At 70.4% G+C, this 56,452-nt stretch carries 53 protein-coding genes and 1 pseudogene (1 of these 54 cut by a window edge); 26 read left to right on the forward strand and 28 right to left on the reverse strand.

Annotated features, from left to right (window positions below; genetic code table 11):
* Positions 1-127 (forward strand): annotated as a pseudogene (locus AIIKEEIJ_RS09920) (acetyl-CoA C-acyltransferase); the annotation flags it as partial.
* A 605-nt stretch (positions 128-732) separates the two neighbouring features.
* On the opposite strand, the gene AIIKEEIJ_RS09925 reads toward AIIKEEIJ_RS09920, so the two are convergent.
* Positions 733-1,470 carry a UTRA domain-containing protein gene (locus tag AIIKEEIJ_RS09925; RefSeq protein ID WP_161995556.1) on the reverse strand — a complete coding sequence of 246 codons (738 nt, stop codon included), beginning with the start codon at positions 1,468-1,470 and terminating at the stop codon, positions 733-735.
* Positions 1,471-1,666: 196 nt separating this feature from the next.
* Here AIIKEEIJ_RS09925 and iolC point away from each other — a divergent pair, with 196 nt between their 5' ends.
* The 7 genes from iolC to AIIKEEIJ_RS09960 are packed head-to-tail and all read left to right on the forward strand — an operon-like array spanning position 1,667 to position 9,302.
* Complete coding sequence (gene iolC / locus AIIKEEIJ_RS09930) at positions 1,667-2,653, forward strand: 5-dehydro-2-deoxygluconokinase (RefSeq protein WP_161995557.1); 987 nt, start codon at positions 1,667-1,669, stop codon at positions 2,651-2,653.
* A complete protein-coding gene (locus AIIKEEIJ_RS09935; RefSeq protein WP_006937913.1) occupies positions 2,646-3,548 on the forward strand; it encodes a Cgl0159 family (beta/alpha)8-fold protein in 903 nt (300 codons plus the stop codon). The genes iolC and AIIKEEIJ_RS09935 overlap by 8 nt, the downstream gene beginning before the upstream one ends.
* 5 nt (positions 3,549-3,553) lie before the next feature.
* The gene (iolB, locus tag AIIKEEIJ_RS09940) at positions 3,554-4,447 is read left to right on the forward strand and encodes a 5-deoxy-glucuronate isomerase (RefSeq protein ID WP_161995558.1); all 894 of its coding nucleotides are present in this window, start codon (positions 3,554-3,556) and stop codon (positions 4,445-4,447) included.
* Between the two features lie 4 nt (positions 4,448-4,451).
* The gene (gene iolD, locus AIIKEEIJ_RS09945) at positions 4,452-6,467 is read left to right on the forward strand and encodes a 3D-(3,5/4)-trihydroxycyclohexane-1,2-dione acylhydrolase (decyclizing) (RefSeq protein ID WP_161995559.1); all 2,016 of its coding nucleotides are present in this window, start codon (positions 4,452-4,454) and stop codon (positions 6,465-6,467) included.
* Positions 6,468-6,495: 28 nt separating this feature from the next.
* A complete protein-coding gene (locus AIIKEEIJ_RS09950; RefSeq protein WP_161995560.1) occupies positions 6,496-7,401 on the forward strand; it encodes a TIM barrel protein in 906 nt (301 codons plus the stop codon).
* A 21-nt stretch (positions 7,402-7,422) separates the two neighbouring features.
* On the forward strand, positions 7,423-8,463 hold the full coding sequence (locus AIIKEEIJ_RS09955) for a Gfo/Idh/MocA family protein (RefSeq protein WP_006937906.1): 1,041 nt from the start codon (positions 7,423-7,425) through the stop codon (positions 8,461-8,463).
* A 5-nt stretch (positions 8,464-8,468) separates the two neighbouring features.
* Positions 8,469-9,302, forward strand: coding sequence for a TIM barrel protein (locus tag AIIKEEIJ_RS09960; RefSeq protein WP_161995561.1), 834 nt, complete (start codon positions 8,469-8,471; stop codon positions 9,300-9,302).
* 202 nt (positions 9,303-9,504) lie between these two features.
* On the opposite strand, the gene AIIKEEIJ_RS09965 is transcribed toward AIIKEEIJ_RS09960, so the two are convergent.
* The 4 genes from AIIKEEIJ_RS09965 to AIIKEEIJ_RS09980 all read right to left on the reverse strand — a co-directional run bounded on the left by AIIKEEIJ_RS09965 (position 9,505) and on the right by AIIKEEIJ_RS09980 (position 13,533).
* Positions 9,505-10,161, reverse strand: coding sequence for a GntR family transcriptional regulator (locus tag AIIKEEIJ_RS09965; protein WP_065923032.1), 657 nt, complete (start codon positions 10,159-10,161; stop codon positions 9,505-9,507).
* A 104-nt stretch (positions 10,162-10,265) separates the two neighbouring features.
* Positions 10,266-11,255, reverse strand: coding sequence for a transketolase C-terminal domain-containing protein (locus AIIKEEIJ_RS09970; protein WP_161995562.1), 990 nt, complete (start codon positions 11,253-11,255; stop codon positions 10,266-10,268).
* Positions 11,252-12,136 carry a transketolase gene (locus tag AIIKEEIJ_RS09975; RefSeq protein WP_006937900.1) on the reverse strand — a complete coding sequence of 295 codons (885 nt, stop codon included), beginning with the start codon at positions 12,134-12,136 and terminating at the stop codon, positions 11,252-11,254. Before AIIKEEIJ_RS09975 ends, AIIKEEIJ_RS09970 begins: the two co-directional genes overlap by 4 nt.
* Positions 12,133-13,533 carry an MFS transporter gene (locus AIIKEEIJ_RS09980; RefSeq protein WP_161995563.1) on the reverse strand — a complete coding sequence of 467 codons (1,401 nt, stop codon included), beginning with the start codon at positions 13,531-13,533 and terminating at the stop codon, positions 12,133-12,135. Before AIIKEEIJ_RS09980 ends, AIIKEEIJ_RS09975 begins: the two co-directional genes overlap by 4 nt.
* Before the next feature lie 186 nt (positions 13,534-13,719).
* On the opposite strand from AIIKEEIJ_RS09980, the gene AIIKEEIJ_RS09985 reads away from it, so the two are divergent.
* The 3 genes from AIIKEEIJ_RS09985 (at position 13,720) to AIIKEEIJ_RS09995 (ending at position 15,802) form a co-directional block, all read left to right on the forward strand.
* Positions 13,720-14,544: a TIM barrel protein gene (locus AIIKEEIJ_RS09985; protein WP_161995564.1), complete on the forward strand. Its 825-nt coding sequence runs from the start codon at positions 13,720-13,722 to the stop codon at positions 14,542-14,544.
* Between the two features lie 32 nt (positions 14,545-14,576).
* The gene (locus tag AIIKEEIJ_RS09990; protein ID WP_006937897.1) at positions 14,577-15,350 is read left to right on the forward strand and encodes an SDR family NAD(P)-dependent oxidoreductase; all 774 of its coding nucleotides are present in this window, start codon (positions 14,577-14,579) and stop codon (positions 15,348-15,350) included.
* Between the two features lie 131 nt (positions 15,351-15,481).
* Positions 15,482-15,802, forward strand: a complete 321-nt coding sequence (locus AIIKEEIJ_RS09995; protein WP_161995565.1) for a WhiB family transcriptional regulator — start codon at positions 15,482-15,484, stop codon at positions 15,800-15,802.
* Positions 15,803-15,938: 136 nt separating this feature from the next.
* On the opposite strand, the gene AIIKEEIJ_RS10000 is transcribed toward AIIKEEIJ_RS09995, so the two are convergent.
* The 3 genes from AIIKEEIJ_RS10000 to AIIKEEIJ_RS10010 form a co-directional block, all read right to left on the reverse strand.
* The gene (locus AIIKEEIJ_RS10000) at positions 15,939-16,739 is read right to left on the reverse strand and encodes an alpha/beta fold hydrolase (protein WP_006937895.1); all 801 of its coding nucleotides are present in this window, start codon (positions 16,737-16,739) and stop codon (positions 15,939-15,941) included.
* 108 nt (positions 16,740-16,847) lie between these two features.
* Complete coding sequence (locus AIIKEEIJ_RS10005) at positions 16,848-18,614, reverse strand: ABC transporter transmembrane domain-containing protein (protein ID WP_161995566.1); 1,767 nt, start codon at positions 18,612-18,614, stop codon at positions 16,848-16,850.
* Positions 18,611-20,338, reverse strand: coding sequence for an ABC transporter transmembrane domain-containing protein (locus AIIKEEIJ_RS10010; RefSeq protein ID WP_051359166.1), 1,728 nt, complete (start codon positions 20,336-20,338; stop codon positions 18,611-18,613). Before AIIKEEIJ_RS10010 ends, AIIKEEIJ_RS10005 begins: the two co-directional genes overlap by 4 nt.
* Positions 20,339-20,495: 157 nt before the next feature.
* Here AIIKEEIJ_RS10010 and AIIKEEIJ_RS32540 point away from each other — a divergent pair, with 157 nt between their 5' ends.
* The 3 genes from AIIKEEIJ_RS32540 to AIIKEEIJ_RS10020 are packed head-to-tail and all read left to right on the forward strand — an operon-like array spanning position 20,496 to position 22,725.
* Positions 20,496-20,669 (forward strand): hypothetical protein, encoded by a 174-nt coding sequence (locus AIIKEEIJ_RS32540; protein WP_006937887.1) that lies wholly within the window; start codon positions 20,496-20,498, stop codon positions 20,667-20,669.
* Positions 20,670-20,725: 56 nt separating this feature from the next.
* Positions 20,726-22,195, forward strand: a complete 1,470-nt coding sequence (locus AIIKEEIJ_RS10015; protein WP_164528090.1) for an alpha,alpha-trehalose-phosphate synthase (UDP-forming) — start codon at positions 20,726-20,728, stop codon at positions 22,193-22,195.
* Positions 22,192-22,725 (forward strand): response regulator, encoded by a 534-nt coding sequence (locus AIIKEEIJ_RS10020; protein ID WP_338020932.1) that lies wholly within the window; start codon positions 22,192-22,194, stop codon positions 22,723-22,725. Before AIIKEEIJ_RS10015 ends, AIIKEEIJ_RS10020 begins: the two co-directional genes overlap by 4 nt.
* 13 nt (positions 22,726-22,738) lie before the next feature.
* On the opposite strand, the gene AIIKEEIJ_RS10025 is transcribed toward AIIKEEIJ_RS10020, so the two are convergent.
* From AIIKEEIJ_RS10025 to AIIKEEIJ_RS10080, 12 genes are all read right to left on the reverse strand, one after another.
* Complete coding sequence (locus AIIKEEIJ_RS10025) at positions 22,739-23,323, reverse strand: hypothetical protein (protein ID WP_029541061.1); 585 nt, start codon at positions 23,321-23,323, stop codon at positions 22,739-22,741.
* Positions 23,320-23,850, reverse strand: a complete 531-nt coding sequence (locus AIIKEEIJ_RS10030) for a hypothetical protein (RefSeq protein ID WP_050034586.1) — start codon at positions 23,848-23,850, stop codon at positions 23,320-23,322. The genes AIIKEEIJ_RS10025 and AIIKEEIJ_RS10030 overlap by 4 nt, the downstream gene beginning before the upstream one ends.
* Positions 23,850-25,265 (reverse strand): MCE family protein, encoded by a 1,416-nt coding sequence (locus AIIKEEIJ_RS10035; RefSeq protein WP_161995567.1) that lies wholly within the window; start codon positions 25,263-25,265, stop codon positions 23,850-23,852. Before AIIKEEIJ_RS10035 ends, AIIKEEIJ_RS10030 begins: the two co-directional genes overlap by 1 nt.
* Positions 25,262-26,497 (reverse strand): MCE family protein, encoded by a 1,236-nt coding sequence (locus AIIKEEIJ_RS10040; RefSeq protein ID WP_161995568.1) that lies wholly within the window; start codon positions 26,495-26,497, stop codon positions 25,262-25,264. The genes AIIKEEIJ_RS10035 and AIIKEEIJ_RS10040 overlap by 4 nt, the downstream gene beginning before the upstream one ends.
* The gene (locus AIIKEEIJ_RS10045) at positions 26,494-27,825 is read right to left on the reverse strand and encodes an MCE family protein (RefSeq protein ID WP_006937873.1); all 1,332 of its coding nucleotides are present in this window, start codon (positions 27,823-27,825) and stop codon (positions 26,494-26,496) included. The genes AIIKEEIJ_RS10040 and AIIKEEIJ_RS10045 overlap by 4 nt, the downstream gene beginning before the upstream one ends.
* Positions 27,822-28,880, reverse strand: coding sequence for an MCE family protein (locus tag AIIKEEIJ_RS10050; protein WP_006937871.1), 1,059 nt, complete (start codon positions 28,878-28,880; stop codon positions 27,822-27,824). Before AIIKEEIJ_RS10050 ends, AIIKEEIJ_RS10045 begins: the two co-directional genes overlap by 4 nt.
* On the reverse strand, positions 28,877-29,896 hold the full coding sequence (locus AIIKEEIJ_RS10055; protein WP_006937869.1) for an MCE family protein: 1,020 nt from the start codon (positions 29,894-29,896) through the stop codon (positions 28,877-28,879). The genes AIIKEEIJ_RS10050 and AIIKEEIJ_RS10055 overlap by 4 nt, the downstream gene beginning before the upstream one ends.
* Before the next feature lie 72 nt (positions 29,897-29,968).
* A complete protein-coding gene (locus AIIKEEIJ_RS10060; protein ID WP_006937867.1) occupies positions 29,969-31,147 on the reverse strand; it encodes an MCE family protein in 1,179 nt (392 codons plus the stop codon).
* A gap of 4 nt (positions 31,148-31,151) precedes the next feature.
* Positions 31,152-32,000 carry an ABC transporter permease gene (locus AIIKEEIJ_RS10065; protein ID WP_161995569.1) on the reverse strand — a complete coding sequence of 283 codons (849 nt, stop codon included), beginning with the start codon at positions 31,998-32,000 and terminating at the stop codon, positions 31,152-31,154.
* A gap of 20 nt (positions 32,001-32,020) precedes the next feature.
* Positions 32,021-32,785, reverse strand: coding sequence for an MlaE family ABC transporter permease (locus AIIKEEIJ_RS10070; protein WP_006937862.1), 765 nt, complete (start codon positions 32,783-32,785; stop codon positions 32,021-32,023).
* A 483-nt stretch (positions 32,786-33,268) separates the two neighbouring features.
* Positions 33,269-34,213, reverse strand: a complete 945-nt coding sequence (locus AIIKEEIJ_RS10075) for a 3-oxoacyl-ACP reductase (RefSeq protein WP_029541047.1) — start codon at positions 34,211-34,213, stop codon at positions 33,269-33,271.
* Positions 34,214-34,334: 121 nt separating this feature from the next.
* The gene (locus tag AIIKEEIJ_RS10080; RefSeq protein WP_006937853.1) at positions 34,335-34,520 is read right to left on the reverse strand and encodes a ferredoxin; all 186 of its coding nucleotides are present in this window, start codon (positions 34,518-34,520) and stop codon (positions 34,335-34,337) included.
* A gap of 179 nt (positions 34,521-34,699) precedes the next feature.
* On the opposite strand from AIIKEEIJ_RS10080, the gene AIIKEEIJ_RS10085 reads away from it, so the two are divergent.
* From AIIKEEIJ_RS10085 to AIIKEEIJ_RS33975, 5 genes are read left to right on the forward strand one after another with little or no spacing between them, the layout of a single operon-like run.
* A complete protein-coding gene (locus AIIKEEIJ_RS10085) occupies positions 34,700-35,878 on the forward strand; it encodes an acyl-CoA dehydrogenase family protein (protein WP_029541042.1) in 1,179 nt (392 codons plus the stop codon).
* 23 nt (positions 35,879-35,901) lie between these two features.
* Entirely contained in the window at positions 35,902-37,017 is a 1,116-nt protein-coding gene (locus tag AIIKEEIJ_RS10090) for an acyl-CoA dehydrogenase family protein (RefSeq protein ID WP_161995570.1), read from the forward strand.
* A gap of 59 nt (positions 37,018-37,076) precedes the next feature.
* Positions 37,077-38,711, forward strand: a complete 1,635-nt coding sequence (locus AIIKEEIJ_RS10095; RefSeq protein ID WP_161995582.1) for an AMP-binding protein — start codon at positions 37,077-37,079, stop codon at positions 38,709-38,711.
* Between the two features lie 56 nt (positions 38,712-38,767).
* Positions 38,768-39,259 carry a DUF6194 family protein gene (locus AIIKEEIJ_RS10100; RefSeq protein ID WP_161995571.1) on the forward strand — a complete coding sequence of 164 codons (492 nt, stop codon included), beginning with the start codon at positions 38,768-38,770 and terminating at the stop codon, positions 39,257-39,259.
* Positions 39,260-39,276: 17 nt separating this feature from the next.
* Positions 39,277-40,047 (forward strand): TipAS antibiotic-recognition domain-containing protein, encoded by a 771-nt coding sequence (locus AIIKEEIJ_RS33975; protein WP_161995572.1) that lies wholly within the window; start codon positions 39,277-39,279, stop codon positions 40,045-40,047.
* Positions 40,048-40,118: 71 nt separating this feature from the next.
* Here AIIKEEIJ_RS33975 and AIIKEEIJ_RS10110 read toward each other — a convergent pair whose 3' ends face one another.
* Genes AIIKEEIJ_RS10110 through AIIKEEIJ_RS10120 form a run of 3 tightly spaced genes read right to left on the reverse strand, consistent with a single transcriptional unit; the run spans position 40,119 to position 44,126 of the window.
* Positions 40,119-41,336 (reverse strand): cytochrome P450, encoded by a 1,218-nt coding sequence (locus AIIKEEIJ_RS10110; RefSeq protein WP_338020933.1) that lies wholly within the window; start codon positions 41,334-41,336, stop codon positions 40,119-40,121.
* Positions 41,337-41,346: 10 nt separating this feature from the next.
* Complete coding sequence (locus AIIKEEIJ_RS10115) at positions 41,347-42,459, reverse strand: NAD(P)H-dependent flavin oxidoreductase (protein ID WP_043797477.1); 1,113 nt, start codon at positions 42,457-42,459, stop codon at positions 41,347-41,349.
* Between the two features lie 11 nt (positions 42,460-42,470).
* Positions 42,471-44,126: an acyl-CoA synthetase gene (locus tag AIIKEEIJ_RS10120; protein ID WP_072634281.1), complete on the reverse strand. Its 1,656-nt coding sequence runs from the start codon at positions 44,124-44,126 to the stop codon at positions 42,471-42,473.
* A gap of 77 nt (positions 44,127-44,203) precedes the next feature.
* Between AIIKEEIJ_RS10120 and AIIKEEIJ_RS10125 the strand changes: the two genes are divergently transcribed.
* Positions 44,204-45,058 (forward strand): crotonase/enoyl-CoA hydratase family protein, encoded by an 855-nt coding sequence (locus AIIKEEIJ_RS10125; protein WP_161995574.1) that lies wholly within the window; start codon positions 44,204-44,206, stop codon positions 45,056-45,058.
* A 68-nt stretch (positions 45,059-45,126) separates the two neighbouring features.
* On the opposite strand, the gene AIIKEEIJ_RS10130 is transcribed toward AIIKEEIJ_RS10125, so the two are convergent.
* Both AIIKEEIJ_RS10130 and AIIKEEIJ_RS10135 read right to left on the reverse strand, forming a co-directional pair.
* Positions 45,127-46,086 (reverse strand): hypothetical protein, encoded by a 960-nt coding sequence (locus tag AIIKEEIJ_RS10130; protein WP_161995575.1) that lies wholly within the window; start codon positions 46,084-46,086, stop codon positions 45,127-45,129.
* A gap of 165 nt (positions 46,087-46,251) precedes the next feature.
* A complete protein-coding gene (locus AIIKEEIJ_RS10135) occupies positions 46,252-47,289 on the reverse strand; it encodes an LLM class F420-dependent oxidoreductase (RefSeq protein ID WP_161995576.1) in 1,038 nt (345 codons plus the stop codon).
* Positions 47,290-47,379: 90 nt separating this feature from the next.
* On the opposite strand from AIIKEEIJ_RS10135, the gene AIIKEEIJ_RS10140 reads away from it, so the two are divergent.
* From AIIKEEIJ_RS10140 to AIIKEEIJ_RS10165, 6 genes are read left to right on the forward strand one after another with little or no spacing between them, the layout of a single operon-like run.
* Complete coding sequence (locus AIIKEEIJ_RS10140) at positions 47,380-48,357, forward strand: Zn-ribbon domain-containing OB-fold protein (RefSeq protein WP_006937828.1); 978 nt, start codon at positions 47,380-47,382, stop codon at positions 48,355-48,357.
* A 16-nt stretch (positions 48,358-48,373) separates the two neighbouring features.
* On the forward strand, positions 48,374-49,435 hold the full coding sequence (locus tag AIIKEEIJ_RS10145; protein WP_006937826.1) for a thiolase domain-containing protein: 1,062 nt from the start codon (positions 48,374-48,376) through the stop codon (positions 49,433-49,435).
* A gap of 1 nt (position 49,436) precedes the next feature.
* Complete coding sequence (locus AIIKEEIJ_RS10150; RefSeq protein WP_161995577.1) at positions 49,437-50,612, forward strand: thiolase domain-containing protein; 1,176 nt, start codon at positions 49,437-49,439, stop codon at positions 50,610-50,612.
* Between the two features lie 12 nt (positions 50,613-50,624).
* Entirely contained in the window at positions 50,625-51,503 is an 879-nt protein-coding gene (locus tag AIIKEEIJ_RS10155) for a TIGR03619 family F420-dependent LLM class oxidoreductase (RefSeq protein ID WP_050036270.1), read from the forward strand.
* Positions 51,500-51,928 carry a nuclear transport factor 2 family protein gene (locus AIIKEEIJ_RS10160; RefSeq protein WP_161995578.1) on the forward strand — a complete coding sequence of 143 codons (429 nt, stop codon included), beginning with the start codon at positions 51,500-51,502 and terminating at the stop codon, positions 51,926-51,928. The genes AIIKEEIJ_RS10155 and AIIKEEIJ_RS10160 overlap by 4 nt, the downstream gene beginning before the upstream one ends.
* 9 nt (positions 51,929-51,937) lie before the next feature.
* Positions 51,938-52,537 (forward strand): NTP transferase domain-containing protein, encoded by a 600-nt coding sequence (locus AIIKEEIJ_RS10165; RefSeq protein ID WP_161995579.1) that lies wholly within the window; start codon positions 51,938-51,940, stop codon positions 52,535-52,537.
* On the opposite strand, the gene AIIKEEIJ_RS10170 is transcribed toward AIIKEEIJ_RS10165, so the two are convergent.
* The 3 genes from AIIKEEIJ_RS10170 to AIIKEEIJ_RS10180 form a co-directional block, all read right to left on the reverse strand.
* Positions 52,518-53,954: an MFS transporter gene (locus tag AIIKEEIJ_RS10170; protein WP_029541013.1), complete on the reverse strand. Its 1,437-nt coding sequence runs from the start codon at positions 53,952-53,954 to the stop codon at positions 52,518-52,520. The genes AIIKEEIJ_RS10165 and AIIKEEIJ_RS10170 overlap by 20 nt on opposite strands.
* 97 nt (positions 53,955-54,051) lie before the next feature.
* The gene (locus AIIKEEIJ_RS10175) at positions 54,052-55,623 is read right to left on the reverse strand and encodes an FAD-binding protein (protein WP_161995580.1); all 1,572 of its coding nucleotides are present in this window, start codon (positions 55,621-55,623) and stop codon (positions 54,052-54,054) included.
* Between the two features lie 344 nt (positions 55,624-55,967).
* Positions 55,968-56,452: the end of a cytochrome P450 gene (locus AIIKEEIJ_RS10180; RefSeq protein ID WP_029541008.1), read on the reverse strand. The gene runs 769 nt beyond the window's last position; the window shows 485 of its 1,254 coding nt (coding positions 770-1,254); its start codon lies off the right edge, out of view — the gene reads right to left on this strand; the stop codon is at positions 55,968-55,970.

Raw genomic sequence — 56,452 nt, forward strand, 5'->3', positions numbered from 1 at the left:
CGGGGCCCGGATCGTGCTGCACCTGGCGCTCGAACTGGCCCGCCGCGGCGGCGGTGTCGGGGCCGCGGCCCTGTGCGGCGGCGGCGGCCAGGGCGACGCCCTCATCGTCCGCGTCCCCAAGGCGTAGGACCCGCGACCTCGAGGATCCGTCGAGGACCGTCACGTTCGGGCGGAGGCGACACGATCGCCTCCGCCCGAACGCGTGTCCGGGGACCCTGTCGCGCGCCGGCCGGGGCGCGACGCGGTCGACCGGGTATGCGGGACAGAGCTTGAAGTGCGAATGTCCCCTCGCTCCGAGATAAGGCGGCGGCCAGCGCGTCCGGGTTGGCGAGGATGAGGGCGATCCCGTCGCTGTCGCTGTCGGATTCGACCTCGGTGTGCGCATGCCCCCAGGCCCGAACAGGAATCGAAAGATACTGTTCGGCAACGGTTCCGAACGTCATCGGTGAACCCGCTCGGGAGCCGAACCGGTCACCGCGGCACCGAGCGCGCGGGACATCCGCGCACTCTCGAACACCGTCGGTGCCCGTAGCAGAGCCAGGACGACGGAGGCGAGCGAGTACTCCGCGCCGGCGGGCAGGTGCCGCACAGCCCCCGCTGCCCCGCACACGGTGACGGTCAGCGCGGCGACCGCGACTGCGATGCCGGCGCCGCGAGCGTGAGGAGATGCGCCGAGATTGCCGCGTTCACCACGACGGCCGCGACGACATCACGAGAGGCGCCCGCGGGTTCTCAGCGGTCGACGACGGTGGTGTCGAAGTGGTAGCGCGACGCGCGGTAGCAGTGACTACCGAACTCCACGGCGGTTCCCGAGTCGTCGTACGCGGTGCGGTTCATGGTGAGCAGGGGCGCGCCCGTCTTCTCGTCGAGCAGGCCGGCCTCCTCGCGGGTGGCCGCTCGCGCTCCGATGCGCTGGCGGGCCAGCCGGATGTGCACGCCGCGCGCACGAAGCGACTGATAGAGGCCGTGATCCTCGAGTTCCTCCGCATCCGGCGCGATCGCGACCGGGAGGTGGTTGTTCATGATCGCCAGCGGTTCCCCGTTGGTACACCGCAGCCGGCGGATCGACACCACCTCCGCGTCCGGCCCGAGATTGAGTTCGAGCGCGACCTCCTCGGCCGGAGGGCCCACCCGATAGTCGAGGAGCTTCGTGGTGGGGGTCTGCCCCGCGCGGGCGAGGTCGTCGAACAGGCTGGTCAGCTCCACGGGACGGTGGACGGGACTCTGGACGACCTGCGTGCCGACCCCGCGCTTGCGTACCAGCAGACCCTTGTCGACGAGTTCCTGGATGGCGCGCCGGGTGGTCGGGCGGGACAGATTGAGCCGCTGCGCCAGCGCGAGCTCGTTCTCGAACCGGTCGCCGGGGGCGAGATCCCCACCGAGGATGGCCTTTTCGATGGCCTGGGCAAGCTGGAAGTACAGCGGTACCGGGCTCGAACGGTCGAGCTCGACTGCGAGCTGTGCACTCACGGACCACTCCGATCTCCAGCGAGGCGGCCCGGCGGACCGCGGATTCAGCTGAAGTGTATGCGAACACGGACATACGCTTGATTGCAAGTCAATATGTCAGGACAAAATATTGACATGCGCTGGTGACATGGCGCACAGTTTCTGTGGACGCCGCGATCCCCGCGGACTGCCACCATCATCTTTCGGGAGTGCAGCCTTGACCACCACGCAGACGCAGACCGAGCGCCCGCTGGACGTGCTCGCCATCGGACGCAGCGGCGTCGACATCTACCCGCTCCAGACCGGCGTCGGACTGGAGGACGTGTCGACCTTCGGCAAGTTTCTCGGCGGCAGCGCCGCGAACGTGGCCGTTGCCGCGGCCCGGCTCGGGCGCAGCAGCGCCCTGATTTCCGGGATCGGCGCCGACCCGTTCGGCCGGTTCGTCCGCGCCGAACTCGAGCGGCTCGGCGTCCGGACCCGGCACCTGATCACCGACGGCCGCTACCCCACCCCGGTCACCTTCTGTGAGATCTTCCCGCCCGACGACTTCCCGCTCTACTTCTACCGCCGTCCGTCGGCTCCCGATCTGCAGATCCAGCCCGAACACCTCGACCTCGAGGCCGTCCGCACCGCGCGGCTGTTCTGGGCGACGGTGACCGGACTGTCCGAAGAGCCCAGCCGCAGTGCACATTTCGCCGCCTGGGAGGCGCGCGGCCGAATCCGGCACACGGTCCTCGACCTGGACTACCGGCCGATGTTCTGGGATTCCCCGGCGGCCGCCACCGAGCAGGTCCAGCGGGCACTGCAGCACGTCACCGTCGCCGTCGGCAATCGTGAGGAGTGCGAGATCGCCGTCGGCGAGACCAATGCGCACCGCGCGGCCGACGCCCTGCTCGACCTCGGCGTCGAGCTCGCGATCGTCAAGCAGGGCCCGAAAGGCGTGCTCGGCAAGACCCGCTCGCAGTCGGTGACCGTCGCGCCCAACCCCGTGGACGTCGTCAACGGCCTCGGTGCGGGCGACGCGTTCGGCGGCTCGCTGATCAACGGACTGCTCGCCGGGTGGCCGCTCGAGAAGACCCTGCGCTACGCCAACGCCGCAGGCGCCATCGTGGCCTCCCGCCTCGAATGCTCCACCGCCATGCCCACCGCGGACGAGGTCGCCCACCTCGCCGACGCGACCGCCACGGAGGCCGTCGATGTCTGAGAATTCCACCCTGCCGTCGACCCCGCCCCAGCGGACCTACGGCGAGATCACCGAGCTGCGCGCCGAGGATCCGGGCGCCATCGAACGGGCCTGGGCCGCGCGGGCCACCCGGCCCGCGACGCGCGGCGACGGGCGCCTGATGATCGTCGCCGCCGACCACCCCGCCCGCGGCGCCCTGGCCGTCGGCGACCGGCCCACCGCCATGAACAGCCGCACCGACCTGCTCGACCGGCTCCGCACCGCGCTGGCGGACCCGGGCGTCGACGGCGTGCTCGCCACCTCCGACATCCTCGACGACCTCGTGCTGCTCGGCGCGCTCGAGGACAAGGTGGTCTTCTCCTCGATGAACCGTGGCGGGCTCGCCGGCGCCACCTTCGAATTCGACGACCGGATGACCGGCGCGACCGCCGCGTCGACCGCCCGGTACCGCATGAACGGCGCGAAGATGCTCTGCCGGGTGGCGCTCGACGATCCCGGCACCCTGTCGATGATGACCGAGTGTGCCCGGGCCGTCGACGAACTCGCCGACCACGGCCTGATCGCTATGCTCGAGCCGTTCCTCTCCCGGCGCGTCGACGGCAAGGTCCGCAACGACCTGTCGCCCGACGCGGTCATCAAGTCGATCCACATCCTGCAGGGCATCGGATCCACCTCCGCCTACACCTGGATGAAGCTGCCCGTGGTCGACGAGATGGAGCGGGTCATGGACGCCACCACGCTGCCGACCCTGCTGCTCGGCGGGGACCCCAGCGATCCCGACGCCGCCTTCGCCGCCTGGGAGAAGGCGCTGGGCCTGCCGTCCGTGCGCGGCCTCGTCGTCGGGCGCACCCTGCTGTACCCGCACGACGACGACGTCGCCGGCGCCGTCGCGACCGCCGTCTCGCTGGTGCGGTGAGCGCCGTGAACAGCAAGTACTACCTGCCCGCCCGCTCCACCGGCGAGGCCCCGTTCACCGTGGCCGTCACCCCCGAGACTGCCGGGTGGTCCGAATCCAGCCTGTGGGTCGTCGAACTCGGCCCCGGCGAGCACGTCGAGCACCGGTCCGGCGACGACGAGATCCTCGTCGTACCGCTGTCCGGCTCCGCCGAGGTGCGCTGCGCCGACGAGACGGTGACGCTCGCCGGCCGCCGGAGCGTCTTCGACGGCCCCACCGACTTCGCCTACGTCGGCGTCGACAGCTCCTTCCGGGTCGCGAGCGCGGCCGGTGGCCGCTTCGCGCTCTGCGGTGCCCGCGCCACCCGCCGGATGCCGTTCCGGTATGTCCCGGCCGCCGACGTTCCCGTCGAACTGCGCGGCGCGGGCAACTGCAGCCGTCAGGTGCACAACTTCGGCACCGCGGATGTCTTCGACGCCGACTCGATCATCGCGTGCGAGGTCATCACCCCGGGCGGCAACTGGTCGTCCTACCCCGCCCACAAGCACGACGAGAACACCGACGCCGAGTCCGAGCTCGAGGAGATCTACTACTTCGAGATCGACGAAGGCGAGACGGGCACACCAGGATTCGGTTTCCACCGGGTCTACGGCACGCCCGAGCGGCCGATCGAGGTGCTCGAGGAGGTCCGCAGCGGCGACGTCGTGCTCGTCCCGCACGGCTACCACGGCCCGTCCATCGCGGCCCCCGGCTACCACATGTACTACCTCAACGTGATGGCCGGACCCGGCCCCGAACGGGCCTGGCGCATCTGCGACGACCCCGCCCACACCTGGCTCCGCACCAGCTGGGAACACCAGGAGATCGATCCCCGACTGCCGCTCCACACCGGCCGCCCGCCCCAGAGCTCAGGAGAGTAGACCAGTGGCGCCCATCAACTCCGACCGCGACGGCGCGGTCACCGGAATCCGCACGCCGGACACCGAGCAGACCGTGCGCCTGACCGTGGCGCAGGCGACCGTGCGGTTCCTCGCCGCCCAGCACGTCGAACGCGACGGCGAGCGCACCCCGTTCTTCGCCGGCTGCTTCGGCATCTTCGGACACGGCAACGTCGCCGGCCTCGGCCAGGCTCTGCTGCAGGCCGAGACCGAGGACCTCGACGCCGGGCGCGAGCCCTCCCTGCCGTACGTGCTCGGCCGCAACGAACAGGCCATGGTGCACAGCGCCGTCGCCTACACCCGCATGAAGGACCGCCTCCAGGCCTGGGCCGTGACCGCATCCGTCGGACCGGGCTCGACCAACATGGTCACCGGTGCCGCCCTCGCGACGATCAACCGCCTGCCCGTGCTGCTCCTGCCGGCGGACACGTTCGCCACCCGTGCCAGCGCTCCGGTCCTGCAGGAACTCGAACGTCCCGATTCCGGGGACGTCACCGTCAACGACTGCTTCCGTCCGGTGTCGCGCTTCTTCGACCGGGTCTGGCGGCCGGAGCAGCTGCCCGCGGCCCTGCTCGGCGCGATGCGGGTCCTCACCGACCCGGTCGAGACCGGCACCGCCACCGTCGCGATCCCGCAGGACGTGCAGGCGGAGGCGTTCGACTGGCCGGTGTCCCTGTTCGCCGAACGGACCTGGCACGTGGGCCGCCCGCTGCCCGAGCGCGCAGCGCTGGCCCGTGCGGCCGAGGCGATCCGGTCGGCGCGCCGGCCGTTGATCGTCGCCGGTGGCGGCGTCGTCTACAGCCGCGCGACGGACGCGCTGGCGCGGTTCTGCGAGCGCACCGGGATTCCGGTCGGGCAGAGCCAGGCCGGAAAGGGCTCGCTGCCCTACGACCACCCGCAGTCGGTGGGAGCGATCGGCTCGACCGGCACCACCGCCGCCAACGCCCTGGCCGCCGAGGCCGACCTGGTGATCGGGATCGGCACCCGCTACAGCGATTTCACCTCCGCGTCCCGCACCGCGTTCACCGACCCCGACGTGCGGTTCGTCAACATCAACGTGACGTCGTTCGATGCGGTCAAGCAGGGCGCCGTCGGCGTGGTCGCCGACGCCCGCGAGACGATCGAGGCACTCGACGAGGCGCTGGCGGGCTACGCCGTCTCCGACGGCTACCGCGCCCTCGTCGCGCAGCTCGCCGCCGACTGGGAGGCGACCGTCGACGCCGTCTACTCCCCCGGCGTGCACGGCACGAACGTCGCGACGGGTGCCGAAGCCCTCACCCAGAACGAGGTCATCGGGCTCGTCAACGCCATCTCGGAACCGCGGGACGTCGTGGTGTGCGCCGCCGGGTCGATGCCCGGCGACCTGCACAAGCTGTGGCGCACCCGGGATCCCAAGGGCTACCACGTGGAATACGGCTACTCGTGCATGGGATACGAGGTCGCCGGCGGACTCGGCGTCGCGATGGCATGCCCCGACCGGGATGTCTTCGTGATGGTCGGGGACGGCTCCTACCTGATGATGGCCACCGAACTCGTCACCGCCGTGCAGGAGGGCGTGAAGGTGATCGTGGTGCTGGTGCAGAACCATGGATTCGCCTCCATCGGCTCGCTGTCGGAATCGCTCGGCTCGCAGCGCTTCGGCACCTCGTACCGCTACCGCAGCGACCGGGGCCGGCTGGACGGCGGCGTGCTGCCGGTGGATCTGGCGGCCAACGCCGCCAGCCTCGGCGTGGACGTCCTGCGGGCGACGACCGCCGCGGAGTTCGCCGACGCCCTCGAGGCCGCGAAGGCGTCCGACCGCGCCACCGTCGTCCACGTGGAGACGGACCCGCTCATCGGCGCACCCGACAGCGAATCCTGGTGGGACGTACCCGTATCGGAGACCTCGACGCTCGAGTCCACACAGCAGGCCCGCGAGGTGTACGAGACGTGGAAGAAGGTCCAGCGTCCCTACCTGCGCCCGTCCGAACCCGCGCCCGAATCGTCCTCCACCGACAACTGACCCCCACCGAGAGAAGGACACCCACCACATGAGCACCATCCGCGTCGGCTCCGCTCCCGACTCCTGGGGCGTCTGGTTCCCGGACGACCCGCAGCAGACGCCCTACACCCGTTTCCTCGACGAGGTGGCGGCGGCCGGCTACCGGTGGATCGAACTCGGCCCCTACGGCTATCTGCCCACCGAGCCGCAGCAGCTCACCGACGAGCTCGCGGCCCGCGACCTGAAGCTCTCTGCCGGCACGGTGTTCGAGCACCTCCACCAGGACGACTCCTGGGACGCGGTGTGGTCCCAGATCGAGGACGTCGCCCAGCTCACCGCCGCGGTGGGCGGCACCCACGTCGTGGTGATCCCGGAGATGTGGCGGCATCCCGCGACCGGCGAGGTGCTCGAGGACCGCAACCTGACGCCGGAGCAGTGGCGCAAGAAGACCGGCGGCATGAACGAGCTCGGCAAGGCCATGTTCGAGAAGTACGGCGTGCGTGCCCAGTACCATCCGCACGCCGACAGCCACGTCGACACGGAAGAGAACGTCTACCGGTTCCTCGACGGCACCGATCCCGAGTTCGTCAACCTGTGCCTCGACACCGGCCACATCAGCTACTGCGGCGGCGACAACCTGGCGATCATCGCCAAGCACCCCGACCGGATCGGCTACCTGCACCTCAAGCAGGTCGATCCCGAGGTCCGCGCCAAGGTCGAGGCCGAGGACCTGCCGTTCGGCGAAGCCGTGCGCCTCGGCGCGATGACCGAACCGCCACGCGGCATCCCGGACATGCCGCCCCTGCTCGAGGCGGTCGAGCAGCTCGGGATCGACGTGTTCGCCATCGTCGAGCAGGACATGTACCCCTGCCCGGTCGACGCCCCGCTGCCGATCGCACAGCGCACCCGAAAGTACCTGGGGTCCTGCGGGATTCCAGCCGTCCGCTTCGCCTGAGTACGTCAGGAGCCACCGAGAATGTCCGACAACACCGATCTCCGCATCGCCGTGCTCGGCGTCGGCATGATGGGCGCCGACCACGTCGCCCGCATCACCGACCGCATCAGCGGCGCGCGCGTCACCGTGATCAACGACTACCTCACCGAGAAGGCCGAGCAGGTCGCCGCCACCGTGCCCGGCGCCCGCGTCGTCGCCGATCCGCTCGACGCGATCGCCGCCGACGACGTGGATGCCGTCGTGCTCGCCACCCCGGGACCCACGCACGAGAAGCAGCTGCTCGCCTGCCTCGACGCCGGCAAGCCCGTCATGTGCGAGAAGCCCCTGACCACCGACGCCGCGACGTCCCTCGAGATCGTCAAGCGCGAGGCCCAGCTCGGCAGGAAGCTGATCCAGGTCGGGTTCATGCGCCGGTTCGACGCGGAGTACGAACAGCTCAAGGCCGCCCTCGTCGCGGGCGAGCTGGGGCAGCCGCTCGTGATGCACTGCGCGCACCGCAACCCTGCGGTCCCGCCGTACTTCGACAGCGCGATGATCGTCAAGGATTCGATCGTGCACGAGGTCGACGTCACCCGGTTCCTGTTCGCCGAGGAGATCACCTCCGTGCAGATCATCAGGCCGACGGCCAACACGCTCTCCGGCTCCGATCTGCAGGATCCGCAGATCGCCATCTTCACCACCGAGACCGGCCGCCACGTCGACGTCGAGGCGTTCGTCACCACCGGCCTGGCGTACGAGGTGCGCACCGAGGTCGTCGGCGAGCTCGGCTCCGCGATGATCGGCCTGGACGTGGGACTGGTCCGCAAGACCCGCCCCGGCGTCTGGGGCGGCACCATCACGCCGGACTTCCGGGTGCGTTTCGGTGCCGCCTACGACGCCGAGATCCAGCGCTGGGTGCACGCGGTACGGTCGGGCGCCGAGACCGGCAGCTACGTCGACGGTCCCGGCGCCTGGGACGGCTACGCCGCCGCGGCGGTGTGCGAGGCCGGCGTCCGTTCGCTCGAGACCGGTGAGCGGGTCGCCGTGGACATGGTGGACCGCGCGTCCGTCCCGGGAGCGTGACCGCCGTGAAGATCGCCCTGGATCCCACCCCGTTCCACCACTCCCACTCGCTGCTCGAACTGCCCGGGATCGCCGCCGAACTCGGCTACGAATACCTGCAACTGACCCCGCACGTGGACATGATCCCGTTCTTCAACCACCCGAAGGCGGACGACGCGCTGGTGGCCAAGTTCCGCAAGGCGTGCGCCGACGCGGGCGTCGGCATCGCCTCCGTGCTCCCCGTGCTGCGCTGGTCCGGTCCGGACGAGGATGCGCGTGAAGCCGCGGTGCGGTACTGGAAGCGCGCCATCCAGATCACGGTCGACCTGGGTGTGAACGTGATGAACACCGAATTCTCGGGCCGGCCGGAGAAGGCCGAGGAGTCCGAGCGGGCGTTCTACCGGTCGATGGAGGAACTCGTCCCGATCATCGAACGCGAGGGCATCGACGTCCGGATCGACCCGCACCCGGACGACTTCGTGGAGGACGGACTGGCCGCCATCCGGATGATCCGCGGTATCAATTCGAAGAACTTCGGACTGGTGTACGTCGCCTGCCACACCTATCACATGGGCGGCAACATGCTGGAGATCATGCGGACCGCCGGCGGCATGCTCCGCCTGGTGCACGTCGCGGACACGATGGACCATCACGCCTCGCACGGCCTTCGCTACATCACCAATCCCCCCGGCAACGCGGTCCGTGTCCACCAGCACCTGAAGATCGGCGACGGCGACGTCGACTGGGACGAGTTCTTCGGGGGCCTCGCCGAGATCGGTTTCTACGACCGTGACGACACCGTGATGGAGGGAAGAGTCTGCAGATGTAATCCGAGCGGTTTAGCACGTGCTAATCCGTAGGGACGACCCTCACACATAGCCCCGGTATATGTCAAGACATATGCCCATATTCATCACCCGCGCGCACAGGACAGGCCGCCGGCGCGCCCCTCGTCGCGGGGATGCGTCGGCGGCCTGTCGAAGCGCGGGGACCACTCCACCCCCCGAACGGGCGCGGAGAAGCGCCACGACGGCCGGACCGGCGGCACCGGAGGGAAACCGGCTACGAAACGAGGTTGGCTGCAGCCCATTTCATATGGGAACGCACGGCGGCGGCCGCTTCGTCGGAGTCGCCGGTTTCGATGGCGTCGACGATGGCGCTGTGCCGTCCGACGTCCATGTTGCCGACAGCCTTTTCCAGGCCGGCGAACATGATGGACATGCGGATCGACCCTTCGAGGGACTGCCACGAGTGCATCAGTGTCTCGTTGCCGGTCAGACGGCAGAGGATGCGGTGGAAGTTCAGATCCGCCTCGATGCGCGCATCGAGATCGTGCTCGGCACGCGCCATGATGTCGAGCGCCGCGCGCAGGGCCGGGACCACGGTGGAGCGGTCGGGAAGCTCGGCGAGCTCCCGGACCGCGAGGGCTTCGAGGGCCGCGCGGACGGCGAAGATGTCGCGGATCTCCTTGGCGTCGAGGTGGCGCACGTAGAGCCGGCCCCGGGCGCCGGCGGAGATCAGGCCTTCCTGCTGGAGCTGGCGCATGGCCTCGCGCAAGGTGCCGCGGCTGATCTGGAGCATCTCGGACAGCTCGGTTTCGACGAGCGGGCTGCTGGGGGCGAGGGCGCCGCTGGTGATCGCGCTGCGCAGAGCCGCGACGGCCTGCTGGCGCAAACTGGTCTTCTCCAGTCCGAGCAGCGCGGCAGGTTGTGCGGCCATTGATGCCTCCAGGCGGTGTCAGCGGGCGACTGTCGACAGCAGTCTGTCGACAATGATACGGGCCCGCGCCGGCGGCGGCGCGGGCCCGTCCACACTGCGTCAGCTCAGCTCAGCTCGTCCAGGACGCGGGCGACGATGCGGTCGGTGCTCAGGCCGTAACGATCGTGCAGCGTCGGCAGGGCACCGGCGTCGAGGAAGCGGTCGGGCAGCGCGATCGGGGTGATCTTCCGGCCCAGGCCCGCCCCGGCGGCGGCAGCGGCCACCGTTTCGAACAGCCCTCCGACGACCGTGTGATTCTCGAGGGTGACCACGAGGCGGTCCGTGTCGATCTCGGCGAGCACGGTGGCGGCGTCGAACGGTTTGATCGTCGGGGTGTGGACCACGGCGACATCGACGTTGTGCCGGGACAGCTCCTGCGCCGCCTGCAGTGCCCGCATGGTCATCAGGCCGCTGGCGACGAAGACCACGTCGTTGCCGTCGCGCAGTACCTTGGCCTTGCCGAGCTCGAAGGTGTAGTCGTACTCGTCGAGGACGGTGGCGACCTTGCCGCGCAGCAATCGCAGATAGGTCGGCCCCTCGTAGGCGGCCAGTTGTGGTACCGCCTGCTCGATGTCGACCGAGTCGCACGGGTCGACGATCGTCAGGTTGGGCATGCCCCGGAAGATGGCGATGTCCTCGGTGGCCTGGTGGCTCGGGCCGTAGCCGGTGGTCAGGCCGGGCAGGCCGCCGACGATGTTGACGTTGAGGTTCGGTTCGGCGATGTCCAGGCACAGGAAGTCGTAGGCGCGACGGGCGGCGAACACCGAGTAGGTCGAGGCGAACGGCACCAGTCCGGTTTCGGCCATGCCGGCGGCGGCGCCGAGCAGCAGCTGCTCGGCCATGCCCATCTGGAAGAAGCGGTCCGGGAACGCCTCGGCGAAGATGTGCATGTCGGTGTACTTGGCCAGATCCGCGGACAGTCCGACGATCTTGTCGTTCTCCCGTGCCGCCGCGACCAGTGCGTGGCCGAACGGCGCGGCGGTCGTCTTCTGGCCGGGGTCGACGAAGGAGGCGATCATCGCCGACGTCTTGAGCTTGGGGGCGGTGGTGGTCATCGAGCATCCTCGAGGTCGTATCCGGCGGTCAACTGGTCGCGGCAGATCTGCCATTCGTGCTCGTCGATGCGCATGAAGTGGGCCTTCTCCCTGGTCTCCAGCAACGGCACGCCCTTGCCGACTCGCGTGTCGCACAGGACGACCGCCGGCGCGCCGCGCACGGCGGCACCGGCCGCGGCCTCGTCGAAGGCGCCGAGCAGGGCGCCGGTGTCGTTGCCGTCGACGCGGTAGGTGCGCCAGCCGCAGGCGGTCCACTTGTCGTGCACGGGTTCGGTGCTCAGTACCCCGGCGGTCGGGCCGTCGGCCTGCAGGGCGTTGATGTCGACCATCGCGATCAGGTTGCCGAGCTGGTGGTGGTGCGCGCTCATCGCCGCTTCCCAGGTCGAACCTTCGTCGAGCTCACCGTCGGACAGGAAGTTGAACACCCGTGCCTGCGAGTCCTGGTGGCGCAGACCCAGGGCCATTCCCACGGCGATGGGGAGACCGTGCCCGAGCGAGCCTCCGGAGATCTCCATGCCGGGGGTGTAGGTCGACATACCCGACATCGGGAGGCGGGAATCGTCCGAGCCGTACGTCAGCAGTTCGTCGCGGGGAACGATCCCGGCCTCGGCGAGCGCTGCGTACAGGCCGATGGCGTAGTGGCCGGTCGAGAGCAGGAACCGGTCGCGGCCGGCCCAGTCCGGGTCGTCGGCACGGAACCGGAGGTGCTCCGCGTAGACGGTGGCCAGGATGTCGGCCGCGCCGAGGGCCTGTCCGACGTAGCCCTGGCCCTGTTCCTGGCCCATGTCGAGCACATTGTGCCTGAGACGGTAGGCGAACTCGTCGACGGCGGCGAGGCGGCGGTCGCGATGGACGGCGCCGGCGTGCGCAGTGGTGGTCACAGCAGTTCCTTTTCCTTGGTGCTCGATGCCGTCCCGGACCGGTGGCGCAGCGTTGCGCCGCCGGGGCCGGAGGCGTGTTCTTCTGAGCGGGTGGCCTCGTCGGCGAGGCGACGTTCGGCCGCACCCCAGGTCTCCCGGGTGAGCAGGGCGGTGATCAAGCCGATCAGCCCGAAGGCACTGAACAGCAGGGCCGGGCCGACCCAGCCGAGAGAGACGTAGAGCAGGGTGGTGACGAACGGGGTGAAGCCGGAGACCATGGCCGAGATCTGGTAGGCCAGGGAGGCGCCCGACGCGCGCCGCGCCGCCTGGAACAGTTCGGGGAACCAGGCACCCTGGGCGCCGGCGAGGGCGTTCTGGCACACCGCGTAGGCGATGACGATCGTGGCGACGATCAGGACGAACAGGCCGGTGTTGACCAGCAGGAACATCGGCACGCCGAACAGGGCGGCGAAGGCGCACACACCCAGGTACACCGGGCGCCGCCCGATGCGGTCCGTCAGGGCGGCCCAGGCGAAGGTGGCGACGATGCCGATCGCGGAGGCGACGCACAGCGCCAGGAGCGTTTCGGATTTTCCGGCCAGGTCGTTGGTGTGCAGGTAGGAGATCATGTAGGTGATCGAGACGGCGTATCCGGCGGTTTCGGCGACCCGCAGCCCGATGCCGCGCAGGATGTCGCGCCAGTCCTTCCTGATCGACTCGAGCACCGGGGCCGCGGCGATCTCGCCGCTGTCCTTGACGTCTTCGAAGACCGGCGACTCGGGCACCTTGGACCGGATGATCAGGCCCACGGCAACCAGGACGATGCTGGCGAGGAACGGTACGCGCCACGCCCAGTCACCGTCGAGGTGCACGCTGAAGAGAAAGACGAGATTCGCCAGCAGCAGTCCGACCGGGAAGCCGGCCTGGACGATGCCGGTGTAGCGGCCCTTGGCCTTCCAGGGGGCGTGTTCGTAGCTCATCAGGATCGCCCCGCCCCACTCGGCGCCGAAGGCCAGACCCTGGACGATCCGCACCGTCACCAGCAGGGCCGGGGCGACGAGTCCGACCTGGGTGTAGGTCGGTAGCAGGCCGATCGCGAACGTGGCCAGGCCCATGACGATGAGGGAGGCGACCAGGACGGGCTTGCGCCCGATCCTGTCCCCAAGGTGTCCGCCGAGGATGCCGCCGAGGGGCCTGGCCGCGAATCCGACACCGAGGGTGGCGAAGGCAGCGAGGGTACCGATGACCGGATCGCCGCTGGGAAAGAAGGCGGTACCGAAGTACAGGGCAGCGGCGGTGCCGAAGCCGATGAAGTCGTAGGTCTCGATGACCGCCCCTACCGAGGAGCCGATCGCGACGCGTTTCGCGTCTTTCGTGCCGTGGACGGGACCACGCATCCGGAGAGCATCGGTGCTCATGAACATCTCCTCTTCGAACCGGGAGGACCGGTGGGGATCGGGCAGTGGATGTCGACTGTCAACAGTGTGCACCGAGTGTGACCGCCACCACCAGCTCCTGTCAACCGTCAATCTTCGACCGTTGACTGTTGACAGTGAATCGTTCTACCGTGGTCCCCATCACCCCGCTTCCTCGAAGGAGTTCTCGTGGTCCACGACCGGCTCGGCTGCTCGTCGATCAGCTTCCGTCACCTCGCGCTGAGCGACGCGCTCTCCACCATCGCCGAACTCGGGTTCGCCGAGATCGATCTCGGAGCCCTGCCGGGAGTGTGCGACCACGTCCCCTTCGGGCTCGACACCGCCGGCGTCGAACAGGTGACCAAGGAGGTGGCCGCGTCGGGCCTGCGCGTGCGCAGCGTCAACGGCGACATCGGCGACCTCAACCTGCCCCTGACCCCGGCACAGCGCGACGAGCGGAGACGTCACCTCGATCGGCTGCTCACCCTCACCGCCGGTGTCGGGGCCCGGGCGCTGGTCCTGCCGTGCGGAGCCCTCGACCACACCCCGGTCCGGTCATTGGACGAGGACCTCGATGCCGTTGCCGCCCAATTGGAGTGGGCAGCCGACACGGCCCACACGTTCGGCGTGGCCCTGTGGACCGAGTCGTTGCACGTGTACCGGTTGTGCTGCGACACCGCACGTGCCACGCAACTGACCGCCCGACTCTCCCCCGAGATCGGGATCGTGATGGACTTCAGCCACATCGTCGCTTCCGGCGGCGACCCGGTCGGCTTCGTCGACCTGTTCGGCCATCGCATCACCCATGTGCACCTGCGCGACGCCGTCCCGGGGAACATCAATCTCGGCATCGGCAACGGCGCCGCCGATTTCGCCGCCGGCATCGACGCCCTCACCGCCTTCGGATACGCGGGCCACTTCAGCCTCGAACTCGAAACCCGCGACATCACCGACGCGCAGCGCCCCGCCGGCACCGCGGAGGCGGCCCGCCTCATCTCCCCCCTCATTCCCTGACCCAGCCATCAACAGCCATCGAGGAGAAACCCATGTCTTCCACCCAGCGCACCGCCGTCGTCACCGGCGCCACCTCCGAGCGCGGCATCGGCATCGCCACCGCCCGCCGCTACGCCGAAGACGGCTGGGCCGTCGTCGTCCTCGACCTGGACGGTGAAAAGTCCGCCAAGGTCGCCGCGGAGATCGGCAGCGACTACTCCGTCCCGGCGTTCGGCCACGACATCGACGTCGCCGACGAGGCCTCCGTCCAGCGCGCGCACGACGCCGTCGCCGCCGAAGTCGCCGCAGGAACCCTCCCGCCCGTCGGGGCCCTCGCCAACATCGCGGGCATCACGTCACCGGTGCCGTTCCTCGACACCACCCTCGAACTGTGGAACAAGGTCATGGCCGTCAACGCCACCGGCACCTACCTGGTGACCCGCGCCTTCCTGCCGGCGATGATCGACAACGGCTGGGGCCGGATCGTCAACATGTCGTCCGTCTCCGCCCAGCGCGGCGGCGGCGTCTTCGGCAAGGTCCCCTACTCCTCCGCCAAGGCCGCCGTCCTCGGCTTCACCAAGTCCCTCGCCCGCGAACTCGGAGACACCGGAGTGACCGTCAACGCCGTCACCCCCGGAGCGGTCGACACCGGCATCCGGGTGGGCAGTACCCCCGAGCAGGAAGCCGCCATCTGCCGCGACATCCCGCTCGGCCGCACCGCCGGCACCCGCGAAGTGGCCTCGGTCATCACGTTCCTCTCCTCCGAGGACGCCGCATACCTCACCGGCACCACTGTCGACATCAACGGCGGCAGCCACATGCACTGACCGCCGGGATCCGTGCCCGGACAGGTTCACAACTACCGACAGACACGACCCCGCACCTCCTCACCGCGCACTCGGCAGGGAGACCGTGCACTGCACGACAGTGCGGTGTCGACTCGCACCCACCGACGACCATGAGCACACCGCCCGCCCGCGCCTCCGCGGAACTCGCCGTGCCGTCCCGCGACGAGCGGGAGGACTGGACCGGCCGCGCCGACTGCCGGTTCGTCGAGCCGTCCGTGTTCTTCGGCCCGGACGACGAGCCACGCGGTGCCCGCCTACGACGGGAACGCACCGCGAAACAGATCTGCCACACCTGCCCGGTCCGAATCCCGTGCCGTGCTTATGCACTCGACAGCCGGCAGAGGTACGGCGTCTGGGGCGGCACCACCGAAGCGGAACGCCGAGCCCGGCACCCCGCCCTCCCGGCAGGCGTCCCGCCGGAACCGAGGTGACACGATCACCTCTTTCACCCGTGAACCGGTGACACCGAACCCGTGTCACCGGTTCACGAGTCCGCCACCGCCCACGAAGCACCTCGGTCGTGCGGCGGAATGCCGTGGCGGCGAGCGAAACCCGGCACGGCGAGGTTCAGCTCGCCAGGAACTCCAGCAGCACCTTGTTCACGGCCTCCGGCTGCTCGAGGTAGCCGTAGTGCCCGGCGTCCGGGATCTCCTGGTAGCTCGCGCCGGGGATCGCGTCGGCGACCTCCCGCGACAGGTACGCCGGGATCATCCGGTCGTCGGCGAAACCGACGGCCAGGCACGGCACCCGCACCGCCCGGTAGGCCGCGCGACGGTCGAACTCGCGGTCCATTCCCAGCTGCGCCCGCACGCCCGGCGACGTCTTGCCGCCGGTGAACTCGAACACGTCGAGCCAGTCCCGCGCGGTGTGCGGGTCGGCCAGCGACGCCGGCGACAGGTTCATCACGGCCGTGACCGCCGCCCGGTACTTCGGGGGCAGCTCGACACGGCTGTCGTACAGCTGCCGCTCGCCCTCGGTCAGGGTGAGCTGGAACTGGTCCATGCGCGCGTGCCCGGCCAGGAACACCGCCTTGCGCACCAGGTCCGGGCGCGCCAGCGTCAGCTCCTGTGCGACACGCGCGCCCATCGAGGTGCCCACCACGTACGCGGGACCGCCGAGCAGCTCGATCAGTCCGGCGGTGTCGGCCACCAGGTCGTCGATGGTCATGCCGCCGAGGCTCTCCCCCGACGGCGCGATGCCGCGGTTGTCGAAGGTGGCGACGCGGTAGCCGGCCTGGACCAGAGCGGGGACCTGGTGCAGGTCCCAGACCCGGCCGGGGCTGCCCGTCCCCATGATCAGCACGACGAGGTCGCCGGTCCCCTTGACCTGGTAGTTCAGCGGGATGCCGTTGATTGTCGCGATGGGCATGAAAACCTTCCTGAGGTGGGTGGCACGGGTGCGGCCGTACGGCCGCACGGGCACAACGGACCGATCCACACTACCCTGCACCGCAGGTCGCGGCCCTGGCAGCACATCTCAGCCGCCGGCCTGCCAGGCCCGCCACAGCCGCGCATAGCGGCCCCCGGCGGCGACGAGCGCCGCGTGCGGTCCCTCCTCGACGACCCGGCCCGCCTCGAGCACGACGACCCGGTCCGCCGCCGCGGCCTGCGTCAGCCGATGCGCCACGACCAGGGCGGTGCGTCCCCGCGTCACGACGGCCGCGGCCGCTTCGAGGGCCCGTGCGCCCGCGCTGCCGGCCTCCGCGGTCGCCTCGTCGAGCACCACCACCGGTGGATCGGCGATCAGCACCCGCGCCAGCGCGAGCTGCTGGGCCTGGGCCGCGGTCAGGGGATGTCCGCCCTCGCCGACGACCGTGTGCAGGCCGTCGCCGAGCGCGCGGACCCACTCGCCGGCCCCGACCGCGTCGAGTGCCGCTTCCACCTCGTCCGCGGTGGCGCCGGGCCTGGCCAGCCGCACGTCGTCGAGCAATGGCCCGGCGAACACGTGCACCTCCTGGCTGACGATCACGACGCTGCGACGCAGCCGCGGTCCGAGTTCGCCGAGCGACCGGCCGTCGATACGGACCTCCCCCGAGGCGGGCGTGACGACGCCGGCCGCGGCCGCGGCGACCGTCGACTTCCCGGCGCCGGTCGACCCGACCAGGGCCACCGTCTCCCCCGGCCCGACCTTCAGGTCCACGCCGTGCAGGACCTCCGGCCCGTGCAGGTACCGGTGCCGCACCCCGGCCAGTTCCAGCGCCGGCGGACCGTCGCGTCGGACGTCGCGCGGAGCGTCGCGCTCCGGCGGCTGCGCCGGGAGCTCGGCGACGCCCACGAGGCGCGCCAGGCTGGCGCCCGCGGACTGGACGTCGTCGAAGGTGAAGAGCAGGAGCCCGAGCGGCGAGAACAGGCGGTGGAACAGCAGTGCCGCCGCGGTGGCCTCGCCGACGGTCACCGCATCCGCCCGCACCAGCACGAACCCGGCGACGAGAAGCGCCGAGAGACCGACGAATTCGGCCCGGTTGGCGCGGCCCGCGAACCGGGTGAACAGGCCGAACACGCCGACGGTGAGGTCGCGGGCGCGGCCCGACGCGGCGTCGATGCCGGACAGGTGGGCCGGGTCGAGCCCGTAGGCGCGGACGGTGCGCACACCGTGCATGCTGCTGACGAGTGCCTGCGACCGTTCTCCCATCGCCACCCGCTCCGCGGCGTACAGCGGCGCCGACCGGGGCAGGTACCAGCGCAGGGCGAGCGCATACAGCGGCAGCGCGACGAGCCCGGCGAGCCCGAGCCGCCAGTCGATCCCGACCATGGCCGCGACGCTGACCACCACCAGCATCAGCGCCGCCACCAGCTGCGGCACCACCGAGACCAGCGCCTTTGCCAGCACCGCGACGTCGTCGCCGACACGGGAGAGGACGTCGCCGTGCCCGGCACGTTCGACGGTCTCGGTGGGCAGGCGCAGCACCCGCGCCAGGACCGTCTCGCGCAGCCGGGCCAGCACCGTCTCGCCCAGTCGCGCAACGAGGTGCAGGCCGGCGCCGTCGAGCACCCCGCCGACGACCGCCGCGGCTGCGATCAGCGCGACGACCCACCCGAGCGTGGCCATCGGCGCCTGTTCGCGCACCCGGTCGACGAGGATGCCGAGGACGCGCACCGGCACCACGGAGGCCACCGCGGCCCCGACGGACACCGCCACTGTGAGCGCGACCCGGCCCGGCGCGGCGCGCAGCTGCGCCCCCAGGCAGCGCCACGACCGTCCGGCGGAGGCGATCGGCAACAGCTCGGACTCGTGCGCCGTCATCGCAGCACCGCCGCCCGGTAGGTGGGGTGTGTGGCGGCCAGTTCGGCGTGGGTGCCGGCGGCGACAATCCTGCCGTCGTCGACCACGACCACGCGGTCGGCGACGGCGAGCAGCGCCGGGCTCGAGGTGATGACGACGGTCGTGTGCTCGCCCCCGTCGTGCCGGACGCGCGCGATCCCCTCCGCGACGGCCTGCTCGGTGACGGCGTCGACGGCGGTGGTCGGCTCGTGCAGCACCAGTACCGGGGCGCGCCGCGCCAGCGCCCGCGCCAGCGCCACCCGCTGTCGCTGCCCGCCGGACAGGCTGCTGCCGCGGTCGACGATCCGCTGGTCGAGACCGTCGGGATGGGTGTCGGCGACCTGCCCGGCGGCGGAGGCGCGGAGCACCTCCGGGGGTATGCCCCCGGACGGGTCGCACATGCCCGCGGTGATGTTGCCGGCGAGCGTGCCGGCGAACAGGTCGCTGTGGTGCGGTTCGGCGAGGACGGTCCGGCGTGCGGCGACGGGGTCGAGCGCGCCGAGTGGGACTCCCCCGACGGTCAGCTCGCCGCGGACGTCCTCCGGCGGCACCTGCCCGGACAGCACGTCGGCGAGGGCCTCCGCGTCCTGCGGCCGGTGGGCGAGGACACCGAGCAGTTCCCCCGGCGCGACGGTCAGGTCCATCCCGCGCAGCGACCGGTAGCCGAGTCCGCGCAACACGAGGCGGCCGTCCGACGGTGTCCCGGTTCCGGCCGGCAGCAGCGGCGGCGCGTGCAGCACCAGCGACAGCCGGTCGGCGGAGGCGCGGGACGCGGCCCACGACGACGGCAGGGCGGCGAGCGTCCCGAGGGGTTCGACGACGAACTGGGCCAGGCCCACGACGGTGATGAGCTCGCCGACCGAGATCCGGCCGGCGAGCGCGGCCCAGCCCGCGACGCCCGCGACCGCGACGGACAGCAGCGCGCTCACCGCCGCCGAGGTGCCGGTGTAGACGCCGGCGGCGCGGGTCGCGCGGAGCGTCGCGGCGAGCGCGTCCGCGCTGGCCTCCCGGTAGCGGCGGGCGGCGGCCGGCTCGGCACCGAGGCCCCGCAGCGGTCGGAGCCCCGTGACGAGATCGGTCGCCAGGCCCGACGCCCGCGCCACCGCCTCCTGCTGTGCGGTCATCCGCCGGGTCAGCAGCGGGGTGGCGCGGTCGAGCGCGACGAGGATCGCAGGCGTGCCCAGCAGCACCAGCAGACCGAGGGGGACGTCGACGAGCAGCAGCGCCACCGCGGCCCCGGCCACCGCGGTGATCGCCGCGGCGGTGGCGGGCACCACGTGCAGGATCTGCGCGGCCCGCCCGGCGTCGGTGGTCGCCACCGCCAGGAGTTCCCCGATGCGCAGGGAGGTGCGCACCCCGCGCGGATCGAGGATCCGGCGCGCCACCGTGACCCGCAGCCGGTGCGACTCGGCCTCGATCGCCGCGACGAGCCGGCGCGCGCCGAAACGCCACGAGTAGGTGAGCACGACGAACAACGCGGCCAGGCCCGCGAGGGCGACGACCAGCGTCGGGACGTCGCCGCTGGTGACCGGTCCGTCGATGATCGCCCCGATCGCGACGGGGACGAGGGTCTCCATGACTTGGTGCAGCGAGACCAGCGCGGTGCCGATCGCCAGCGCGACCCGCTGGTTCGCAATCGTGTGCCGCAGCAGCCGCAGACCCGGCTCCTTCCCCTGATCGATCCGGCGAGCACCGTCGCTGCTCATGCCTCCCACCACACGAAACTCTCCGTTCCCCGTCTCCGCTCCCAGAAGTGAGCCAACCCTAACTCGTGGAGCGGCTGGCGTCGGAGTCGCCGGTTCTCATAGAGTCGCACTACGAATGACCTGCTCGAACGGAGCAGCCAGCCCGGGAGGAACCACCATGGCCGCGGACGCCACCACCGAGAACGACATCCCCGACGAGGAACTCGAACCCGTCGCGGACGAGACGGCCCGTCAGGCACAGCGTGTCGTCGCTGCCTACGCGGAGGATGCGGACGAATGCCGCATGCTGCTGTCCATGCTCGGCATCGGGCCGAACCCGAAGACGGACTGAGCGGATACCGGCGAACAAGGACAGAGGAGCACCACGTGGCTGCAGGTGAGGAGTCGATGCACGTGGGTGGTTCGGACTTCGTGGTCGTCGCGAACCGCCTGCCCGTCGACCTCGAGCGTCTTCCGGACGGCTCGACCCGATGGAAGCGCAGCCCGGGTGGCCTCGTCACCGCGCTCGAGCCGATCCTGCGCAACAACCGCGGAGCGTGGGTCGGCTGGGCCGGTGTCGCCGACGCCGAGCTCGACCCGATCGTCGAGGACGGCCTCGAGCTGCATCCGGTGCCGCTGAGCGGGCAGGAGATCGCCGACTACTACGAGGGCTTCTCCAATGCGACGCTGTGGCCGCTGTACCACGACGTCATCGTCCGGCCGGAGTACCGGCGGGAGTGGTGGAACACCTACGTCGAGGTCAACCGCCGGTTCGCGGAGGCGACCGCGAAGGCGGCGGCACAGGGCGCGACGGTGTGGGTGCAGGACTACCAGCTGCAGCTGGTGCCGAAGATGCTGCGGATGCTGCGGCCGGATCTGACCATCGGCTTCTTCCTGCACATTCCGTTCCCTCCGGTGGAGCTGTTCATGCAGATGCCGTGGCGGACCGAGATCGTCGAGGGCCTGCTCGGCGCCGATCTGATCGGCTTCCATCTGCCCGGCGGTGCCCAGAACTTCCTGTACCTCGCGCGCCGGCTGGCCGGTCATCAGACCTCCCGCGGCACCGTGGGTGTGCGCTCGAAGCTCGGGGTGGTGCAGGTCGGGTTCCGGGCGGTGCGCGTCGGTGCGTTCCCCATCTCCATCGACTCCGGGCAGCTCGACGAGCGGGCCCGCCGCAAGTCGATCCGCGACCGCGCCAAGCAGATCCGCAAGGAGCTCGGCAACCCGAAGCACATCATGCTCGGCGTCGACCGGCTCGACTACACCAAGGGCATCGACGTCCGGCTCGACGCGCTGCTCGAGCTGATCGCCGAGGGCCGGGTGGATCCGGCCGAGACGGTGATGGTGCAGCTGGCCACCCCCAGCCGCGAGCGCGTCGAGTCGTACGTGCAGATGCGCGGCGCCATCGAACAGACGGTCAGCCGGATCAACGGCGAGTACGCCGAGGTGGGCCGGCCCGTGGTGCACTACATCCACCGGCCCATTCCGCGCGACGAGCTGATCGCGTTCTTCGTCGCGGCCGACGTCATGCTGGTGACGCCGCTGCGCGACGGCATGAACCTCGTCGCCAAGGAGTACGTGGCCTGCCGCAGCGACCTCGGCGGCGCCCTCGTCCTGAGCGAATTCACCGGGGCGGCAGCGGAACTGCGCCAGGCATTCCTGTGCAATCCGCACGACCTCGAGGACGTCAAGGACAAGATGGAGGCCGCGCTGAACCAGTCCCGCGAGGACGGTCGGCGGCACATGCGGGCACTGCGCCGGCAGGTCCTCGCCCACGACGTGGACCGATGGGCGCGCTCCTTCCTCGACGCACTCGCGCATCAGGGCGCGGCCGGTCCGGCGCTGATCGCGCCGGCGGAGGTCGGCGAGCCCGAGTGACAAGCACACCGGACCGCGAAGCCTACGGTGTCCGGTCGTCGTCCGAGCGCAACGTCGAGGAGGCGACGACCGGGACGCCGGCACAACGCATGCCCACGCCCGCCGATTCCCTCGACGTGCTGCTCGTCGAGGACGACGTCGGGGACGAGCTGATCATCCGGGAGTCGTTCGAGGCCAACGAGATCGGCAGCACGCTGCACGTGGTGCGGGACGGCGCGGAGGCTCTCGACTTCCTGTACCGGCGCGGGGCCCACGCCGGCGCCGTGCGGCCGGCGCTGGTGCTGCTCGATCTGAACCTGCCGAAGTACGACGGGTGGCAGGTGCTCGAGGCGGTCAAGTCCGATCCCGACCTGGCGTCCATCCCCGTCGTCGTGCTGACGACGTCCACCGCCGAGGAGGACGTGGTGCGCAGTTACCGGTTGCGGGCCAACGCCTACGTCTCCAAGTCGGTGGACTTCGACCGGTTCGTCGCCACCGTGCGGCACATCGACCGGTTCTTCGTGCACATGGTGCGCCTGCCCGGCCGCTGACCGTCCGCCCGGCTCAGATCGGGGTCAGGCGGCTCACCAGCCAACGGCCGTCGTGCTTCTCGAGTTCGACGCGGACGCGGCTGCCGCTGCTGACCGCCTCGGGATTGACGGAACTGGTGGTGATCTGGTTGAGGAACAGCAGGGTCACCGCCCGGTCGGCCTCGGCCGACACGACCGACGACGCCTGCACACTCACCTGCACGGTGATCGCCTTCTCCTTGGCGCCGGGCGCGATGACGTTCTTCATCAGGTTCGTGTACTCGTCCCGGAAGTCGCCGGTGAGCCCGTCGGAGGCGGCGGCGACCTGCTCGTCGACCGTGGCGTGGTCGTACGCGAGCATCGCGACGGCCTGCTCCTCGGCGGCCTGCAGGGCCTCGGTCCGGGCGGCCTCGGCGCCGTCGCGCTCGACCTTGTCGTACACGCCCACGCCGACGAGGCCGGCGAGCACGATCGCCGCGGCGGTGAGGGCCGCGAGCAGCATCCGGCGCGCACCTCCCCCGGAGCCGGGCTGCGCCGTAGCGCTTTCCGCGCCCTCCACGCCCGCGGCGTCGTCGGTCTTCTCGAGGGTCACGGCCTCGTCCTTCGAATGCTCGGTCATGGTACGAAATCCACCTTCGAGGCCAGCAGCCGACCGTTCTCGTCGCAGATCGTCACCCGCAGCCGGAAGTCGCGGGGCTCGGGTTCGGGCTGTTCCGCGTTGCTGACCATCGACCGCGCGGCCACGAGCGAGGACATGCAGGCGCCGTCCTCGGCCTGGATTCCGGCCTCGATCACCTCACCGGTGGTGTCCACGTTCGCCTTGGTCACCACATCGACGAAAGGCCCTTCGCGTCCTTCGAATTCGGCCTTGAAGTCACCGGTCGCCCCGTCGAGCAGACGCTGTACGTCCTCGGCCGCGCTCTGCGGGTGGATGGTGGTCAGATTCAGCACGGTCTGCCGCGCGGCCTGCAGGTACGCCGCCCGCCGGGCGTCGTGGTCGCGGTCGGCCGTCGCGCCGAGCCACAGCCACACTCCGGCGCCCACCAGGGCGAGGACGATCAGGGCTGCGACCGCGGGGAGCACCCGGCTCTGCCGGGCGGGTCCGGTCTCCGGCGTCGATGTCGTGGGGGTCTCTTCGTCCGCCATCAGCCTTGCTGCGCCTTCATGTACGTCTCCAAACTGGTCTCTGGGCCGGTGTCGACGTTGCGGTACACCGTACCGTCGGGACCGATGTACGTTCCCGTCGCCGGGTCGATGCCGCGCGCCGTCACCCCGGCGGGCGCGGCCGCACCCGTCCCGGTCGCGTGCGAGGCGGGCACCGGCATGTCTCCTTCCGACTGCACGGGCGTCGGGGCGCCCCGCCACGGGTTGTCGAGGTATTCGGGCTGGTACCCGTTGCGGCACGCCTCCGGCGTGGGGGCGCGCCGGCCCGGGAACTCCATGCACGGCAGGTTCCGCGCGCCTCGCACGGCGTTCGGATCCGACTGCGGGAGCTTGCAGTACACCTCGCCGGGGGTGTCCACCATCGTGGTGTCCGCAGGGCTGCGCCACTGTTCGGGCGGCAGGAAGCCGGACAGGCACGGCGGCGGATCGTGCAGCTGCAGGTGGAAGTCGACGACCGCGCCGTCCTCGGCCGGTCCGCTGCCGGCCGCGGTGATCAGCGCCGTGGTCATCGGCGGGTACAGCACCAGGATCTGTTCGATGCCGGCGTTGTAGAGCACGCCCACCTCCCCGACGCCGACCATGTTGGCCAGCAGCAGCGGCAGCGTCGGCCGCAGGTCCTGCAGCAGCTGTTCGGCCTCGGCCGCGGCGCCCGGCCCCTTCGCGAGCACCGCCCGCAGGTCGGTGTCGGCGGCCCGCAGCCCGTCGGTGAACGTCAGCATGTCCCGCGTCCAGGAGCGGATCGCGTCGCTGGTGACGACCTGGGTGTCGAGCAGCGGACCGAGCTGATCGAGCAATGCCTTCGTCTGCTCGCTGCCGGCGCTCGCCTCCTGCACGAACAGGCGGGTCGAGTCGATCAGCCGCTGCAGGTCGGGCCCCGACCCGTTGAACGCGTCGAACGACTCGTCGACGACGGTGCGCAGCCGTGTGTCGCTGATGCTGGCGAGCAGGACGTCGGCCTGGTCGAGCAGCTCGCCCACCTCCTGCGGCACCGACGTCCGGTCGGCCGGGATCACGTCGCCGTCCGACAGATACTCCCCGTTCGAACCATCTTGCGGGGGAACGAAGTCCACGTACTGCTCGCCGACGGCGGACACGCTGCGGACCGCCGCGTCGACGTCGGCGGGGATCGAGCGGTCGCTGTCGATCGACAGGATCGCCGCCACTCCGGCCGGCGACAGCTGCACCTTGTCGACCACCCCGACGGTGTTGCCGCGGTAGGTGACGTTGGCGTGCGGGTAGAGCCCGCCGGTGGAGGGCAGTTCCACGATCACCGTGTACCGGCCGACGCCGAGCAGCTGCGGGAGCCGCACGTACTGCAGCGACATCACCAGCAACCCGACCACCGTGAGCACCGAGAAGATGGCGAGCTGGATCCGGACGAACTTCGACAGCATCATGGCGCGGGCACCCCCAGCGGGGGCAGCCCCGGAACGGTGATCTCCCCCAGACCGGGGACCGACAGCGTTGCGGCCGGGCCGGGCGCGGGTTGCGCGGCCGGCTGCTGGAGCGGGGCCTGGAAGGGGTCCGCGGACTGGGCCGCCAGCCCGGCGTCCCGGCCGAGGATGCCTTCCGGGCCGGCGAGGCGCCCGGCGAGCGGGGTGCCGGTGAGGAAGTTCAGGTCCAGCCGTTCGAGGGTGAGGTCGATGGTCATGGCGAGGTTCGCGTAGTCGCCCCGGATCACCTGGTCGATGCCGGCCTGCGGGAACGGATAGGTCAGCAGCACGCCGAGCACCTCGGTCAGCGCGTTGCCCGAGTCGGCGAGCGCACGCAGTGTCGGAGCCAGCGCCTGCAGGTTGGTCTGCAGGTCGTCGCCGCTGTTCTCGACGAGCCGGCTGGCGACGGTGCTCATCTCGCCGAGCGAGGTGAGCGCGGTGGTCAGGTCCTGCCGCTGTTCCACCAGCACGTTCAGCGCGGCCGGCATCTCGTCGAGCGCACGGACGAGGGTGGCGTTCTGCGCGTCGACCGTCCACGCGAGCCGATCGATGCCCTCCATCGCGGCGATGATGTCGCCGCGCTGCCGGTCGAGGGTGCCGACGAGTTCGTCGAGCCGCGGCAGCAGGTTCCGGATCGAGTCCTCCCGCCCGTTCAGCGCCGCGTTCAGCTCGGTGGTGATGTCGTTGATCTGCGCGAGTCCACCGCCGTTGAGGACCACCGACAGCGACGACAGCGTCTGCTCGGTGGTCGGGTACACCCCGGCCCGCTCGAGCGGGATCAGGTCGCCGTCCTCGAGCCGGCCCTGCGGCGGCTCGTCCGCCGGCGACGCCAGTTCGAGGTGCTGCGAGCCGAGCAGGCTGGTCTGCCCGATCTTGGCGGTGGCGTTCGCCGGGAGTTCGACATCGCCGTCGAGGGCCACCGTCACGAGCGCGTGCCAGTCCTCGACCTCGATCTTCGTGACGCTGCCGACCTGGACGTCGTCGACCCGCACCGGCGAGTTCTGCGTCAGGGTGGTCACATTCGGCATCTGGATCCGTACCTGGTAGGCGTCCTCGCCGTGCCCGGCGGTGCCGGGCAGGGGGAGGGAGTTGAGCCCCTCCCATTCGCATCCGGTCAGCGTCAGGGACGCCGCGACCACCATCGCGGCGGCGGCGTACCGCCGTGCCGGGCGGGTGTGCCGGGTTCGGGTGCTCATCGTCCTCCTCCCGGCTGCAACAGCGCACCGAGGTCGGGGGGAACCGTCACGGTGGGCAGATCCGAGAGCGGCCCGGCCGGCGGCGGAGTGGCGTCCGCGGGTGCGATGCCCCGGCCCGCCGCCTCGGCTTCCGCCTCGAGACCCGGTTCGGTGTACACGATCTGGTCGGGGAACGCCTCCACCGCGGCGATGGGGTTGGTCATGATCGGCAGGTAGTTCATCGCCAGCGACTGGAGGACCGGCCCGAGCTGCTGGCGGCACAGTTCCGCGCTGCGGTCGGAGGTGGCGTTCGCCGCGGCGGCCACGGACCCGCACATGAACTCGACGGGGTTGGCGAGGTTGCTGATCGCCAGCGCACCGGTGAGCGAGCCCTGGGCGGGCTTGTAGATGTCGTAGAAGTTCGCCAGCGCCGTCGGGCCGGAGTGCAGGACCCGCTCGATCTCGGGCCGCTTGCGTGCGAGCACCTCGGTGGCGTCGGCGAGGCGCTGCACCGACTCGGTCAGCGCTGCCCGGTTGTCCTGCACGAACCGCTGCACGTCGCCGACCGCGAGGTCGAGGTCCGCGAGCGAGGTGCCGAGCTGGCCCGAGCTCTGGGCGAGGACGTCCGAGACCGACGCCAGCCGGCCACCGAGCTGGACGATCTGCTCGTTGCTGGTCGAGAGCACCGACACGAACGCCTGCAGGTTCCGGACGGTGCCGAACAGGTCGGTGCGCCCCTCCGACAGGGTGTGCATGGTGTCGGACAGTTCGCGCAGCGTGGCACGGACGGTCAGGCCGTTGCCGTCGAGGTTCTCGGCGGCGGTATCGATGAAGCGGCCGAGCGAGCCCTGGGGGTCGAGGCCCTGGGGGCCCAGCGCCTCCGACAGGCGCATCAGTTCCGTCTTGATCTGGTCCCATTCGACCGGCGAGGCGGTGCGCTCGACCGGGATCGTCGCGTCGTCGGCGAACTGCGGGCCGCCCGAGTACGCCGGGGTCAGCTGGATGAAGCGCGCGGACACGAGGCTCTGCGCGATGATCACGGCCTTGGCGTCGGCCGGGATGTCGACGGAGTCGTCGACCTGCATCTGCACGCGCACCAGGTCGTCGCCCGGCTCGATGCGGGTGATCGTGCCGACGCTCACGCCCAGCACGCGCACGTCGTCGCCCTCGTACAGGCCGCTCGTGGAGACGAATTCGGCGTTGATCGTGCGCTTCCCCCAGCCGGGCAGCACCACGGCGAATGCGACGAGGGCCAGGGCCACCACCGCGACACCGGCGATCACCGGTATCAGCAGGCGGCGGCGCTTTCCGGGCCGCCCCCCGGGGGCCTCGAGGGTGTGGGTGCTCATTCGCCATCCTTCGTGATCGACGGCGGGTTCTTCGGAATGATGTCCTGCAGGTCCTGCTGCAGCAGCTCGGGGGCGACCGTGCTGTCGACCAAGGCCTTCCACCACGGCGCGGGCAGGACGTTCGACACGTACGCGTTGAAGAACGGACCGCTCGCCACGGACTCGCCGAGCGCGCTGATGTACGGGCCGAGACCGTCGAGGGCGCCGGCGATGTTCTCCTTGTTCGCCTGCAGGTTGGCGGTCACCGCGTTGAGCTTCTCCAGGGTGGGAGCCATCTGCGCCTGGTTCTCCTGCACCAGCGCCGACAGCTGCCGTGAGACCGCGGAGATGTTCGCGATCAGCTCGGTGATCGCGTCGCGGCGCACGCTCAGCTCCCCGAAGAGGGCGTTGGCGTCCACCACGAGGGCGTTGATCCGGTCGCTGCGCTCGGCGAGGATGCCGGTCACCGATTCGGCGCGGGCCAGCAGGTCCTCGAGCGACTCGTCGCGCGCGTTGATGGACCGGGACAGCCTGGTCATTCCCTCGAGCGCCCCGCGCAACTCGGGTGGGGTGTCCTGCAGCGAATCCGACAGCGCGTTGAGCGAGTCGTTGATCTGCTCCGTGTCGAGATCCGACACCGATGTCGTGAGGTCGCCGAGAGCGTCGGTGAGCGAGTACGGGGAGTCGGTGCGCGCCAGCGGGATCGGCTCGCGCGGGTCGAGCGTCCCCGAACCGTAGGGCTGCACCGCGAGGGACTTGCGGCCGAGCACCGTGTTCGTCTTGATGTCGGCCCCGGTGTCCTCGCCGAGCGCGATGCCGTCGCGGACGGTGAAGGCGACGAGAACCTGCTGGTCGTCGAGGCGGACGTCGGTGACCTCGCCGACGTCGACACCGGCGAGGGTGACGGTGTCGCCGGGCACGAGACCGCCGGCGTCGGCGAAGTACGCCGAGTAGGTCAGGCCGCCGGAGAGGAACTGCAGCTGGTCGTACTGCAGGCCGGCGAGCACCGTCGCGGCCGCGACGGACAGGCCGACGATGCCGACCTGCACGGGATTGCGTTCACGGATCGGACTCATTCGATCTTCGCGCACCTTCCGGTCGTCTGCTCGGCCGACGTGAAACGGATGGTGGTCCCGTCCGGTCCCGAGAACTTGAACGTGTTGGCACACAGGAAGAATTGGAAGAAGTTGCCGTACACCCCCACCCGGATGAGCTTCTTGTAGTCGTTCGGCAGCCGCTCGAGCGTCCGGTTGATGTCGTCGCGCCCGAGGTCGAGCTGCGTCATGGTGCGGTTGGTCTCGGCGATCACCGACTGCAGGTCCGGCCGGTTGTTCTGCAGCAGCGAGGCGAGATCCCCGGTGCCGGCCGCGATCCGCGGGATGGCGGTGCCGATCGGGTCGCGGTCCTGCGCGAGCCCGCTCACCAGGGTCTGCAACCGGTCGACGGTCTCGGTGAACTGCTGGTCGTTCTCGTCGATGGTGGCGAGGACGGCGTTGAGGTTGTCGATGACGTCGCCGATCAGCCGGTCCCGGTCGGCGAGGGAGTTCGTGAACGAGTTGGTGTTGCCCAGCAGCGACACCAGGGTGCCGCCCTGCCCCTGGAAGACCTGGAGCAGCGCGCCGGACAGGTCGTTGACCTGCTGCGGGTCGAGGCCCTGCAACAGCGGCTTGAATCCGCCGAGCAGCAGGTCGAGGTCGAGCGCGGGTTCCGTCTGCGCCACCGGGATCGTGCCGCCGGCCGGCAGCGTCTCGCCGGTACCCGGTCCCTCGAGCAGCTCGAGGTAGCGGTCGCCCACCAGGTTCTCGTACCGCACCGTGGCCTTGGTGCTCGCCAGCAGCGTGTGCTCGGCGTCGACGTCGAAGGACACCTCGGCCTGGTTGCCGCGACCGATGTCGACGCTGTCGACCGACCCGACGGGCACCCCGGCGATGCGGACCTTGTCGCCGGCCTGCAGCCCGGACACGTCGGTGAACGTCGCGTGATAGGTCTGCGTGCCGGTGAACCGCACCTGGCTGAACACGATCGCCAGTGCCGCGAAAATCAGCACCATCACGACGGTGAACGCGAGGAACTTGACCGTGGTGGCCCTCACCGGATCACCCCGCTTCCCCGCGGCGCCCGGCCCACCGGGCGCGTCCACGTCCGCCTCTGCGACTCCGGCATCTCACTCGCCTCCCGGGAGCATGTCGCCGAACAGGAAACCGAAGATCGTCGGGTACCGCACCCACGTCTCGGTGTTCGGGTGGAACGGCACGGGATGGGTGTCGGCGACGACGAAGGGGGCGTGGCCGTCGCGCTTGGGATCGAAGGCCGGCAGCCCGTGGCAGTTCGGCCCACCCGTCGCGCCCACCACCGGCAGGTCCTTCTCGTGGTCGTACATGGTGGCGCCGCCCAGGAAGTTCGTGCTCAGCATCAGGGCCGGGTACTTGCCGGTTCCGGCCATGGGCTCGAAGGCGATTCGCGCGTCGTTGAGCCCGATGATGAAGCACGTCAGCTCCGGCGAGTACTCGCCGAGCAGCGTCGTGGTCTCCGTCAGCAGGTCCAGCGCCGAGGTCAGCTGCGCCTCGTTCTCGCCGAGGACGTCGCGACCGGTGTTCGCCAGGCCGGTGACGTTCATCAGCATCAGGTCCAGGTTGGCCTGCTCGTCGACGACGGTGTTGCCGATCGAGGTGGCGTTGTCGAGCAGGTTCATCACGTCGGGCGCGACGTCGGCGTACAGGTTGGTGACGTCGGCGGCCACGGCGAGGTCGTACTGCAGTTGCGGCAGCGAGGGATTCATCGTCGCGAGATAGTCGTCGGCCTCGACGAGGGTGGCGCCGAGGGTGTCGCCGCGACCGTTGAGGGCCTCGGAGATCGCCCCGAGGGTGGCGTTGAGCTTCTCCGGCTGGACCTGCGCGAGCACGTCGGACAGGTGCTGGAAGACCGTGTTGAACTCGACGGTGACGTTCTCGGCCGCGATGATCGCGCCCTCCTGGAGCGGCACCGGCGACGGATCGTCCGGCATGAGCAGATTGACGAACTTCGCGCCGAACACGGTGGTGGACTCGATGGCCACGCGCACGTTGGACGGCACCAGGTGCAGCTGGCCGGGATCCATCGCGAGCTGCAGCAGCGCGCCGTCGGGGGTGTGCTCGACGGACCGGACCCGGCCCACCTCGACACCGCGGAGCTTGACCTTCGCGTCGGGCTCCAGCACCAGGCCGGACCGCGCCGAGGTGACCGTGACCGGGGTGGTGGCGGTGAAGGCACCGGCGAACATCAGCAGCGCCAGCGCGACGGCGACGGTGAGTCCCCCGACGAGACCTAGGGCCGCGAGTTTCTTCTTCCAGGAAGGTGTGTCCATGCGCCTATCCCGACAGGTTGAAGTTGCCGGTCGCCCCGTACACCGCGAGCGAGATGAGCAGGGTCACGGTCACCACGGCGATCAGGGATGCGCGCACGGCGTTGCCGACGGCGACGCCGACACCGACCGGGCCGCCACCGGCGTTGAAGCCGTAGTAGGTGTGGATCAGCATGACGGCGACCGCCATGACGATGGCCTGCACGAACGACCACAGGATGTCGGTGGGGATGAGGAACGTGTCGAAGTAGTGGTCGTACACGCCCGCGGACTGGCCGTAGAGCACGACGGTCGCGAAGCGGCTGGCGATGAACGAGGCGATCACCGCCAGCGAATACAGCGGGACGATCGCGATCATCCCCGCCATCACGCGGGTGCTCACGAGATACGGGATCGACGGGATCGCCATGACCTCGAGCGCGTCGATCTCCTCCGAGACCCGCATGGCGCCGAGCTGGGCGGTCGAGCCGGCGCCGATGGTGGCGGCCAGGCCGATGCCCGCGATGGTGGGCGCCGCGATGCGGACGTTGATGAAGGCGGCGAAGAAGCCCGTGAGCGCCTCGACGCCGATGTTGCCGAGGGAACTGAAGCCCTGCACGGCGATGATCCCGCCGGTGAACAGGGTCAGGAAGCCGACGATGACGACCGTTCCGCCGATCACGGCGAGCGCACCGATGCCCATGCTGATCTCGGCGATCAGCCGGACCGTCTCCTTCGGGTAGTGCGTGATCGCGCGCGGGGCGTATCCGAGCGCCTTGCCGAAGAAGAGCGCCTGCTCGCCGAGCCGGTCCACGGAGTCGGAGGCGCGGGCGATACGGCGCCGCACGCGGGGGAAGCGCCAGGAGATCACTGCCATCTACATCACCGCCGTGCCGGTCACCCGCCCGTCAGCTTGATGCCGACGGCGGTGACGAGAAGGTTGACCACGAACAATGCCATGAAGGCGAACACGACCGTCTGGTTGACGGCGTCGCCGACGCTCTTGGCGCCACCCTTGACGTTGAGGCCGAGGTAGGCGGCGACGAGGCCGGCGATCATGCCGAACAGGCCGGCCTTGACCTGGGAGATCACGAGTTCGCCGAAGCCGGTGAGCAGGGTGATGCCGTTGACGAAGGCGCCGGGGTTCACGTCCTGGAGGAAGACGGAGAACGCGAAGCCGCCCAGGATGCCGATGGTGCACACCAGCCCGTTGAGCAGCAGCGCCACGACGGTGGACGCGAGGACCCGGGGCACGACGAGGCGGTGGATCGGGTTGATGCCGAGCACGCGCATCGCATCGATCTCCTCTCGGATGGTGCGGGCGGCGAGGTCCGCGCAAATGGCGGTGGCGCCGGCACCGGCGACGATGAGCACGGTGACCATCGGGCCGACCTGGGTGACCGCGCCGAGTGCGGCGCCGGCGCCGCTGAGGTCGGCGGCACCGATCTCGCGCAGCAGGATGTTGAGGGTGAAGCTGACCAGGACGGTGAACGGCACCGCGACGAGGACCGTCGGCACGAGGGAGACCCGCGCGACGAACCATGCCTGATCGACGAACTCGCGTCGCTGGAAGGGCCGGGAGAACACGGCCCGAGCGGTCTCGCCCGTCATCGCGAAGAATCCACCGACCGCGCGGAGCGGTACCTCGAGGAGGTCTACCACCGTCTCCTCCTCCGTTGGTTCGCTCGCCGGCCGAGGCCGGCGAGGGGTCAGCTTGTGACCCGCGTCATACTAACTAGAACGTGTTCACGTGTCAAAGACCACTGCGACGCGGCGTGACACGGCTACCTCTGCGGGCGGGAGCCCCGCCGCACCGACCGAACCGGCGGCGCTCGCGTCGAGCGGAAAATCGGGGTTCGAACTGGGAATTCAGTGGACCGCGATCGGATCCGCCGCCCGTCCACGGGACCGAACTCGGTCGGGAACCGCGCCGGCCGCCCCTTCGCGAACCGCGTCGCGGGACGCAAAACTAGAACAGGTACTACACGATCTCCGAGCGGCCTCCGGCCGCGCGTTCACGCGCCCGGATCGCCGGACGACACGCGAGCCCGGGGTCGGGCCGACACTAGCCGGATCGGCCCCGGACGGCGCGATATTACCGAAGGACAACGTTGCATGTCACTTCGGGTACCGCCTAGTGGGACGTCAGAGGGCGAGCGCCTGCGCGGCCGAGAAGTTACGGGCGGGGTCCCGGTCGCCGAAGTAGCCGCCGACCCGTTCGGCGAGGCTCTCCGGGGTCCACCGGACGTCCGCGTCGAAGCGCTGCTCGACGACGGGCGCGGCCATGAGCGCGACCATCGGGCCGTAGACGACGAAGACCTGGCCGTTGATCCGGTCCGCCGCGGGCGACGCCAGGTAGGCGACCAGTGCCGAGACGTGCTCGGGCGACAGTGGATCCACCTCCCCCTCGGGCGCGGCACCGAAGACGCCCTCCGTCATCGCGGTGCGGGCCCGCGGGCAGATGGCGTTGGCGCGCACCCCGTACCGGGACAGGCCCCGCGCGGCGGAGAGGGTGAGTGCCGTGATTCCCGCCTTGGCGGCGCCGTAGTTGGCCTGCCCCTCGGGGCCGAGCAGGCCGGCCTCGGAGGACGTGTTGACGATCCGGCCGTAGACGGGACCGCCGGCCTTCTTGGACTCGCCACGCCAGTACGCCGCCGCGTTGCGGCACAGCAGGAAATGGCCGCGCAGGTGCACGGCGATCACCGCATCCCAGTCCTCGTCGGACATGTTGAACAGCATGCGGTCCCGCACGATTCCGGCGTTGTTGACGACGATGTCGAGGCCGCCGAAGCGTTCCTGTGCCGTCGCGAGCAGCGCGTCGGCCGTGGCACGTTCCGCGACGCTGCCGGCGACGAACGCCGCATCGGCGCCGAGGTCGCGGATCTCGGCGAGAGTGTCCTCGACGGCATCGGTCGCCGCGAGATCGTTGACGACCACCGCGGCGCCGGCCCGGGCCAGCGCGACGGCCTCCGCCCGGCCGAGCCCGGCACCGGCGCCGGTGACGACGGCGACCTTGCCGTCGAGACCCAGGCCCCCCTCGTCCGTCGCACCGTTTCCTGCGGGGCCGAGACCGTTGCCGGTTGCACTCATGGACGCGCTCTCCCTAGCGATGTCGGGCGGCCCACCCGGGGCCGCCGCGCTCCTGGTCGCCGCGGATTCCGGCGACCCCCGGAAATGTAGAACGTGTTCTCGTTTCTGACAAGGGGCGCCGTCAGGCCTCGCTCAGCGCCGCACGCGGACACTGGGCGATCGCCGTGCGCACGTCCTCCTCCCGCTCCGGCGCGATGGGGTGCGTGACGATCAGCTCGTCGTCGTCGTTCAGATCGAACACCTCGGGCGCGATTCCCACGCACACGCCGTTCGCCTCGCAACGATCGAAGTCGACCTTGACCTCCATGAACAGACCTCGCTTCTCGCTTGCTCGACCGATCGGGCGCCGGACGCGCAGGCTGGCGCGACGGCTCGAAAACCAGGCTAGAACGCGTTTCAGTTCTGTGCAATGATTCGGGAACATCGCCGAGCCGGTCCCGGTCCTCGGCCGTCGACCAGCTGCCTACCCGACGAACGGAGCGGTTCGTGGACATCGCGTACACCCCGCAGCAAGAGGAACTCCGCGCGCAGTTGCGCGCCTACTTCGCCGACCTGATGACCCCCGAACGACGGGAGGCGCTCGCCGCGACCACGGGCGAGTACGGCGCCGGCAACGTGTACCGGGAGGTCGTCCAGCAGATGGGCAAGGACGGCTGGCTCACGCTCGGCTGGCCCGAGGAGTACGGCGGGCAGAACCGTTCGGCCATGGACCAGCTCATCTTCACCGACGAGGCCGCGATCGCCGGCGCGCCGGTCCCGTTCCTCACCGTCAACTCGGTGGCGCCCACGATCATGCACTTCGGCACGCCCGAGCAGAAGGAGTTCTTCCTGCCGAGGATCTCCGCCGGCGAGCTGCACTTCTCCATCGGCTACTCCGAGCCCGAGGCGGGCACGGATCTCGCGTCGCTGCGCACCACCGCCGTGCGCGACGGCGACGAGTGGGTGATCAACGGCCAGAAGATGTGGACGAGCCTGATCGCCTACGCCGACTACGTGTGGCTCGCGTGCCGCACCGATCCGAATGCCCGGAAGCACAAGGGCATCAGCGTCCTCATCGTGCCCACCACCGCCGAGGGGTTCTCCTACACGCCCGTGCACACCATGGCCGGCCCCGACACCAGCGCCACCTATTACCAGGACGTGCGCGTCCCGGCGTCCGCGCTCGTCGGCGCGGAGAACGGCGGCTGGGCGCTGATCACCAACCAGCTCAACCACGAACGCGTCGCGCTCACCTCCGCGGGCCCGATCCTCACCGCGCTGCAGGAAGTGCGCGCGTGGGCGCAGCACACCCGCCTGCCCGACGGCCGCCGCGTCCTCGATCAGGAATGGGTGCAGATCAACCTGGCCCGGGTCCACGCCAAGGCCGAGTACCTGAAGCTGATGAACTGGGAGATCGCTTCCAGCACTGCGCCGCTCGGACCCGCACCGGCGTCGGCGAACAAGGTGTTCGGCACCGAGTTCGCCACCGAGGCCTACCGCCTGCTGATGGAGATCCTCGGCCCGTCGGCCACGCTGCGGCAGAACTCCCCGGGCGTGCTGCTGCGGGGCCGGCTCGAACGGATGCATCGCAGCTCCCTGATCCTCACCTTCGGCGGCGGCACCAACGAGGTCCAGCGCGACATCATCGCGATGACCGCCCTCGGACAGCCACCCGCCAAGCGCTGACACTCCACCGGAAGGGACAAACCGTGGACTTCACCCTCACCGAGGCGCAGCAGGACCTCGCCGGCCTCACCCGCCGCATCGTCACCGAGATCGTCACCAACGACCACCTGCGCCGGCTCGACGCCGCCGACGACCGCATCGACCACACCCTGTGGGACGCGCTCGCCTCCTCGGGCATCCTCGGCGCGGCACTGCCCGAGTCCGTCGGCGGCGACGGCTTCGGACCGCTCGAACAGACGAGCATCCTCACCGAACTCGGCCGCGGCGTCGCCGCCGTCCCCTACCTGTCCTCGATCGTCGTGTCCGCCGCCGCCGTCGCCGAGTTCGGCAGCGACGCGCAGCGTCGCGACTGGGGCGAACCCGCCGCCACCGGCGAGAAGATCCTCACCACCGCCCTCGAGGAGGAACTGAACGACGACCCCACGTCGCCGACCACCACGGCACGTCGCGCCGACGGCGGATGGATCGTCGACGGCACCAAGATCCTCGTCGACGCCGCGCCTGCCGCGGACCTGTTCCTCGTGCCGGCCTCGACCCCCGACGGCGTCACCGTGCTCCTCGTCCGTCCCGGCGATCCCGGCGTGACCGTGACCCGCCAGTACGACACCGGCCTCGGCTGCCTCGGGACGCTCACCCTCGCCGCGGCCTCCGTGCCCGGGGACCGCGCGCTCGGCACCGACGGCCGCGCGGTCACCGTGTGGCTGCGCGACCGCGGGCTGCTCGGCTCGGCCGCATACCAGTACGGGGTGCTCGACCGGGCGCTCGAACTCACCGCCGGGTACGCCCGCGAGCGGGTGCAGTTCGATCGGCCCATCGGCAGCTTCCAGGCGGTGGCCCAGCGGCTCGCCGACGCCTACATCGACGTCAAGGGCGCCCGGCTCACCCTGTGGCAGGCGGCCTTCCGCGCGGAGGCCGGGCTGCCCGACACCGGGGAGCTGCGCACGGCCGCGTTCTGGGCCGCCGACGCCGGGCACCGCGTCGCGCACACACTCGTACACGTCCACGGCGGAGTCGGCCTGGACGAGGACCACCCCGTGCACCGGTACTTCCTGGCCGCCAAACACCACGAGTTCCACCTCGGGTCGGCCACCGCGCAGCTGCGGCACCTCGGCGCGTCCCTCGCGGAGGCGCCGGCGTGAGCGTCCCGATCAGCGGAACCGGCACCCCACCCGCCGCGGCGATGCCCCAGGATGCCGGCATGACCGACGTCCCCACCGTGACCGCGCTCCTCGAACGGCTCGCCACCGTCGACGATCGTGGCCTGCAGTTCGAGAACATGTCGCTGTCGTGGCGCGAGCACGTGCAGGCCGGCCGGGACCGGGCCGCCCTGTTGCACGAACTGCTCGACCCACGCAGACCCCGGCACTTCGGGATCCTCATGGACAACGTGCCGGAGTTCTCGATGCTGCTCGGCGCCGCGGCGCTGTCCGGCTCGGTGGTGGTCGGGCTGAACACCACCCGTCGCGGGCAGGCCCTCGCCCGCGACATCGCGCTCGCGGACTGCCAGGTGGTGTTCACCGAGGCCGCGAACGCGCGGCTGCTGGACGGACTCGACCTCGGCGGCGTCCGGGTGATCGACGTCGACTCCGCCGAGTGGGCCGATCTGCTCGCTCCCCACACCGGTTCCACCGCCGCGCCGGCGCCCGTCGCCGCGACCGATCTGTTCATGCTGATCTTCACGTCCGGCACCAGCGGCGACCCGAAGGCCGTGTGCTGCACCCACGAGAAGATCACCGGCCCCGGAGTGATGCTCGCGGAACGGTTCGGTCTCGGCGCCGACGACGTCGTGTACGTGTCGATGCCGATGTTCCACTCCAACGCGATGATGGCCGGCTGGGCGGTGGCGCTGGCGGCCGGGGCCGGGATCGCCCTGCGGCGCAGGTTCTCCGCCTCCGGCTTCCTGCCGGACGTGCGCCGCTTCGGCGTCACCTACGCCAACTACGTGGGAAAGCCGTTGTCCTACATCGTCGCCACCCCGGAGGAGCCCGGCGAGGCGGACAATCCCCTGCGCATCATGTACGGCAACGAGGGCACGGCGCCCGCGATCGCCGAGTTCCGCCGGCGGTTCGGCGCGACGGTCGTCGACGGGTTCGGCTCCACCGAGGGCGGCATCTCGATCTCCGCGGCGCCCGATGCGCCGCCCGGGGCGCTGGGACGGCTGCCCGAGGGCGTGCGGATCCTCGACCCGGACACCGGATCGCCCTGTCCGGTCGCCGAGTTCGATGCCGACGGCCGCATCCTCAACGCCGACGTCGCGACCGGTGAGCTCGTCAACGTCGCCGGGGCCGGACTGTTCGCCGGCTACTACAAGAACCCGGAGGCCGACGCCGAGCGGGTGCGCGACGGCCGGTACCACAGCGGCGATCTCGGCTACGCCGACGCCGACGGGTTCGTCTACTTCGCCGGCCGCAGTTCCGGCTGGATGCGCGTCGACGGCGAGAACATCGCGGCCGCTCCGATCGAGCGGGCCCTGCTCCGCTACCCGGGCTTCGCGCAGGTCTCGGTCTACGCGGTCCCGGATCCGCAGGTCGGCGACCGGGTGATGGCCGCGGTCATCCCGACCGCGGATTCCGCGTTCGACCCCGTCGCACTCGCCGGGTTCCTCGACGCGCAGGGCGATCTCGGCCCCAAGCAGCTGCCGACGCTGATCCGGGTGTGCCGGGACTTCCCGCGCACCGCCACGTTCAAGATCCTCACCCGCACGCTCAGCGCCGAGCGGTGGCACTGCGGCGACCCGGTATGGGTCCGCCGCCGCGGCGAGCGCGAGTTCACGCCGCTGACCGACGACCTGGCGGCCGAGTTGCAGCCGCAGGTCACCGGATCGGGCCGATAGGCGATCCGGCACGAGGACTTGAACCTGACGTTGCGTCAGGTCGTAGTGTCCGCCCCATGACGACGAACGAACCCCGATCCCTCACGGTGGACGACATCATCGACGTCGCGGCGGCCCTGCCCGGGGTGGTGGCGACCACGGCCGGGGAGGACAACGGCGCGCCCCGGCAGGCGTGGGGCGACACCTTCCTGTTCTTCGATCCGGACGGCACCACCCCCGCCGACCGCAGGTTCCCGTTCGCCACGATCGTCGTCCACGACTACGACGGCTTCGACACCGCGTCCCACCTCTACCGGACGGGGGTGTTCCGGCTCAACGTCGCGGTCGGCCGCGACGAGTTCCGCGACCTGCTGGGTTACCCGCCGGCCGGGCACGCGCGGCACGGCGCCGCCGTGGACTACACCGCCCTCGATCTCCTGCTTCCCCATCCCGTGTACGCGCCGCAGGGGTGGGTGTCGATCCTGAACCCGGGCGTGCGCACCGCCGCACAGGTCCCCGGCCTGCTCGCCGTCGCCCACGCCCGGGCGGCGCGACGACACCGGCCGTGACGGCGCATCATCGACGTGTGGACGGCGAGTACACGGTCGGGGACGTCGCGCGGATGGCCGGCGTCTCGGTGCGCACGCTCCACCACTACGACCGGATCGGCCTGCTCGTGCCCCATGGACGCAGCGCCGGCAACCACCGCCTCTACTCGGCCGCCGACGTCGAGCGGCTGCGACGCATCCTGTTCTATCGCGCGCTCGACTTCGGCCTCGATGCCATTGCCGACATGCTCGCCGATCCGGGCGCGACCGTCGACGATCACCTCCGCCGCCAGCGGCGGCTTCTCGAACAGCGCCGGGACCACCTCATCGGTCTGCTCGCGGCGCTCGATCGCGAGCTCGAGGCGCGGCGCACGGGTGTATCGCTCACCCCTGAGGAGCAACTGGAGATCTTCGGAACCGACCGGTTCGCCGAACGATTCGCGGCCACCGAGCCGGACTGGCCGAATCACGACCAGTGGGAGCGGGCGGCGCACCGCGCCGCGGGGCACACCAAGGAGGACTGGGAGACGATCAAGGCCGAGGCCGACGCCGACATCCGAGCGTTCGTCGAGACGATCGCGGCGGGCGAGCCGGCGGACGGACCGGTAGCGATGGATGCCGCCGAGCAGCACCGCCGCCACCTCGAACGCTGGTTCGGCCCGTGCAGTCCGCAGCAGCACTGCGAGATCGCGGCCCTGTATGTCTCCGGCGACGCCGCCACCGCCGAGTGGGAGGAGTTGGCGCCCGGGCTGCCGCGGTTCGTCCACGACGCGATCGTCGCGAACGCGCGGCGTGTCCGTGGGTCGTGACAGGGAGGTTCTCGTTCCGAGCGGGAGGATCCTGGTCGACGCACCCGCACGATGCCGCGACATACTCCCGCTCACCGCCACAACCTCCCGCTCGGCTGACGCAGGAGGGCGGGCAGGCTCACCCAGCCGCGGGTGAACGACGACTGCAGACGCACCCCCGATGCCGGATCGACCGACACGTGGGGATACCGGGCCAGCAACTCCTCGAGCGCAACCCGGGACTGCAGCTTCGCCAGGTGCGAGCCGATGCAGAAGTGGGGACCGCTGGAGAATCCGAGGTGCCGCGGAATCGGCCGGGAGACGTCGAACTTCTCTGCGGTGTCGCCGAATTCGCGTTCGTCGCGATTGGCGGCGCCGTAGAGCATCATCACCTTCTCCCCGGCCGGAATCGTCACCCCGTGCAACTCGACGTCACGGGTGGTGGTGCGCGCGAGTCCCTGCACCGATCCCTCCAGCCGCAGCGTCTCCGTCAACGCGCCCGGGATCCGGGAAGGCTCGTCGACGAGCAGGTCGCGCTGGCGGTGATCGGTGTCGAGCAGCATCACGGCGTGCGAGATCAGGTTTCCGGTGGTGTCGTTGCCGCCGGCCACCATGACGAAGCAGAACCCGAGGATCTCCCAGTCGGTGAGCAGTTCGCCGTCGGACTCGACGGTGGTCAGGGCGCTGATCAGGTCGTCGCCGGGTTCGCGGCGGCGCTCGCCGATCAGCCGCGAGAAGTACTCGAACATCTCGGCGACGGCGTCGGGTGCGCTCATGGCGGCCACGTCGAATCCGCTGTCCTGCAACGCCGTCAGCGCGGCGACCCACGGATCGAACCGGGCCCGGTCGGCCGCCGGCACGCCGAGCATCTCCGCCAGGACGAACGTCGGGACGGTCGAGGAGAATTCGCGGTGCAGATCGACCTCGGGTCGCCCGGCGAACGAATCGAGCCGGCCGCGGACGAACCCGCGCACGGCGTCCTCGAGCGCCGCGACGCGCCGGGGCGTGAACCCCTTCGCGATCAGGCTGCGCAGCTGCCCGTGCCGCGGGGGGTCGAGCATGACGATCGTCGGGGCGAGACCCAGTGTGCCGATCTCGTCGGGAACGAACGTCAATCCCCCAGCGGACGAGTAGGTCTCGGTGTCGCGCACCGCGTTCCACACGTCCTCGAAACGGGACAGCACCCGGAACGGCGGAATGCCGTTCCGGGTGCTGACGTGGCGGTGCACCGGGTCCTCGTCCCGCAGCATCCGGTAGGCCGGGTAGGGGTCGGCCAGGAACTGCGGATCGAAGGGATCGTAGACGGTCACCACCGGTCCGTCACCGTGCTGCGTTCAACCGGTCCACGGCCCGCTCGTACCCCTCGACGAGCTCGGCCATGATCTCCGCGACCGGCCGGATCTCGTTCATCCGGCCGACGATCTGCCCGACGGGCATCGCGACGACCTCGGGATCGTCCGCGGCGGCGATCCGCTGGTGGGCTTCGCTCACGAGCAGGTTCTGCAACGGCATCGGCAGCGGCGACGGGGCATCGGGCTTCGACCATGCCTCGGTCCACTTCGTCTTGAGCAGGCGGGCGGGCTTGCCGGAGTAGATCCGCGAGCGGACGGTGTCCGACGATGTCGCGCCCAGCAGGGCCCGCTGGACCGACGACGGGCCGTCGGCGGCAGCGCCGAGCTTGTATTCGGAGGTGGTGAGCCAGTAGGAACCCATCCACACCCCGGACGCGCCGAGCGCGAGCGCGGCCGCGACCTGCCGCCCGGAGCCGATACCGCCGGCGGCAAGCACCGCCGCCGAATCGCCGAGGGCGTCCACGATTTCGGGCCAGAGCACCATCGAGGCCACCTCGCCGGTGTGCCCGCCCGCCTCGTACCCCTGGGCGATGACGATGTCGACGCCGTTCTCGACGTGCCGCCGGGCATGCTCGACCGCCCCGGCGAGCGCCGCGACGGGCACCCCCTTCTCGTGGGCGAGGTCGATCACGTCCTTCGGCGGGGAGCCGAGCGCGTTGGCGATGAGCGCAGGCCGGTGCTCGAGGGCGACGTCCACATGTGCGCGGGCGACCGAGTGCAGCCAGCCGAGGACGCCGGCCGCGTGTTCGGCGGACTCGTCGAGCGGCGGCACGCCGAGCTCGGCGAGGGTGCGCTCGACGAAGGCACGGTGCTCGGCGGGGATGAGCTTGTCGAGGTCGACGGCGGTGCCCTCGGTGGGAACCTTTGCGGGCATCACGACGTCGACCCCGTAGGGCTTGCCGTCGGTGTTCTCGTCCATCCAGGTGAGCACGGCGTCGAGCTCGTCCGGGTCGTTGAACCGGACACAGCCGAGGACGCCGAGACCACCGGCCCGGCTGATCGCGGCGGCAACGTGCTCGGACGGGGTGAACCCGAAGATCGGGTACTGGATGCCGAATTTCCTGCTGAGATCGGTGTGCATCCCGGTCCCTTCTAGCTCGCCGCGGCGGAGCCGTTGGTGTGGTGGTCGTCCGCTGGGCGCTGCTCGGTCTGTTCCTTGGCCCAGCGGTAGTCGGGCTTGCCGGCCGGCGAACGCTTGATGGCGTCGACGTACCAGACACTGCGCGGAATCTTGTAGCTGGCGATCTGCGTGCGGGCCACCTCGACGAGGTCGGCCAGCGTCGGGCGGGTACCGGCGCGGGGCGCGATCACGGCGGACACCCGCTGCCCCCAGCGCTCGTCGGGCACGCCGACGACGAGGACGTCGAACACGTCCGGGTGGGCCTTGAGGGCGCCCTCGACCTCCTCGGGGAACACCTTCTCGCCACCGGTGTTGATGCAGACGGACCCGCGGCCGAGCATGGTGACGGTGCCATCGGCCTCGACCCGCGCATGGTCGCCCGGGATCGAGTAGCGGACGCCGTGGTACTCGCGGAAGGTCGCCTTGGTCTTGACCTCGTCCTTGTAGTAGCCGATGGGGATGTGGCCCTTGCGGGCGAGCACGCCCACCTGTCCGGAGCCGGCCTCGACCGGATTTCCGTCGTCGTCGATCACGGCCGTGGAGGCGTCGATCTTGACGGTGGGGCCACCCGAGTGGGCCTGGCCCTTGGCGACGATGCCGAGTCCGCCGAAGCCGGTCTCGGACGAGCCGATCGAGTCGGTGATCACCGTGTTGGGCATCAGGTCCAGGAAGCGTTCCTTCAGCGCCGGGGAGAACAGCGCGGCGCTCGACGCCATCGCGAACAGGGACGAAAGATCGTACTTCTCACCGGTTCCCGGACGTCCGCTCTCGAGCGCGTCGAGCATCGGGCGGCCCATCGCGTCGCCGGTGATGAAGATGACGTTGACCTTGTGCTCCTCGATGACGCGCCACACCTCGTGGCCGTCGAACTCGGGATGCATGATCACCTTGCCGCCGCTGAACAGCGACTGCAGCACCGCCCACTGGGCACCGCCGTGGATGAGCGGGGGGATCGGGAAACGGACCAGCGGCGGGCTCGCGGCACCGGTCTTTGCGAGTTCCCATTCGTCGGCGACGTATTCGCCCGTCATGAAGTTGATGCCGCCGCCGAGTACGCGCCACACGTCCTCCTGCCGCCACATCACGCCCTTGGGGCTGCCGGTGGTGCCGCCGGTGTAGAGGATGTAGAGGTCGTCGGCGCTGCGTTCGCCGAAGTCGCGCTCGGGTGAGCCCTGAGCCAGCGCGGACTCGTAGTCGACGCCGCCGTAGCTCGCGTAGTCGAGATCGGTGCCGTCGTCGACCACGACGACGGTGCGGATCTGCGGGCAGTGCGGCAGCACGGCGGCGACCTTGTCGGAGTAACGGCGCTCGTGGACGAGCGCGACCATGTCCGAGTTGTCGAAGATGTACTGCAACTCGTTCTCGACATACCGGTAGTTGACGTTCACCATCACGGCACGAATCTTGAACACCGCGACCATCGCCTCGATCGCTTCGATGGTGTTGCGGGAGTAGATACCCACCTTGTCACCGGGCTTCACGCCCCGTTCCTGCAGATAGTGGGCGAGCCGGTTGGCGCGCTCCTCCACCTGCGCGTAGGTGACCTCACGTCCGTCCGACGCGAGCGCGACGCGGTCGGGAACGAGGTCGATTGCGTGCTCTACGAGGTCTGCGATGTTAAGGGCCACGTCACAAAAGTAGAACGTGTTACCGTTTCTGACAAGACCCGGATGAGATCCAGTTCACAACCCCTCAGGAGTCCTCAGTGTCCACCACCGCATCGGAAGTTTCCGGCATTTCGGCAGACGCCCCGCACTGCCTCGTCGAGCAGCGCGGCTCGGTCCTGATCGTGACCATGAACCGGCCCGAGGCCCGCAACGCCCTGTCCGGCGAGATGATGGCGATCATGGCCGAGGCGTGGGACCGCGTCGACAACGATCCGGAGATCCGGGTGGCCATCCTGACCGGCGCCGGCGGCGCGTTCTGCGCGGGCGCCGACCTCAAGGCGATGAACCGGTCGGCCCCGGGCGACAGGTTCGAGCAGGGCGAGCGAAGCGACGGGAAGAGCAAAGGCGGTGGCTGGGATCTGTCCAGGCTGCCCGCACTGCTGAAGGGCCGTCGCCTCACCAAGCCGCTGATCGCCGCGGTCGAGGGCCCGGCCATCGCCGGCGGCACCGAGATCCTCCAGGGCACCGACATCCGCGTCGCCGGGGAGAGCGCGAAGTTCGGTGTCTCCGAGGCCAAGTGGGGCTTGTTCCCTCTCGGCGGCTCGGCGGTGCGGCTCGTCCGCCAGATCCCCTACACGATCGCCGCCGACATCCTGCTCACCGGCCGCCACATCAAGGCCGCCGAGGCCAAGGAGATCGGCCTGATCGGCCACGTCGTCCCCGACGGCCAGGCTCTCGACAAGGCCCTCGAGATCGCCGGGACCATCGCCGCCAACGGCCCCCTCGCCGTCCAGGCCATCCTGAAGACCATCCGCGACACCGAGGGCATGCACGAGGAGGAAGCCTTCGAGATCGACGCGAAACTCGGCGCCGAGGTCTTCAAGAGCGCCGACGCCAAGGAAGGCCCCTGCGCGTTCACCGAGAAGCGCACCCCGAAGTTCACCGGCGCCTGACGGGCCGGAGGCCCGGGCCGAGCGAATGTATCGCTCACCTCCGTAGTCCGACGGTATGGTCCATTCGCTCAGCCCGGTACCACCGTCCGTAGTCGCACGTCGGGCCGCGGCCGAGAGGCCGCGAGCTCGTAGTGCCGGCGCAGGTCGTCGACGACACGCCTCGGTGACCGCTCCACCGCACTCGGGATCGTCGGCAGCACGATGATGCCCGCGTTCTGCATGCGGGTCCGGCGCTCGATCGTGTCCTTGTACGCCTTGGGCGACAGGTGCCACGCGAGGGAGTCGATGTCCCAGGCCATCGCGACGTCGTCGATCCAGCCGTCAGGTCGTGCGATGAACCCGCCCCGGGAGTCGAGAACATCGCGGTTGAACACCATCTCGGGCAGACCGCTGCGTTCCCACAGCTCCCGGGCCTTCGCCTCCGCCACCGAGTGGACGTTGGCATCCACCTCCCGGAGCACCCGCCGCGGCAGAGCCGAACCCCGCCCGCTCCCCTCCGCCAGTTCCTCCTGCAGCGCTGCCACCGACACCGCTCCACGCTGGACGGCCGAGGCGATCAACGACCGCGTCGCATCGAGAGTGGTGCACCGGCGCGCGGCGTCGAGCAGGGCACGTTCGATGGGAGCACACCGGATGCCATTACGTATCAAAGGGTCCGGAATTCGGGTTGTCCGCTCGACGAGGACGAATCCGGCCGACTGCACGCGACGATTCGCCGGGAGCAGCACGTGGACGTCGTATTGTTCTCCCGCCAGTCCATGTTCTCCGAGCGCCGATCGTCCGGTGAGTACGGCGTCGTCGCCGACGTACTTCATGGCCGCGATCGTGCGTTGCCGGGCCGACGCCGGTCCGTTTCCGAGCATCACGATGCCCGGCAGCAGCCGTTGCCAGGGACCACCCGGACGGCACCGCTCGTGAATTGCCGACCCCGACACTCCGACACGACGAAGCACGGCGTCGCGAACCACACCGCTGTCGCCCAGCCGGCCCAGTGCCTCCGGATCCCCCGCCCACTCACCCCTTCTCATGGACCTACAGTGCGCCGCTCGATCGGATTCGTGTGGCCGCGGAGCGTGCATTCGTCGAATCTGTGGAGCAACTCGCCGACTGTGGACAACCTCCCCACCGAGCGAATGTGGCATCCCGTCGATCTGAGGAGGTGAACGATACATTCGCTCGGGGGAAGCGGGCGCCTACCGCAGCACGACGTCCGCCAGGGAGCGCACGTGCTCGGCGTCGCGGCAGCTGACGAGCAGCATCGTCACACCGGCGTCGGACCAGCGCTTCACGCCGGCGCGCACCTCGTCGCGGTCGCCGATGATCATCGTCTCGGTGACCATCTCGTCGGGAATCGCGGCGGCGGCCTCGTCCTTGCGGCCCGCGCGGAACAGGGCGGTCACCTCGTCGACCACGTCACCGTAGCCCATGCGCCGGTACACCTGGGCATGGAAGTTGAGTTCGGGGGTGCCCATGCCTCCGACGTACAGGGCGGTGACGGGCTTGAGGCCGGCGATGGTCCCCGTGCGGTCGTCGGTGACGACGACCTGGCAGGTCGCGGCGATCTCGAAGTCGTCGCGGGTGCGGCGGGCGCCGGGCCGGGCAAAGCCCTCGTCGAGCCACTCGCCGTACATCGGGGCCAGGCGCGGGGAGTAGTAGATGGCGAGCCAGCCGTCGGCGATCTCGGCGGTCAGCGCGACGTTCTTGGGTCCCTCGGCGCCGATCCAGATGGGGATGTCGGCACGCAGCGGGTGCGTGATCGGCTTGAGCGGCTTGCCGAGCCCGGTGGCGCCGGGTCCGTCGTACGGCAGCGGGTAGTGCGGGCCCGGGTTGGTCACCGGCTCCCGGCGGGCCAGCACATTGCGCACGATCGAGACGTACTCGCGGGTGCGGGCGAGCGGCTTGGCGAACGGTTCGCCGTACCACCCCTCGACGACCTGCGGCCCGGACACGCCGAGCCCCAGGATGTGCCGCCCGCCGCTGAGGTGGTCGAGGGTGATCGCGTGCATGGCACAACTGGTGGGGGTGCGGCCGGAGATCTGCACGACGGACGTGCCGAGCCGCACCCGCCGCGTGCCCGAGCCCCACCACGCGAGCGGCGTGAACGCGTCCGAGCCCCACGACTCCGCGGCGAAGACCGCATCGAAACCCTCCGCCTCGGCGGCGGCGACGAGCTCGCCGGCGTTCGCGGGCGGCTGCGCCCCCCAGTAGCCGAGTTGCAGACCCAGTTTCATTGCACACCATTCCTTTCGGGGCGGACCGGGGACACCGCTGCTCGGACGGTACCCTTGCCACCGTCTCTAGAACCTGTTCTACTCGAAGTTGTGAGCCTGGGAAAGAGCGCGATCGCGGAGAAGCCGCTGAGCGCACCACTGAACCTGAAGTTCGACTACACCCGATCCACGGGGCCGACCGTCGGCGCGTTCGTCACGGGCCTGCGCGACGGGCGCATCCTCGGCGCCCGCGGCTCGGACGGGCGCGTCCTCGTGCCGCCCCCGGAGTTCGACGCGGTCACCCACGAACCCCTCACCGACTTCGTCGAGGTGGGGCAGTCCGGCACGGTGCGCAGCTGGACGTGGAACCCCGAGCCGCTGCCGGGCCAGCCGTTCGACCGGCCGTTCGCGTGGGCGCTGATCCAGCTGGACGGGGCCGACACGACGCTGCTGCACGCGGTCGACGTCCCCGGTCCCGAGGACATGAGCACCGGGATGCGGGTACGCGTGCGGTGGGCCGACGACCGCGCCGGTCACATTCGTGACATCGCAGCCTTCGAACCGGGCGAGGCCGAGACCGTCACGGTCCGGACGGACGCCTCCGGCGAGCCGGTGACGATGATGATCACGCCGCTGGATCTGCACTACACGCACAGCGCGTCCTACGAGGAGTCCTACTACCTGCGCGCGCTGGCCGAGGGCAAGCTGATCGGCGGCCGCACCGGACCGGGCGGCAAGGTCTACATCCCGCCGCGCGGCGCGAACCCCACCGACGGCATCCCCACCCGGGAGCAGGTCGAGGTGTCCGACAAGGGCATCGTCACCACGTTCTGCATCGTCAACGTGCCGTTCCTCGGCCAGCAGATCACGCCGCCGTACGTCGCGGCCTACGTGCTGCTCGACGGTGCGGACATCCCGTTCCTGCACCTGATCCTCGAGTGCGACGCCGCCGACGTCCGGATGGGCATGCGGGTGGAGGCGAAGTGGCGCCCGCGCGAGGAGTGGGACTACACGCTGCGCAACATCGAGTACTTCCGGCCGACCGGCGAACCGGACGCCGACTACGAGACCTTCAAACACCACCTGTAAGGGAGCCGCGCCCACCATGACAGACATCGCAGTCGTCGGCTTCGCGCAGGCACCCCACGTGCGCGAGACCACCGGCACCACCAACGGCGTCGAAATGCTCGTCCCCTGCTTCCGGGAGCTGTACTCGAAGCTGGGAATCACCAAGTCGGACATCGGTTTCTGGTGCTCCGGTTCGTCCGATTATCTCGCGGGCCGGGCGTTCTCGTTCATCTCGGCCGTGGACGCGATCGGCGCGGTGCCGCCGATCAACGAATCCCACGTCGAGATGGACGCCGCCTGGGCGCTGTACGAGGCCTGGGTCAAGCTGATCACCGGGGAGGTCGACACCGCCCTGGTGTACGGCTTCGGCAAGTCGTCGGCCGGCACCCTGCGTCAGGTCCTCGGCCTGCAGCTCGACCCGTACCTCGTCGCCCCGCTCGGCCTCGATTCCGTGTCCCTCGCCGGGCTGCAGGCCCGGTTCGGGCTCGACGCCGGCAAGTGGACGGCGGAGGACATGGCACAGGTCGCGGTGCGCGCGCGGGCCGCCGCCAAGGACAACCCGAACGCCCAGATCAGCGGCGACTTCGACGTCGAGGAGCTGCTGGCCCGGCCCTACGTCGCCGATCCGCTGCGGGGGCACGACTGCGCGCCGGTCACCGACGGCGCCGCCGCGATCGTGCTCGCCGCCGGCGACCGGGCCCGTGAACTGTGCGAGAACCCCGCCTGGATCACGGGCATCGAGCATCGCATCGACTCGCCGAACCTCGGCGGCCGCGACCTGACGACCGCGCCGTCCGCGTCGGCCGCCGCGCGGGCCGTCACCGGCGGTGACACCGCGTTCGACGTCGCCGAACTGCACGCGCCGTTCACCCATCAGGAGCTGATCCTGCGCGAGGCCCTCGGCCTCTCCGACGCGACGGCGGTCAACCCGACCGGCGGCCCGCTCACGGGTAACCCCATGTTCTCCGGCGGCCTCGAGCGCATCGGCTGCGCCGCGCAGGCGATCATGGCCGGGCGGGCCGGGCGGGCCCTCGCACACGCGACGAGCGGTCCTGTGCTGCAACAGAATCTGGTAGCCGTTCTGGAGGGACGTAACTGACATGGCCAAGCAACTCGCGGCTGTCCTCGGCACGGGGCAGACCCACTACGTCGCCAAGCGGCACGACGTGTCCATGTCCGGCCTCGTGCGCGAGGCGATCGACCGCGCCCTGGCCGACTCGGACGTCGGCTGGGACGACATCGACGCGGTCGTGATCGGCAAGGCCCCCGACCTGTTCGAGGGCGTGATGATGCCCGAACTGACCATGGTCGACGCGATCGGCGCCACCGGCAAGCCGATGCTGCGGGTCCACACCGCCGGTTCGGTCGGCGGGTCCACCGCCAACGTCGCCGCCAGCCTCGTGCAGGCCGGCGTGCACCGGCGGGTGCTGGCCGTGGCGTGGGAGAAGCAGTCCGAGTCGAACGCGATGTGGGCGCTGTCCACCCCGGTGCCGTTCACCATGCCGGTCGGCGCCGGCGCCGGCGGCTACTTCGCCCCGCACGTGCGCTCCTACATCCGCCGATCGGGCGCACCCGAGCACATCGGCGCGATGGTCGCCGTGAAGGACCGGCTCAACGGCGCGAAGAACCCGTACGCGCACCTCAACCAGCCGAACATCACGCTCGAGTCGGTGCAGGCGTCGCAGATGCTGTGGGATCCGATCCGCTACGACGAGACGTGTCCGTCGTCGGACGGCGCGTGCGCCGTCGTGATCGGCGACGAGGACTCGGCCGCGGCGGTCGAGGCGCAGGGCCGGAGGGTCGCGTGGATCCACGCCACCGCGATGCGGACCGAGCCGACCACGTATGCGGGACGCGACCAGGTCAACCCCGAGGCAGGCCGTATGGCCGCGGCGGCGCTGTGGCAGGCCGCGGGTATCACCGACCCGCTCACCGAGATCGACTGCGCCGAGATCTACGTCCCGTTCTCGTGGTTCGAGCCGATGTGGCTCGAGAACCTCGGCTTCACCCCGGAGGGCTCCGGTTGGAAGCTCACCGAGGCCGGGGAGACGGCCATCGGCGGTCAGCTGCCGGTCAACATGTCCGGCGGTGTGCTGTCCTCCAACCCGATCGGCGCCTCCGGCATGATCCGGTTCGCCGAGGCCGCGATGCAGGTGATGCAGCGCGCCGGGGAGCATCAGGTCGACGGCGCACGCAAGGCACTCGGGCACGCGTACGGCGGTGGCTCGCAGTACTTCTCGATGTGGGTCGTCGGCTCGGACCGACCGGAAAGATAGGCACGGACCGTGGTGGACTTCACCGTCGGCGTCGCGATGACGCCCCTCGACCAGCTCACCGGCCTCGCCCGCACCGCCGAGGAGTGCGGGTTCCGGTCGATCGCGCTGCCCGACTCCCTGTTCTACATGGAGAAGCAGACCGTCGACTACCCGTACACCCCCGACGGGTCGCGGATGTGGACCGAGGACACGCCCTGGGCGGACCCACTGATCGCCGCGGCCGCGATGGGGGCGGTCACGTCGACACTCCGGTTCTACACCCAGGTCCTCAAGCTCGGCTCGCGCAACCCGGTGCTGCTGGCGCGCCAGGTCGGCTCGGTGGCCAACCTCACCGGTAACCGCTTCGGCTTCGGAGTGGGAATCGGCTGGGCCCCGGAGGAGTTCGAGTGGTGCGGGGTGCCGTACGCGCGGCGCGGCAAGCGGGTGGACGAGATGATCGACGTCATCAAGCTCATCCTCGGCGGCGGCATGGTCGAGCACCACGGCGAATTCTTCGACTTCGACCGGCTGCAGATGAGCCCCGCCCCCACCGAACCCGTGCCGTTCTACATCGGCGGCCACACCGACGTGGCGCTGCGCCGGGCGGCGCGCGTGGGCGACGGCTGGACCTCGGCGATGATCCGGTTCGACGACCTCGTGCAGGTGATCGCCCGGCTGCGGGAGCTGCGCGCCGAACACGGCCGCGCCGACGATCCGTTCGAGATCCAGGCGGTGTGCGTGGACCGGTTCGGCCGTGCCGGGTACGCCGAGCTCGAGGATGCCGGCGTCACCGACATCATCGTGGTGCCGTGGATCTTCGACGGGCACGGCTTCGACAGTCCCCTCGAGGCGAAGCAGGAGTCCCTGCACCGTTTCGCCGACAGGTACATCCACGGAAAGGCATCGGCATGAGCGAGGAACACCCGGCCCGGGTCGCCGCGCGGGCGTCGCAGGCGGCGGCAAGCGGTAAACGCAAGGACGAGTGGCTCGCGTTGTTCGCCGAGAACGGTGTCGTCGAGGACCCGGTCGGTCCGTCCGGATTCGATCCGGAGGGCAAGGGCCATCACGGCCGCGAGGCGATCTCGCGGTTCTACGACATGACCATCGCGAACACCGACAAGCTCGAGTTCCTCGTCGACGACGTGCTGGTGTGCGGCGACGAGTGCGTCAACATCGGCACCATCCGCACGACCCTCGGCGGCAACGTGATCGACGCCGAGGGCGTGTTCGTCTACCGCGTGGACGACGACGGCCGGATCGCGTCGCTGCGCGCCTTCTGGGAGGTCGAACGGGCCATGGCGACGGTTCGTCCCGCAACCGAGGAAGCACGCGGCTAGAGTCCGGCCATGACCGTCGCCGGGATCGTCCTCGCGGCAGGGGGCGGCACGCGGCTGGGCGGGCGCGCGAAAGCGCTGCTCCCCCACCGCGGCCGCCCCCTGTTGCACACCGTGGTGGCCGCGCTCGCCGACGGCGGCTGCGACGAGGTCACGGTGGTCGCCGGCGCCTACGCCGACGACGTCGTCGCCGCGTGTCCGCCCGGCGTCCGCTCCGTCGTCAATCCGCGCTGGGCCGAGGGGATGTCGACGTCGCTGCGGTGCGGGGTGGACGCCACGACCGGCCACGACGTGATCGCGCTGACGGTCGTCGACTTCCCCGGCATCACCGCCGAACTCGTCCGCACCGTACTCCTCGCGCACCGCCCGGGCACGATCACCCTGCCGGTGTTCGGGGACCGCCCCGGGCATCCCGTGGTGTTCGACCGCCGCGACGCCGAGGCGGCGGCCCGCGAGGCCGTCGGCGACGAGGGAGCCCGGCGATTCCTCACCCGCAACCGCGACCGGGTGCGACGGCTGGACTGCACGCGCCTCGCCGATCCCGGGGACATCGACGTCCCCGACGATCTGACGCTGCTGGACGGGCCGGGAATCACGCCCGCCGATACCTGATCGCCGAACCCAGCCCGATCGTCACGGCGCAGGAGAGGACCAGCATCGCGCAGACGGCACCGAGCGCGGCCACTGTCGGCGTCGCCGTCCCGGGCAGCACCAGGGACGCGAGCAGGAGCGAGGCGAGCGAGGTGCCCACCGCCGACGCCGCGGTGCGCAGCACCGTCTGGCTGCCGGCCATCTCGCTGGTGTTGTGCTCCGGGACGGACTCGACGAGCAGGTTCGGCAGCGCCGTGTACGCGAACGCCGTCGCCACCGACACGGCCACGACCAGCAGCGTCATTCCGATCACCGATGCGCGGAAGAAGAAGAACCCGGCACACGCGACGAGGAACATCACGCTGCCTAGCAGCAACGACGTCCGCGCCCCTACGGCGGCGGCGATCCTGCCCGCGACCGGGGTGAATGCCATGCCGATCATCGCGCCGACGAACGACAGCGTTCCGGCGTAGGTCGGCGAGAGTCCCAGGCCGAACGGCGCGGTGGCCGGGCTCTGCATGATGATCGGGATGATCATCGTCCCGACGCCGATCGGTCCGACGCCGAGTGCGACCCCGGCGAGCATCGTCAGGGCGACGTTGCGCTCGGCGAGCAGGCGCAGGTTCACGATCGGAGACGTCCGGCCCAGTTCCCACCACACCCAGCAGGCGAACACCGCGGCGCCGAGGACGATCGGACCCAGCACGCGGGCGTCGCTCCAGCCCCAGGAGCGGCTCTGGGTCAGACCGAACAGGACGGACGCCACCGACACCGCCAGGCCGACCGCGCCGACGACGTCGATCGGTTGCCGCCGAGCGGTGCGGCGCCGCCACGGCAGCACGGCCTCGACCAGGAAGAGACAGACGAGCGCGTAGCCGGCGGCGACGACGAAGATGTACCGCCAGTCGCCCAGGTCGATGAGGACGCCGGCGACCAGCAGGGAGGCCGCGCCGGCCGCGACGGCCGACCCGGAGATCAGCGCGACCGCCATGGGGACGCGCTCGGCCGGCAGGTGTTCGCGGGCCAGGCCGATGCACAGCGGCAGGATCGCTCCGGCCACACCCTGGATCGCCCGGCCGGCGATGATGGCCTCGAGGGTCCCGAACGCCATGCTGACGACGGAGCCGGTGGCAGCGCAGGCCAGCACGAACATCAGCACCCGTTCGCGGCCGTACATGTCGCCGAGCCGGCCGCACACCGCCGCCGAGGCCGCCGCCACCAGCAGGAACGCCGTCACGGTCCATCCGACCGCGGAGGCGTCCGCCTCGAAGACCCGGGCGAACGTCGGCAGCGCCGCGTACATCATCGACGTCTCGAATGCGCTGATGACTTCGACGGCGATGAGAATGGCCACCACCGCCCCCACGGGTCGGGTCCGCTCGTAGCGGCGTTCGGCGCGGGTCGAGGGTGCCCGTTCGGGTGCCAACGATGTGCTCATGAAAACTCCTACGGTTCGTCGATGTGAACCGTACGGACGAAGTGCTCCGAGTGTGACGCAGGACCCACTGAGCGGGACCGGACGAGTCGCGGCGTTCCTATGCTCCGGCCATGTGCCGGACCGCCAGGTGGGCGAACAACGCGCTGGTGCCGATCGGGTTGCCACCGCCGGGATAGACGGTGCCGCTCGGGGCGGCCATCGTGTTGCCCGCCGCGTACAGCCCGGCGATGGGCGTCCCGGCGCCGTCGAGCACGCGGCCGACCGTGTCGGTGCGCAAGCCGCCCTTGGTGCCGAGGTCCGAGATGCCGAACTGCGCGGCGTGGAACGGGCCCTTCTCGATCGGGACCAGCGCCGAACCGCCGCCGGTGAACGCCACGTCGTAGGGCTCGTCCCCGCGGCCGAAGTCCTCGTCGACGCCGGTGGCGGCGAGGCGGTTGAACCGCGCGACGGTCGCCTCGAGCGCCTCGGCCGGCACCCCGATCAGGTCGGCGAGTTCGGCGAGCGTGTCGGCGGTCTTCCACAGTCCCGCCGCCTCGTACTTCTCGGTCGCCACGAGCGGCACGTTCGTCGCCGCGATCGGCGGCACGACGCCGCCCCGGTCGTCGTAGATCATCCAGAACGGCAGCGTCATCTCACCCTTGTCCATCCGGGCGATGATGTCGCGGCCGAGCCGGTCGTAGGGCGCGTACTCGTTGGTGAAGCGGTTGCCGTCCTGGTCGACGAAGATGCCGCCGGTGAAGCACAGCGCGAAGGCCGAGCGCCCGTCGGGGTGGGTCAGCCCCGGCGACCACCACGCCTCGCTCATCAGGTCGACGTCGGCACCGATCGCGATGGCCGCCTGGTGGGCCTTGCCGAGGTTGGACCACGGCCCCATCGAATCGCGGGCCGCGCCGGGGACGCCGTACTGCGCGCGCATCTCGTCGTTGTGGTCGAATCCGCCGGCGGCGAGCACGACGCCCTTGCGGGCCCGCACCGCCCGCCGCTGGTCGCCGTGGGAGACGATCGCGCCGACCACGGCGCCGTCCTCGACGACGAGTTCCTCGAGCGGAGTGTTCCGGTGCAGCTGCACGTTCGGGTACTTGCGCATGGCGAGCAGGAACCGGCCGATAAGGGCGCGCCCGCCGATCAGGATGTCCGGCAACGGATCCCCGTTGCGCTCGCGACCCAGCGGCCCGCGGACGGACTGGTTGAGTTCGGGATCGTCCGAGATCGGCCGCGGCGTCGGCGCGATGTGACGGCCCTTCGCGCTGGCCTTGGGAGCCTTGCCGAAGTAGTCCGGCCAGGGGTAGGCCGTGAACTCGATGTCCTCGTCGGCCTCGAGATAGTCGATCAGGGGAGCACCGCCGCGCACGTAGGCGTCCTGCAGGTCGCGGGGGGTGCGGTCGCCGACGACCGCGTGATAGTAGGTCAGGGCGTCGTCGATGGTGTCGTCGTCACCGGCACGTCGCAGCACCGCGTTGGTGGGGAACCAGACCCCGCCGCCGCCGGAATATGCGGTGGTGCCGCCGAAGTACTCGGAGGCCTCGACCAGGACGACGGACAGTCCCTCGCGGGCAGCGGTGTAGGCGCCACAGCAGCCGCCGGCGCCCGATCCGACGACGAGGACGTCGCATTCTTCCGCCCATTCCACCATGTTCGATGCCTTTCGCCGATTCCGTTCCAGGAGCACGTGACACTATTTCCGCAACCGCGGCGCGCGGGAGGAGACGTCTCACTGGGTGGAACAACAGGCACGGCCCCTGCTGCGCGGGTTCTCTCGGGGCTCGGCGCCGAGTCCCGCTGTTCGGCCCGCGCAGGCCGGACCCGGCACGGCGGCGGTCGCGCAAACAGGTCCCGGCCAGTAGGACCGAAAGCCGGGGGCGCCTCGGCGGCCGAATACTGTGGGCGAGCACCCCGCCCTCACCCCCAATTTCGGCGGGGTGCACCCATGCCGCCGGCTCCCGCAGCCCCGCTCACACGGAAAGCGCGGCGGCGCCGGGGGATTCCCGATCTCTCGGCGCCGCCCCACCCGGGTCAGTGCTCGACCGGGCAGCCGCCCTGCGTCTTGTAGTCCACCCGGAACTCCTTGATGCCGTTGAGCCAGCCGGAGCGCAGCCGCTTCGGATCGGCGACCTTGGTGATGTCGGGCATGTAGTCGGCGATCGCATTGAACACGAGGTCGATCTCCATCCGCGCCAGGTTCGCGCCGAGGCAGTAGTGCGCACCGGTACCGCCGAAAGCGAGGTGCGGGTTGGGATCTCGCAGGACATCGAAGGTGCGGGGGTTCTCGAACACCTCTTCGTCGTTGTTCGCCGACGCGTACAGCATCACGACGCGGTCGCCCTTGCGGATCGTCCGGCCGCCGAGCTCGGTGTCCTCGAGCGCGGTGCGCTGGAACGACGTGACCGGCGTGGCCCAGCGGATGATCTCGTCGGCCGCGGTCTTCGGCCGGTCCCGCTTGAAGATCTCCCACTGCTCCGGGTTGTCGAGGAACGCCGCCATCCCGTGCGTGATCGCGT

The sequence above is a fragment of the Rhodococcus sp. YH1 genome (genome assembly GCF_009939605.1).
Taxonomy (GTDB): Bacteria; Actinomycetota; Actinomycetes; order Mycobacteriales; family Mycobacteriaceae; genus Rhodococcus; species Rhodococcus aetherivorans.

What these genes read in the sequence shown, in the direction of transcription:
- AIIKEEIJ_RS10065 (WP_161995569.1), bottom strand. Translation starts at nt 32,000, where the DNA reads ATGGCAGTGATCTCCTGGCGCTTCCCCCGCGTGCGGCGCCGTATCGCC.
- AIIKEEIJ_RS10130 (WP_161995575.1), bottom strand. Translation starts at nt 46,086, where the DNA reads ATGAGAAGGGGTGAGTGGGCGGGGGATCCGGAGGCACTGGGCCGGCTG.
- AIIKEEIJ_RS10160 (WP_161995578.1), top strand. Translation starts at nt 51,500, where the DNA reads ATGAGCGAGGAACACCCGGCCCGGGTCGCCGCGCGGGCGTCGCAGGCG.
- AIIKEEIJ_RS10100 (WP_161995571.1), top strand. Translation starts at nt 38,768, where the DNA reads ATGACGACGAACGAACCCCGATCCCTCACGGTGGACGACATCATCGAC.
- AIIKEEIJ_RS09965 (WP_065923032.1), bottom strand. Translation starts at nt 10,161, where the DNA reads ATGGCCGCACAACCTGCCGCGCTGCTCGGACTGGAGAAGACCAGTTTG.
- AIIKEEIJ_RS10005 (WP_161995566.1), bottom strand. Translation starts at nt 18,614, where the DNA reads ATGACGGCGCACGAGTCCGAGCTGTTGCCGATCGCCTCCGCCGGACGG.
- AIIKEEIJ_RS10040 (WP_161995568.1), bottom strand. Translation starts at nt 26,497, where the DNA reads ATGAGCACCCGAACCCGGCACACCCGCCCGGCACGGCGGTACGCCGCC.
- AIIKEEIJ_RS10080 (WP_006937853.1), bottom strand. Translation starts at nt 34,520, where the DNA reads ATGGAGGTCAAGGTCGACTTCGATCGTTGCGAGGCGAACGGCGTGTGC.
- AIIKEEIJ_RS10135 (WP_161995576.1), bottom strand. Translation starts at nt 47,289, where the DNA reads ATGAAACTGGGTCTGCAACTCGGCTACTGGGGGGCGCAGCCGCCCGCG.
- AIIKEEIJ_RS10075 (WP_029541047.1), bottom strand. Translation starts at nt 34,213, where the DNA reads ATGAGTGCAACCGGCAACGGTCTCGGCCCCGCAGGAAACGGTGCGACG.
- AIIKEEIJ_RS10145 (WP_006937826.1), top strand. Translation starts at nt 48,374, where the DNA reads ATGACAGACATCGCAGTCGTCGGCTTCGCGCAGGCACCCCACGTGCGC.
- AIIKEEIJ_RS32540 (WP_006937887.1), top strand. Translation starts at nt 20,496, where the DNA reads ATGGCCGCGGACGCCACCACCGAGAACGACATCCCCGACGAGGAACTC.
- AIIKEEIJ_RS10060 (WP_006937867.1), bottom strand. Translation starts at nt 31,147, where the DNA reads ATGGACACACCTTCCTGGAAGAAGAAACTCGCGGCCCTAGGTCTCGTC.
- AIIKEEIJ_RS09970 (WP_161995562.1), bottom strand. Translation starts at nt 11,255, where the DNA reads ATGACCACCACCGCCCCCAAGCTCAAGACGTCGGCGATGATCGCCTCC.
- AIIKEEIJ_RS10035 (WP_161995567.1), bottom strand. Translation starts at nt 25,265, where the DNA reads ATGATGCTGTCGAAGTTCGTCCGGATCCAGCTCGCCATCTTCTCGGTG.
- AIIKEEIJ_RS09990 (WP_006937897.1), top strand. Translation starts at nt 14,577, where the DNA reads ATGTCTTCCACCCAGCGCACCGCCGTCGTCACCGGCGCCACCTCCGAG.
- AIIKEEIJ_RS10165 (WP_161995579.1), top strand. Translation starts at nt 51,938, where the DNA reads ATGACCGTCGCCGGGATCGTCCTCGCGGCAGGGGGCGGCACGCGGCTG.
- AIIKEEIJ_RS09950 (WP_161995560.1), top strand. Translation starts at nt 6,496, where the DNA reads ATGAGCACCATCCGCGTCGGCTCCGCTCCCGACTCCTGGGGCGTCTGG.
- AIIKEEIJ_RS10045 (WP_006937873.1), bottom strand. Translation starts at nt 27,825, where the DNA reads ATGAGCACCCACACCCTCGAGGCCCCCGGGGGGCGGCCCGGAAAGCGC.
- AIIKEEIJ_RS10050 (WP_006937871.1), bottom strand. Translation starts at nt 28,880, where the DNA reads ATGAGTCCGATCCGTGAACGCAATCCCGTGCAGGTCGGCATCGTCGGC.
- AIIKEEIJ_RS10025 (WP_029541061.1), bottom strand. Translation starts at nt 23,323, where the DNA reads ATGACCGAGCATTCGAAGGACGAGGCCGTGACCCTCGAGAAGACCGAC.
- AIIKEEIJ_RS10010 (WP_051359166.1), bottom strand. Translation starts at nt 20,338, where the DNA reads ATGAGCAGCGACGGTGCTCGCCGGATCGATCAGGGGAAGGAGCCGGGT.
- AIIKEEIJ_RS10030 (WP_050034586.1), bottom strand. Translation starts at nt 23,850, where the DNA reads ATGGCGGACGAAGAGACCCCCACGACATCGACGCCGGAGACCGGACCC.
- AIIKEEIJ_RS10115 (WP_043797477.1), bottom strand. Translation starts at nt 42,459, where the DNA reads ATGCACACCGATCTCAGCAGGAAATTCGGCATCCAGTACCCGATCTTC.
- AIIKEEIJ_RS10000 (WP_006937895.1), bottom strand. Translation starts at nt 16,739, where the DNA reads ATGCCCATCGCGACAATCAACGGCATCCCGCTGAACTACCAGGTCAAG.
- AIIKEEIJ_RS10095 (WP_161995582.1), top strand. Translation starts at nt 37,077, where the DNA reads ATGACCGACGTCCCCACCGTGACCGCGCTCCTCGAACGGCTCGCCACC.
- AIIKEEIJ_RS10150 (WP_161995577.1), top strand. Translation starts at nt 49,437, where the DNA reads ATGGCCAAGCAACTCGCGGCTGTCCTCGGCACGGGGCAGACCCACTAC.
- AIIKEEIJ_RS09955 (WP_006937906.1), top strand. Translation starts at nt 7,423, where the DNA reads ATGTCCGACAACACCGATCTCCGCATCGCCGTGCTCGGCGTCGGCATG.
- AIIKEEIJ_RS09935 (WP_006937913.1), top strand. Translation starts at nt 2,646, where the DNA reads ATGTCTGAGAATTCCACCCTGCCGTCGACCCCGCCCCAGCGGACCTAC.
- AIIKEEIJ_RS09980 (WP_161995563.1), bottom strand. Translation starts at nt 13,533, where the DNA reads ATGAGCACCGATGCTCTCCGGATGCGTGGTCCCGTCCACGGCACGAAA.
- AIIKEEIJ_RS09995 (WP_161995565.1), top strand. Translation starts at nt 15,482, where the DNA reads ATGAGCACACCGCCCGCCCGCGCCTCCGCGGAACTCGCCGTGCCGTCC.
- AIIKEEIJ_RS10015 (WP_164528090.1), top strand. Translation starts at nt 20,726, where the DNA reads ATGCACGTGGGTGGTTCGGACTTCGTGGTCGTCGCGAACCGCCTGCCC.
- AIIKEEIJ_RS10170 (WP_029541013.1), bottom strand. Translation starts at nt 53,954, where the DNA reads ATGAGCACATCGTTGGCACCCGAACGGGCACCCTCGACCCGCGCCGAA.